This window comes from Blautia sp. St.27G3 (genome assembly GCF_059728505.1).
The window spans coordinates 863701-918134 of the sequence record NZ_BAAGFO010000002.1 but is presented as its reverse complement, the minus strand read 5'-3'; the positions used below and the strand labels follow the sequence as shown (position 1 = coordinate 918134).

The 54434-nt window shown below is 43.0% G+C and carries 63 protein-coding genes, 1 other RNA gene and 3 pseudogenes (1 of these 67 running past the window's edge); 45 read left to right on the top strand and 22 right to left on the bottom strand.

The window, feature by feature from the left end; translation table 11 throughout:
* Nucleotides 1-182 precede the first annotated feature (182 nt).
* A complete protein-coding gene (locus tag AC6I2O_RS13945; RefSeq protein WP_147412311.1) occupies nucleotides 183-368 on the top strand; it encodes a hypothetical protein in 186 nt (61 codons plus the stop codon).
* 57 nt (nucleotides 369-425) lie between these two features.
* On the opposite strand, the gene AC6I2O_RS13940 is transcribed toward AC6I2O_RS13945, so the two are convergent.
* Nucleotides 426-665 (bottom strand): chorion class high-cysteine HCB protein 13, encoded by a 240-nt coding sequence (locus tag AC6I2O_RS13940; protein WP_120393087.1) that lies wholly within the window; start codon nucleotides 663-665, stop codon nucleotides 426-428.
* Between the two features lie 235 nt (nucleotides 666-900).
* Here AC6I2O_RS13940 and AC6I2O_RS13935 point away from each other — a divergent pair, with 235 nt between their 5' ends.
* Nucleotides 901-1071: a hypothetical protein gene (locus AC6I2O_RS13935; protein WP_497742967.1), complete on the top strand. Its 171-nt coding sequence runs from the start codon at nucleotides 901-903 to the stop codon at nucleotides 1069-1071.
* A gap of 634 nt (nucleotides 1072-1705) precedes the next feature.
* On the opposite strand, the gene AC6I2O_RS13930 is transcribed toward AC6I2O_RS13935, so the two are convergent.
* Together AC6I2O_RS13930 and AC6I2O_RS13925 are read right to left on the bottom strand one after the other, a co-directional pair.
* A complete protein-coding gene (locus AC6I2O_RS13930; protein ID WP_497742966.1) occupies nucleotides 1706-2338 on the bottom strand; it encodes a S8 family serine peptidase in 633 nt (210 codons plus the stop codon).
* A gap of 268 nt (nucleotides 2339-2606) precedes the next feature.
* Complete coding sequence (locus tag AC6I2O_RS13925; RefSeq protein ID WP_120393089.1) at nucleotides 2607-2972, bottom strand: metal-dependent transcriptional regulator; 366 nt, start codon at nucleotides 2970-2972, stop codon at nucleotides 2607-2609.
* 145 nt (nucleotides 2973-3117) lie between these two features.
* Here AC6I2O_RS13925 and AC6I2O_RS13920 point away from each other — a divergent pair, with 145 nt between their 5' ends.
* The 16 genes from AC6I2O_RS13920 (at nucleotide 3118) to AC6I2O_RS13845 (ending at nucleotide 16122) form a co-directional block, all read left to right on the top strand.
* Complete coding sequence (locus AC6I2O_RS13920; RefSeq protein ID WP_120393090.1) at nucleotides 3118-3327, top strand: FeoA family protein; 210 nt, start codon at nucleotides 3118-3120, stop codon at nucleotides 3325-3327.
* A gap of 21 nt (nucleotides 3328-3348) precedes the next feature.
* Entirely contained in the window at nucleotides 3349-3570 is a 222-nt protein-coding gene (locus AC6I2O_RS13915) for a FeoA family protein (protein ID WP_120393091.1), read from the top strand.
* Nucleotides 3571-3676: 106 nt separating this feature from the next.
* Nucleotides 3677-5824 carry a ferrous iron transport protein B gene (gene feoB / locus AC6I2O_RS13910; protein ID WP_497742965.1) on the top strand — a complete coding sequence of 716 codons (2148 nt, stop codon included), beginning with the start codon at nucleotides 3677-3679 and terminating at the stop codon, nucleotides 5822-5824.
* Nucleotides 5825-5849: 25 nt separating this feature from the next.
* Nucleotides 5850-5987 carry a FeoB-associated Cys-rich membrane protein gene (locus AC6I2O_RS13905; RefSeq protein WP_120393093.1) on the top strand — a complete coding sequence of 46 codons (138 nt, stop codon included), beginning with the start codon at nucleotides 5850-5852 and terminating at the stop codon, nucleotides 5985-5987.
* Nucleotides 5988-6199: 212 nt separating this feature from the next.
* Nucleotides 6200-6562, top strand: a complete 363-nt coding sequence (locus AC6I2O_RS13900; protein ID WP_120393094.1) for an Hpt domain-containing protein — start codon at nucleotides 6200-6202, stop codon at nucleotides 6560-6562.
* A gap of 210 nt (nucleotides 6563-6772) precedes the next feature.
* Nucleotides 6773-7249 carry a hypothetical protein gene (locus AC6I2O_RS13895; protein ID WP_120393095.1) on the top strand — a complete coding sequence of 159 codons (477 nt, stop codon included), beginning with the start codon at nucleotides 6773-6775 and terminating at the stop codon, nucleotides 7247-7249.
* 51 nt (nucleotides 7250-7300) lie between these two features.
* A complete protein-coding gene (locus AC6I2O_RS13890) occupies nucleotides 7301-8203 on the top strand; it encodes a S8 family peptidase (RefSeq protein WP_120393096.1) in 903 nt (300 codons plus the stop codon).
* A 240-nt stretch (nucleotides 8204-8443) separates the two neighbouring features.
* The gene (locus AC6I2O_RS13885) at nucleotides 8444-9151 is read left to right on the top strand and encodes a phosphatase PAP2 family protein (protein WP_497742964.1); all 708 of its coding nucleotides are present in this window, start codon (nucleotides 8444-8446) and stop codon (nucleotides 9149-9151) included.
* 85 nt (nucleotides 9152-9236) lie between these two features.
* Nucleotides 9237-10292 (top strand): lysylphosphatidylglycerol synthase transmembrane domain-containing protein, encoded by a 1056-nt coding sequence (locus tag AC6I2O_RS13880; protein WP_497742963.1) that lies wholly within the window; start codon nucleotides 9237-9239, stop codon nucleotides 10290-10292.
* A 27-nt stretch (nucleotides 10293-10319) separates the two neighbouring features.
* Entirely contained in the window at nucleotides 10320-10979 is a 660-nt protein-coding gene (locus AC6I2O_RS13875) for a CDP-alcohol phosphatidyltransferase family protein (protein WP_120393122.1), read from the top strand.
* Nucleotides 10955-11818 (top strand): phosphatidylserine decarboxylase, encoded by an 864-nt coding sequence (locus AC6I2O_RS13870; protein WP_497742962.1) that lies wholly within the window; start codon nucleotides 10955-10957, stop codon nucleotides 11816-11818. Before AC6I2O_RS13875 ends, AC6I2O_RS13870 begins: the two co-directional genes overlap by 25 nt.
* A 53-nt stretch (nucleotides 11819-11871) precedes the next feature.
* Nucleotides 11872-13371, top strand: coding sequence for a glycerol kinase GlpK (gene glpK, locus AC6I2O_RS13865; RefSeq protein ID WP_497742961.1), 1500 nt, complete (start codon nucleotides 11872-11874; stop codon nucleotides 13369-13371).
* A gap of 197 nt (nucleotides 13372-13568) precedes the next feature.
* Nucleotides 13569-14786: an NADP-dependent isocitrate dehydrogenase gene (locus tag AC6I2O_RS13860; protein WP_120393099.1), complete on the top strand. Its 1218-nt coding sequence runs from the start codon at nucleotides 13569-13571 to the stop codon at nucleotides 14784-14786.
* Nucleotides 14787-14849: 63 nt separating this feature from the next.
* Nucleotides 14850-15031, top strand: a non-coding RNA gene (gene ssrS, locus AC6I2O_RS13855) — 6S RNA.
* 105 nt (nucleotides 15032-15136) lie between these two features.
* On the top strand, nucleotides 15137-15616 hold the full coding sequence (locus tag AC6I2O_RS13850) for an acyl-CoA thioesterase (RefSeq protein ID WP_120393123.1): 480 nt from the start codon (nucleotides 15137-15139) through the stop codon (nucleotides 15614-15616).
* Nucleotides 15617-15633: 17 nt separating this feature from the next.
* The gene (locus AC6I2O_RS13845) at nucleotides 15634-16122 is read left to right on the top strand and encodes a DNA-deoxyinosine glycosylase (protein WP_120393124.1); all 489 of its coding nucleotides are present in this window, start codon (nucleotides 15634-15636) and stop codon (nucleotides 16120-16122) included.
* Nucleotides 16123-16169: 47 nt separating this feature from the next.
* On the opposite strand, the gene larC is transcribed toward AC6I2O_RS13845, so the two are convergent.
* On the bottom strand, nucleotides 16170-17477 hold the full coding sequence (larC, locus tag AC6I2O_RS13840) for a nickel pincer cofactor biosynthesis protein LarC (RefSeq protein ID WP_120393100.1): 1308 nt from the start codon (nucleotides 17475-17477) through the stop codon (nucleotides 16170-16172).
* Nucleotides 17478-17704: 227 nt separating this feature from the next.
* On the opposite strand from larC, the gene trxA reads away from it, so the two are divergent.
* Together trxA and guaA are read left to right on the top strand one after the other, a co-directional pair.
* Complete coding sequence (trxA, locus tag AC6I2O_RS13835; RefSeq protein WP_120393101.1) at nucleotides 17705-18013, top strand: thioredoxin; 309 nt, start codon at nucleotides 17705-17707, stop codon at nucleotides 18011-18013.
* 303 nt (nucleotides 18014-18316) lie between these two features.
* On the top strand, nucleotides 18317-19861 hold the full coding sequence (gene guaA / locus AC6I2O_RS13830) for a glutamine-hydrolyzing GMP synthase (protein WP_120393102.1): 1545 nt from the start codon (nucleotides 18317-18319) through the stop codon (nucleotides 19859-19861).
* 128 nt (nucleotides 19862-19989) lie between these two features.
* On the opposite strand, the gene AC6I2O_RS13825 is transcribed toward guaA, so the two are convergent.
* The 3 genes from AC6I2O_RS13825 to AC6I2O_RS13815 all read right to left on the bottom strand — a co-directional run bounded on the left by AC6I2O_RS13825 (nucleotide 19990) and on the right by AC6I2O_RS13815 (nucleotide 22168).
* Nucleotides 19990-20457 (bottom strand): hypothetical protein, encoded by a 468-nt coding sequence (locus AC6I2O_RS13825; protein ID WP_016281900.1) that lies wholly within the window; start codon nucleotides 20455-20457, stop codon nucleotides 19990-19992.
* A gap of 154 nt (nucleotides 20458-20611) precedes the next feature.
* Entirely contained in the window at nucleotides 20612-21490 is an 879-nt protein-coding gene (locus AC6I2O_RS13820) for a MerR family transcriptional regulator (RefSeq protein WP_120393103.1), read from the bottom strand.
* Nucleotides 21491-21619: 129 nt separating this feature from the next.
* The gene (locus tag AC6I2O_RS13815) at nucleotides 21620-22168 is read right to left on the bottom strand and encodes a helix-turn-helix domain-containing protein (RefSeq protein ID WP_016281898.1); all 549 of its coding nucleotides are present in this window, start codon (nucleotides 22166-22168) and stop codon (nucleotides 21620-21622) included.
* 179 nt (nucleotides 22169-22347) lie between these two features.
* Here AC6I2O_RS13815 and AC6I2O_RS13810 point away from each other — a divergent pair, with 179 nt between their 5' ends.
* From AC6I2O_RS13810 to AC6I2O_RS13770, 9 genes are all read left to right on the top strand, one after another.
* The gene (locus AC6I2O_RS13810; protein WP_004080072.1) at nucleotides 22348-22542 is read left to right on the top strand and encodes a helix-turn-helix domain-containing protein; all 195 of its coding nucleotides are present in this window, start codon (nucleotides 22348-22350) and stop codon (nucleotides 22540-22542) included.
* A 15-nt stretch (nucleotides 22543-22557) separates the two neighbouring features.
* Nucleotides 22558-23622 carry a site-specific integrase gene (locus tag AC6I2O_RS13805; protein WP_120393104.1) on the top strand — a complete coding sequence of 355 codons (1065 nt, stop codon included), beginning with the start codon at nucleotides 22558-22560 and terminating at the stop codon, nucleotides 23620-23622.
* On the top strand, nucleotides 23619-24008 hold the full coding sequence (locus AC6I2O_RS13800) for a plasmid mobilization protein (protein ID WP_120393105.1): 390 nt from the start codon (nucleotides 23619-23621) through the stop codon (nucleotides 24006-24008). The genes AC6I2O_RS13805 and AC6I2O_RS13800 overlap by 4 nt, the downstream gene beginning before the upstream one ends.
* A 99-nt stretch (nucleotides 24009-24107) precedes the next feature.
* A complete protein-coding gene (locus tag AC6I2O_RS13795; RefSeq protein ID WP_120393106.1) occupies nucleotides 24108-25085 on the top strand; it encodes an AAA family ATPase in 978 nt (325 codons plus the stop codon).
* A gap of 338 nt (nucleotides 25086-25423) precedes the next feature.
* Nucleotides 25424-26773: a plasmid recombination protein gene (locus AC6I2O_RS13790; RefSeq protein WP_497742987.1), complete on the top strand. Its 1350-nt coding sequence runs from the start codon at nucleotides 25424-25426 to the stop codon at nucleotides 26771-26773.
* A 19-nt stretch (nucleotides 26774-26792) separates the two neighbouring features.
* Nucleotides 26793-27107, top strand: a complete 315-nt coding sequence (locus AC6I2O_RS13785; protein WP_497742959.1) for a hypothetical protein — start codon at nucleotides 26793-26795, stop codon at nucleotides 27105-27107.
* 107 nt (nucleotides 27108-27214) lie between these two features.
* Nucleotides 27215-27664 carry a HEAT-like fold family protein gene (locus tag AC6I2O_RS13780; protein WP_120393865.1) on the top strand — a complete coding sequence of 150 codons (450 nt, stop codon included), beginning with the start codon at nucleotides 27215-27217 and terminating at the stop codon, nucleotides 27662-27664.
* A 187-nt stretch (nucleotides 27665-27851) separates the two neighbouring features.
* Nucleotides 27852-28481 (top strand): CatB-related O-acetyltransferase, encoded by a 630-nt coding sequence (locus AC6I2O_RS13775; protein ID WP_120393864.1) that lies wholly within the window; start codon nucleotides 27852-27854, stop codon nucleotides 28479-28481.
* Nucleotides 28482-28782: 301 nt separating this feature from the next.
* Nucleotides 28783-29268 carry a hypothetical protein gene (locus AC6I2O_RS13770; protein WP_497742958.1) on the top strand — a complete coding sequence of 162 codons (486 nt, stop codon included), beginning with the start codon at nucleotides 28783-28785 and terminating at the stop codon, nucleotides 29266-29268.
* 96 nt (nucleotides 29269-29364) lie between these two features.
* On the opposite strand, the gene AC6I2O_RS13765 is transcribed toward AC6I2O_RS13770, so the two are convergent.
* The 9 genes from AC6I2O_RS13765 to AC6I2O_RS13725 all read right to left on the bottom strand — a co-directional run bounded on the left by AC6I2O_RS13765 (nucleotide 29365) and on the right by AC6I2O_RS13725 (nucleotide 37324).
* Nucleotides 29365-30498, bottom strand: coding sequence for an IS4 family transposase (locus AC6I2O_RS13765; protein WP_172510146.1), 1134 nt, complete (start codon nucleotides 30496-30498; stop codon nucleotides 29365-29367).
* Nucleotides 30499-30753: 255 nt separating this feature from the next.
* On the bottom strand, nucleotides 30754-31167 hold the full coding sequence (locus AC6I2O_RS13760; RefSeq protein WP_172510137.1) for a very short patch repair endonuclease: 414 nt from the start codon (nucleotides 31165-31167) through the stop codon (nucleotides 30754-30756).
* 22 nt (nucleotides 31168-31189) lie between these two features.
* Nucleotides 31190-33082: a Z1 domain-containing protein gene (locus tag AC6I2O_RS13755; protein WP_172510138.1), complete on the bottom strand. Its 1893-nt coding sequence runs from the start codon at nucleotides 33080-33082 to the stop codon at nucleotides 31190-31192.
* Nucleotides 33079-34140 (bottom strand): restriction endonuclease PLD domain-containing protein, encoded by a 1062-nt coding sequence (locus AC6I2O_RS13750; protein WP_172510139.1) that lies wholly within the window; start codon nucleotides 34138-34140, stop codon nucleotides 33079-33081. Before AC6I2O_RS13750 ends, AC6I2O_RS13755 begins: the two co-directional genes overlap by 4 nt.
* Before the next feature lie 13 nt (nucleotides 34141-34153).
* Nucleotides 34154-35263: a DNA cytosine methyltransferase gene (locus tag AC6I2O_RS13745; RefSeq protein WP_172510140.1), complete on the bottom strand. Its 1110-nt coding sequence runs from the start codon at nucleotides 35261-35263 to the stop codon at nucleotides 34154-34156.
* Nucleotides 35264-35528: 265 nt separating this feature from the next.
* Nucleotides 35529-36137 carry a recombinase family protein gene (locus AC6I2O_RS13740; protein ID WP_172510141.1) on the bottom strand — a complete coding sequence of 203 codons (609 nt, stop codon included), beginning with the start codon at nucleotides 36135-36137 and terminating at the stop codon, nucleotides 35529-35531.
* Nucleotides 36138-36471: 334 nt separating this feature from the next.
* Complete coding sequence (locus AC6I2O_RS13735) at nucleotides 36472-36777, bottom strand: molecular chaperone (RefSeq protein WP_172510142.1); 306 nt, start codon at nucleotides 36775-36777, stop codon at nucleotides 36472-36474.
* On the bottom strand, nucleotides 36761-37105 hold the full coding sequence (locus AC6I2O_RS13730) for a hypothetical protein (RefSeq protein WP_497742956.1): 345 nt from the start codon (nucleotides 37103-37105) through the stop codon (nucleotides 36761-36763). Before AC6I2O_RS13730 ends, AC6I2O_RS13735 begins: the two co-directional genes overlap by 17 nt.
* A complete protein-coding gene (locus AC6I2O_RS13725) occupies nucleotides 37106-37324 on the bottom strand; it encodes a helix-turn-helix domain-containing protein (protein ID WP_172510143.1) in 219 nt (72 codons plus the stop codon).
* Nucleotides 37325-37667: 343 nt separating this feature from the next.
* On the opposite strand from AC6I2O_RS13725, the gene AC6I2O_RS13720 reads away from it, so the two are divergent.
* The gene (locus AC6I2O_RS13720; protein ID WP_120480492.1) at nucleotides 37668-38714 is read left to right on the top strand and encodes a hypothetical protein; all 1047 of its coding nucleotides are present in this window, start codon (nucleotides 37668-37670) and stop codon (nucleotides 38712-38714) included.
* 74 nt (nucleotides 38715-38788) lie between these two features.
* On the opposite strand, the gene AC6I2O_RS13715 is transcribed toward AC6I2O_RS13720, so the two are convergent.
* Entirely contained in the window at nucleotides 38789-39166 is a 378-nt protein-coding gene (locus tag AC6I2O_RS13715) for a TnpV protein (RefSeq protein WP_172510144.1), read from the bottom strand.
* Between the two features lie 186 nt (nucleotides 39167-39352).
* A complete protein-coding gene (locus tag AC6I2O_RS13710) occupies nucleotides 39353-39694 on the bottom strand; it encodes a transposase (protein WP_120393883.1) in 342 nt (113 codons plus the stop codon).
* Nucleotides 39695-39772: 78 nt separating this feature from the next.
* On the opposite strand from AC6I2O_RS13710, the pseudogene AC6I2O_RS13705 reads away from it, so the two are divergent.
* From AC6I2O_RS13705 to AC6I2O_RS13665, 9 genes and pseudogenes are all read left to right on the top strand, one after another.
* A pseudogene (locus tag AC6I2O_RS13705) lies at nucleotides 39773-40822 on the top strand (plasmid recombination protein); the annotation flags it as partial.
* A gap of 10 nt (nucleotides 40823-40832) precedes the next feature.
* Nucleotides 40833-41210: a TnpV protein gene (locus AC6I2O_RS13700; RefSeq protein WP_120393784.1), complete on the top strand. Its 378-nt coding sequence runs from the start codon at nucleotides 40833-40835 to the stop codon at nucleotides 41208-41210.
* Between the two features lie 134 nt (nucleotides 41211-41344).
* The gene (locus AC6I2O_RS13695; protein WP_016304101.1) at nucleotides 41345-41950 is read left to right on the top strand and encodes a class I SAM-dependent methyltransferase; all 606 of its coding nucleotides are present in this window, start codon (nucleotides 41345-41347) and stop codon (nucleotides 41948-41950) included.
* A 32-nt stretch (nucleotides 41951-41982) separates the two neighbouring features.
* Nucleotides 41983-42432, top strand: coding sequence for a HEAT-like fold family protein (locus AC6I2O_RS13690; protein WP_004078014.1), 450 nt, complete (start codon nucleotides 41983-41985; stop codon nucleotides 42430-42432).
* A gap of 66 nt (nucleotides 42433-42498) precedes the next feature.
* A complete protein-coding gene (locus AC6I2O_RS13685; protein WP_016304102.1) occupies nucleotides 42499-43284 on the top strand; it encodes a class I SAM-dependent methyltransferase in 786 nt (261 codons plus the stop codon).
* Between the two features lie 42 nt (nucleotides 43285-43326).
* Nucleotides 43327-43797, top strand: a complete 471-nt coding sequence (locus AC6I2O_RS13680) for a GNAT family N-acetyltransferase (protein ID WP_004078010.1) — start codon at nucleotides 43327-43329, stop codon at nucleotides 43795-43797.
* Nucleotides 43798-43819: 22 nt separating this feature from the next.
* Nucleotides 43820-43996 (top strand): hypothetical protein, encoded by a 177-nt coding sequence (locus AC6I2O_RS13675; RefSeq protein WP_004078008.1) that lies wholly within the window; start codon nucleotides 43820-43822, stop codon nucleotides 43994-43996.
* Between the two features lie 28 nt (nucleotides 43997-44024).
* Nucleotides 44025-44895: pseudogene (locus AC6I2O_RS13670) on the top strand (KilA-N domain-containing protein).
* Nucleotides 44896-44932: 37 nt separating this feature from the next.
* A complete protein-coding gene (locus AC6I2O_RS13665; RefSeq protein ID WP_497742954.1) occupies nucleotides 44933-45874 on the top strand; it encodes a hypothetical protein in 942 nt (313 codons plus the stop codon).
* On the opposite strand, the gene AC6I2O_RS13660 is transcribed toward AC6I2O_RS13665, so the two are convergent.
* Nucleotides 45831-46739 carry an IS3 family transposase gene (locus tag AC6I2O_RS13660; RefSeq protein ID WP_497741599.1) on the bottom strand — a complete coding sequence of 303 codons (909 nt, stop codon included), beginning with the start codon at nucleotides 46737-46739 and terminating at the stop codon, nucleotides 45831-45833. The genes AC6I2O_RS13665 and AC6I2O_RS13660 overlap by 44 nt on opposite strands.
* On the bottom strand, nucleotides 46736-47077 hold the full coding sequence (locus AC6I2O_RS13655) for a transposase (protein WP_120393883.1): 342 nt from the start codon (nucleotides 47075-47077) through the stop codon (nucleotides 46736-46738). Before AC6I2O_RS13655 ends, AC6I2O_RS13660 begins: the two co-directional genes overlap by 4 nt.
* Nucleotides 47078-47287: 210 nt before the next feature.
* Between AC6I2O_RS13655 and AC6I2O_RS13650 the strand changes: the two genes are divergently transcribed.
* Both AC6I2O_RS13650 and AC6I2O_RS13645 read left to right on the top strand, forming a co-directional pair.
* Nucleotides 47288-47488, top strand: a complete 201-nt coding sequence (locus tag AC6I2O_RS13650; protein ID WP_497742953.1) for a hypothetical protein — start codon at nucleotides 47288-47290, stop codon at nucleotides 47486-47488.
* A 492-nt stretch (nucleotides 47489-47980) separates the two neighbouring features.
* Nucleotides 47981-48106: a putative holin-like toxin gene (locus tag AC6I2O_RS13645; protein ID WP_497742952.1), complete on the top strand. Its 126-nt coding sequence runs from the start codon at nucleotides 47981-47983 to the stop codon at nucleotides 48104-48106.
* Nucleotides 48107-48553: 447 nt separating this feature from the next.
* On the opposite strand, the pseudogene AC6I2O_RS13640 reads toward AC6I2O_RS13645, so the two are convergent.
* Nucleotides 48554-48706: pseudogene (locus tag AC6I2O_RS13640) on the bottom strand (tyrosine-type recombinase/integrase); the annotation flags it as partial.
* A 132-nt stretch (nucleotides 48707-48838) separates the two neighbouring features.
* On the opposite strand from AC6I2O_RS13640, the gene AC6I2O_RS13635 reads away from it, so the two are divergent.
* From AC6I2O_RS13635 to AC6I2O_RS13620, 4 genes are all read left to right on the top strand, one after another.
* On the top strand, nucleotides 48839-49957 hold the full coding sequence (locus AC6I2O_RS13635; protein WP_120393780.1) for a Fic family protein: 1119 nt from the start codon (nucleotides 48839-48841) through the stop codon (nucleotides 49955-49957).
* A gap of 92 nt (nucleotides 49958-50049) precedes the next feature.
* Nucleotides 50050-51036 carry a virulence RhuM family protein gene (locus AC6I2O_RS13630; protein ID WP_120393779.1) on the top strand — a complete coding sequence of 329 codons (987 nt, stop codon included), beginning with the start codon at nucleotides 50050-50052 and terminating at the stop codon, nucleotides 51034-51036.
* A gap of 396 nt (nucleotides 51037-51432) precedes the next feature.
* Complete coding sequence (locus AC6I2O_RS13625; protein WP_497742950.1) at nucleotides 51433-53634, top strand: KAP family P-loop NTPase fold protein; 2202 nt, start codon at nucleotides 51433-51435, stop codon at nucleotides 53632-53634.
* Between the two features lie 135 nt (nucleotides 53635-53769).
* A complete protein-coding gene (locus tag AC6I2O_RS13620; RefSeq protein WP_120393777.1) occupies nucleotides 53770-54039 on the top strand; it encodes a hypothetical protein in 270 nt (89 codons plus the stop codon).
* A gap of 134 nt (nucleotides 54040-54173) precedes the next feature.
* Here the strand turns inward: AC6I2O_RS13620 and AC6I2O_RS13615 are convergent, their stop codons facing one another.
* Nucleotides 54174-54434, bottom strand: the 3' portion of a protein-coding gene (locus AC6I2O_RS13615) for an SdpI family protein (RefSeq protein ID WP_497742949.1). The gene runs 387 nt beyond the window's last position; only the last 261 of its 648 coding nucleotides appear in the window; its start codon lies beyond the right edge, outside the window; its stop codon occupies nucleotides 54174-54176.

Genomic DNA, 54434 nt, shown 5'->3' with positions numbered 1-54434 from the left:
TGTGAAGATGATTCTGGTTTGCAATTTGGTCGAGGGGGGGTCTGCATGAATTGGCTCCGGAATCTTTTTTGATAGTTTATGTAAGGTGGGGCGGAAATATGATTATGGGAATATGATATGGTACCAGGATTCTCGGAACGTGGGGATCTGGCTTGTAAGAAAAGTGGATGGAGGATGCAGAGATGGGATTTCATACAGTAATAGAAGGAAATGCTTTTTATGAGGTTGATGACGACTGTCTGAGAAAACGCAGGAAAGAAAATGATACAGCTGCAAAGGATATGCTGAAAGGAAACGCGAATCAGAGAACTGATCAGGGAATGAGTCCGAAAATAGGAGGGAATGGCAGAAATCGAAGTTTCCGATAACATGAGAAAGCGGGGCCGAAGCCCCGCCTTTTTTTAATATAAATGGATGAGAATCCATTAGCATCCGCAGCCACCGCCGCAGTTGCCACCGTTTCCGAGGAAGCTGCCATTGCCGCAGCCGCCACAGAACAGAAGCAGAAGGATAATCCAGCAGCAGTCGTTGCCGCCGTTGCCGCCGAAGCCGCAGCCACCGTTTCCATTGCCGCAGAATGCGAGCAGGATCAGCAGTGTGCAAATAGAAATCCCGTTGTTGCCTTCACATCCACATCCACAGTTTGTAGCAGTTAAATCACTCATTTCGTTTTCCTCCGAAATTGATATTTACAATGTATCATATGCTTCAGGGAGGAAGGTGTTACGGAAAGTGATCATTTTTGAAAAAAATTTTTTTGTTTGTGAAAAGTGGTATGACAGCTGCTACAGTCGCAGGAAGGATTCAAAAATTCCGTAAACATTCATGAGGCCATATCCCATTTCCCGGTTTGGGTATGTATAATTGTTGTTGCGGGTCGCTCCCCGCTGGAAAAGACTTTTGATTTCGCGTGGCGTAAAATACCGTGGGAAATCGCGAAGAAGGCCGCTTTCTACCACCAGGGCAGTGGCGCCCGCGGTCAGCGCGGAAGCTGCGCAGGAGCCGGTACGGGGCCGTAGAGCGCTCCGGGAGAAGCTGCACCAGGACTTTGGCTGGATAGAGGAGCGGTGATATTTACGCCCGGGGAGACAAAACTTGCTTTACGAGATTGTTTCTGGTATAGCCGCGCCCGGAGTTTCGGAACATGCTTCCTGCATACGCGTCAAACGTACCAACGGACATAATCGCCTCTGCACAGGATGGGTTTACAAGCGTGGTATCCGTGTTTGGGGTATAAAAACGGACATCAGGGCTGACAAGGCCGGTAACTGGAAGCCACATATGAAAAATTCCATTTACATAGGAAAGGTTTGAGACACGGACTCGCCAGACGCCGGGTGTCGGTGTTTCAAAACGAATTTGAGCCATCTGAGAGCCGCTCAGCATTTCAACAATTGCATAATTCAGATAAATTTTGCTGTATTCCAGAAGAAAGTTAAATTCATGAGTCATAAAATCGCGTGGCTGTACGGGCTGAATGGTTTCGCCAAGCGGAGAGATAAAACCGATGCTGTAAAGCTCCGGCGCGTCTGCCCAGAATTCCAGAGTAAAGCCGGAACTTTCCTTCTCTACGAGAATTTCCACATCAGTGTATGGCTCAGAACGGTCAAGAGTTCCAAGGAAATGATGTCCCTGACCGACCTCATTTCCAGTACCGCTGACCACATATACCCCGGTATTGAACTGTGCGGAGGTCAGGACATCTTCAAGCGGCGTATTTCCGGTGTGTCCCCCCTGGTTGGAGCCGAGGGTCATACAGATGACCAGAGGCATCTGCAGCTTTCGGGAAACATCGACCATATACCGGATACCAAGCATCAGGTCTGTTTCCTGATAGGCCAGTGCGTCTTCCGGGATCATAAAATAATCCCCGAAGATATTGCTTGGCGGGTTTTAATTTAACTGCAATAATGGTACTGTCCGGAGCAGCCCCGATGAAGTCTGCACTTGCATCCGGAGTACCGCAGGCAATGCCGGCCATGGCGGTTCCGTGCCCCAGTTCATCTCGCTGAGGCACGATTTCATATGGATCAGGAGAAAAGAGTGCCTGATTAATTTGCTCTCTGGTGTATTCTGTGCCGTACATAAGCCCATCCGGTGCAGGACCGGTCTGAATGGTCTGATCCCAGATTCGCATGATTCGGGTGGTGCCGTCCAGTGCACGAAATGCGGGATGCGTATAATCAATACCGGAATCAAGAAATCCGATCAGCACCCCTTTGCCGGAAAGGGAAAGAAACGGCTGGTTTTGCGCGGATAAAATTCCGCTGGTCTCAAGGCTTACCGTGTCAATGGAGGTGAAAAGCTTTGGCACGCCAGGATAACCGATCTGCTCCATAGTAATAAGCTCATCAGAAAAAGGTGCATGCAGGATACTGTATTGTGCGTCAACAATCTGTGGTGAGAGCTGATTCAGCTCCGAAAGCAGTGTTTCCGGTGCAAGTTGGTACCGGAAAATAATGTCGGAGTATTCTTCAGAAAGGGCAGGCGGGATTTCCGGGGGCCTGCGCAGAAAATAGTTTTGTGCGATGATTCATCAGGAGAACTCCCAAGAAAGGCATTTTATTAAAAATATGAGACATGTAAAGAAAAAATACGGTTGGGAACTAGTTTTGATTTACATGTTTTTTAATGGCCTCGAAGCTTTCACGACTGATGACATGCTCAATTTTGCAGGCGTCTTCGGCTGCCGTTTTGGGGTCCACGCCGAGCGCAGTCAGCCAGGAGGAGAGCAGCAGATGCCGTTCGTAGATTTCTTCAGCGATCGCACGACCGGATTCCGTGAGTGTAATAAAGCCGGATTTTGCGACAGCAATATGATTTTTTTCACGGAGGTTTTTCATGGCAATACTGACGCTTGATTTTTTGAAGCCAAGCTCAGCGGAAATATCTACTGCACGGACAACTGGCAGTCTGTGGCTCAGGATAAGAATTGTTTCAAGATAATTTTCAGCAGATTCGTTGATGATCATGGTAACACCTCGCATTATTCAGAATTCTATTCGTTAGTATACCATAAACACTGAAAATGGTAAATATAAAAAAAGTTGTTGACTTCTAATTGCAGTTAGAATATACTAACTATGAAGCAAAAAGTGTGAGAAAGGAGGAATAAAAATGCCGTTATCAATGGCGAGAGCGGGAGAACCCAACATCATCAAGAAGGTCGGAGGAAAAGAGGGAACAAGACAGTTTTTGGAGAAACTCGGTTTTGTGGCCGGCGGAACGGTTACTGTTGTCTCTGAAGCAGGGGGGAATCTGATCGTAAATGTGAAAGAATCCCGCGTTGCGATCGGAAAAGACATGGCGAATCGGATTATCATTTGACTGACAGAAAGGGAAGCGCTTATGAAAACGTTGAAAGAGGTTGCCTGCGGAGAGACCGTAAGGGTATCAAAACTGACCGGAGACGGACCGGTCAAGCGAAGAATCATGGATATGGGAATCACAAGAGGAGTGGAGATTTTTGTTCGGAAGGTTGCTCCGTTTGGAGATCCTGTGGAGGTGACGGTAAGAGGGTATGAGCTGTCACTTCGCAAGGCAGATGCGGGTATGATACAAGTAGAATAGATTCTATTTTTTTAAATAAGAGTTAGTTGAAACTAATATAAAATAGTTGAAGCAAATATAAGGTAGAGAAAACAAATTTGAACCATAAGGCAAGAAGGAGTAGGAAATGTCAATTAAAATTGCACTTGCAGGAAATCCGAACTGCGGAAAGACAACGCTGTTCAATGCACTGACAGGCTCCAACCAGTTCGTGGGAAACTGGCCGGGAGTGACTGTCGAGAAAAAGGAAGGAAAGCTGAAGGGATACAAAGATGTGACAATCATGGACCTTCCCGGCATTTATTCGCTTTCTCCGTATACACTGGAGGAGGTCGTTGCGAGAAATTATCTGATTCACGAGCGGCCAGATGCGATTATCAATATTGTGGATGGCACGAATCTTGAGCGGAACCTTTATCTGTCCACACAGGTGATGGAGCTTGGTATTCCGGTTGTCATGGCAGTCAATATGATGGATCTCGTAAAAAAGAGCGGAGACAGGATTTCTGTTACAAAGCTGAGCCAAAAGCTTGGATGCGAGGTAATTGAGATCTCTGCTTTGAAGGGGATTGGTGTTTTGGAGGCAGCTGAGCGGGCTGTGGCGCTGGCAAAGAAAAAGGATGCGTCTGCACCGGTACATCAATTTGCTCCTGAGGTGGAGCAAGTCATTGCCGAGGTAGAACAAAAACTTGCCGGGAGTGTTCCGGCGGGACAGAAGCGTTTCTTTGCGATTAAGCTTCTGGAGAAAGACGACAAAATTGCCTCAGTGTTGAAGAACGCTCCTGATGTTGAAACCGAAATTAAAAAGCTGGAAAGTAAATATGACGATGACACGGAAAGCATTATTACAAATGAGCGCTATGTGTACATATCATCCATAATCGGAGAATGCTGTAAAAAGTCCGGCAGGCAGAAATTAACGAATTCTGATAAAATTGACCGGATTGTCACAAACCGCTGGCTGGCGCTTCCAATTTTTGCGGCGGTCATGTGGCTGGTTTATTATATTGCTATATCAACGGTGGGCGGATTTGCAACGGACTGGACGAATGATGTACTGTTCGGTGAAATTATTCCGCCGGCTGTTTCCGGTTTCCTGGAGCGTATAAACTGTGCATTGTGGCTGCAGGGACTGATCGTTGACGGGATTGTGGCCGGCGTGGGAGCCGTTCTTGGTTTTGTTCCGCAGATGCTTGTACTGTTTTTGATGCTCGCTTTTCTGGAAGCGTGCGGGTATATGGCAAGAGTGGCGTTTATCATGGACCGGATTTTTCGAAAATTCGGGCTTTCCGGAAAATCTTTTATTCCGATGATGATCGGGATGGGATGCGGGGTTCCGGGTGTTATGGCATCGAGAACGATTGAACATGACAGAGACAGGAAGATGACAATCATGACAACGACCTTCATTCCATGCGGCGCAAAGCTTCCGATTATCGGACTGATTGCAGGCGCATTGTTTGAGGGCTCCGCATGGGTGGCTTTCAGCGCCTATTTTGTAGGAGTTGCAGCGATTGTGTGCTCCGGCATTATTTTGAAAAAGACGCAGATGTTTGCGGGTGATCCGGCTCCCTTTGTCATGGAACTACCGGCGTACCATATGCCGACAGTCGGAAATGTACTGAGAAGTATGTGGGAGCGCGGATGGTCCTTTATCAAAAAGGCAGGTACGGTGATTCTTTTTTCTGCAATTATTTTATGGTTTCTGCAGGGCTTTGGCTGGGTGGAAGGTTCGTTTGGCATGCTGGATGCCGAAGAACTGGAATACAGCATTCTTGCCCGGATCGGAACGGTTCTTGCACCGCTGTTTGCGCCGCTTGGCTGGGGAGACTGGAAGTCTGCCGTAGCAGCGATTACAGGTCTGATTGCAAAAGAAAATGTGGTGACGACGTTTGGCATTCTTTATAATATCGCGGGTGAGGTTGCGGAGGATACTCCGGATTTGTTGACAGCGGTCGGCGCAGGCATGACAGCACTTGGAGCATATTCATTTTTGATTTTTAATCTGTTGTGTGCGCCGTGTTTTGCAGCAATGGGAGCGATCAAACGTGAAATGAATAATGCGAAATGGTTTTGGTTTGCAATTGGTTATCAGTGCGGACTTGCATATATCGTATCGCTTTGTATTTATCAGCTCGGATTGCTTTTTGCAGGAGGAAGTTTTGGCTTGGGAACAGCAGTTGCAATTTTGCTTGTGCTTGGCTTTTTGTTTCTGTTGTTTCGCCCGTACCGCGAAAGTAAGACGTTGAACATAACAGGAAAAGGATTGGCATAATCACGAACATAACAGGAGGAAACAGATGGGGACAGGGATTGTTTTATTATTTCTGGCAGGCATAATTGTGTTGGCTGCACGGAGCATGAGAAAGGATAAAAAAGCAGGAAAATCTCTGCACTGCGGATGCGACTGCAAACACTGCGGCGGACATTGCAGATAGGAAACAGTACGCAAAGCGGTTAAAAAACAGAGTAAAAAGATCAGAAACAGTATCTGTGGTTTGTTTGCCAATGCATGACGAGACAGATGCTGTTTCTTTGTTATATACCACTTACGTTTGCCAGGCAAGGACAGTATTGTCTCAAAAAAAGAAGTGTGATATAATGTGGACACTTAGTGTATGTTTTCAGAATGTATGGAGGAGGGATAAGAATGAGTTTACAATCATGTTATGAAGCGTTTGGGGGAGATTATGAGGGGGTAGTGGCACGTCTGCGCAGCGAAAGGCTGGTGCAGAAATTTGTATTGAAGTTTTTAAACGATGGAAGCTTTGCATTGCTTTGTCAGTCACTGAAAGATAAAAATCATGAGGAGGCATTTCGGGCGGCACATACATTGAAAGGCGTATCGCAAAATTTAAATTTTACAAGATTGTATGAGTCCAGCAGCCAACTTACGGATGAGCTGCGTGACGGATGGGGCGATCGTTTCGACGAGCTGGCGGCTCAAGTTGCATCAGATTATGAGCAGACTGTTGCAGCAATCAGAACGCTGCAAGAAGAGGTTGGCGTTTGAGAAGTTTTGGCCTGCTGTCGTTTTCGCTTTTTCTGTGCATACTTTTCTTTTGCAGAAATCAGGCGTTGTACAAGTTTCCAAATTTTTCCGGTTGATTTTGCAAAAAGAGAAGGGTAGAATCGGTTAAAGCGATAAAGAATCTGTAAATAACAGGAAAAATTAACTGGAGGCGAGAAGTACAACTATAATAATTTGGGAGCGAGAGACATTATGCAGCAGAATAAAATAGAAGAATTTGCATTTTTATATTTGTGTGGAGAAGATGACAGAAATTTACTTTTGGGGAACGTATCGTTATCCTTTGAAGATTTTGACCGTTTGACTTATCTGGCAAATCATTTTGGATTGCAGGAATACGGTGCGGAGTTGTGGAATAGATACGGAAGAGCTTTTCACCAGCAGTATGAGTTGCTTGGGGCGTTGAGTTCCGGCGCAGATTGCGATGCGATTCTGCGGTCAGTCATGGATCCGGAGCAGGATAAAAATGAGGAAAAGAAAGTGGACAAGGAAAATGAACAGAGTCAGGATATAAATGCTGAACAGAAAGTTTTTGCAGGTGTTACGGCATATGACAAAGATGTTGCGATGCACGAAAAGTGGATTTCAGATTTTTGTACGAATGCGCCCACTGCCGAGACTCGGAAGTTTTTGCAGAAGCTGGATCGTGATCTCTGTACAGTAGAATAAATGTGACCCTTTTTCTTCTACCGCATATCGTGTAGTATGGAGGAAAAGGAAATGAATCGTGTAAGGGCACAACTGCATGCGGAAGAGGCGTATCGGGCAGGAATTACCGGAAGAGGAGTTACAGTTGCCATTTTGGATTCCGGTATCTGCTATCATCCCGATTACGCAGATCGAATTGTGGCGTTTCGGGATTTTGTAAACGGAAAGGCTATGTGTTATGACGACGCCTCTCATGGGAGCCATGTGTCAGGGATTTTGGGTGGCGATGGGAAAAGCAGCAGAGGACGTTATCGGGGAATTGCGCCTGGTTGCGGACTGATTCATTTGAAGATCCTGGATAAATATGGACAGGGGAATCTGGAAAATATTATTAGCGCCATGGATTGGGTGGCTGAGAATCGGGAAAGATACAATATTCGTATTATGAATCTTTCAGCAGGCGCCTCAAAGGATGATGCAGACTATGGAGCTAAAGCGCTGGTAAAGGGCGTGGAGGCTGCGTGGGATGCCGGGATTGTTGTGGTAGTAGCAGCGGGAAATATGGGGCCGGCATCCGGCAGCATTACGGTGCCGGGAAACAGCAAAAAGGTGATTACGGTGGGCGCCTCGGATGATTTTGCCAGAGGAGGACGCGGGATGTATGTGGAATATTCTGGCTGCGGACCAACGCGGGAATGTATCTGCAAGCCTGAACTGGTAGCTCCTGGTACGGGAATATGGTCGTGTTCACCGTCTTTCAGGCAGGGGAGGTACTATAGTGTAAAAAGTGGCACCTCTATGTCAGCGCCTGCGGTTGCCGGATGTATTGCCTTACTTCTGGAACAGGAGCCAAAGCTTACGAACGTTGAAGTCAAAATGCGATTGAAAGAATCTTCCAGAGATCTTGGCTATCCGAAGAACCGCCAGGGGTGGGGAATACCGGATCTTCGAAAATTGCTTCAAATAGAAAGATAAAGACAGGAAAAGCGATTTTTCTGTCTTTTTTGCTGAATTGTAAAGAAAATGTAAGGAAAACGTACAAAGCATGTTATATTTGTGTGATATTATACAAATAGTTTCGAATTTTTGTCCTAAGAAAAAAGTGAATTATAATTAAGATTTATTTAAAGAAATCTCTTATAAGATTCATTAGTATAGAATGGTAAGGACGATTTTTATGCCCTTATCATTTTGTTTGGAGAATGGAGTAAAAGTATGTCTTTAAATAAAAGAGTATCGGCGATTCTGCCAGTGTATGGATGGATTCCGCTGATTGCAGAATTCATTTTGAACAGCACGGTGTATGGCGGTGCAAAAATGATTGCAGGAGGCTGGCACCATTATAATATGGAAACGGCATTGGACCAGGCGATTCCGTTTCTGCCATGGACACTGGTGATTTATTTCGGATGTTACTTGTTCTGGATTGCGAATTATGTTCTGACTGTCCGGGTGAGCAGCAGGGAAGACGCTTATCGTTTCCTGAGTGCTGATTTTCTGGCAAAGCTCCTATGCTTTGTATTTTTCCTGCTTTTGCCAACCACGAATACAAGGCCGGAGATTACAGGAGATGGCATGTGGGATATGGGGATTCGTTTCCTGTATTGGATTGATTCGGCAGATAATCTTTTTCCGTCGATTCACTGTCTGACGAGCTGGATGTGTTATATCGGAATCAGAAAACAAAAAAGTGTACCGGCCTGGTATCGGACGTTTTCCTGTCTGATGGCGGTTGCGGTATTTATCTCCACACTGACAACAAAGCAGCATGTTCTGGTGGATGTGGCCGGCGGCGTGTTTCTGGCGGAGATCTGTTATCTGATTGCGGGACGTACCGCTCTTGCAAAGTGGTATGGAACAATTTTTGATAAAGCGGCAGCGTGTGTTTTTGGGAAGCCAGGAAAAACTTTATCGCGCGGATAAAGGATGAGGTTTGTTGGGATAAAAGTGTTTCCGCGGCGACAGGATGAATATGGGAAGGATTCCGGGAACAAAAGGAGCAGTCAGATTGGGTAAAGTAAAAAAAGTAATATTGAATGCAGCTATATTTTTCCTGGTACTCGGACTTACGGTGTACGGAGTTTTCCACGGGGAAGATATGGGAGAACTGAAGGAGGCCATTGGACAGGCAAGGCTTGGATGGTTGTTGCCGGCGGTCGGGTGTGTATTTATTTTCATATGGGGCGAGTCGATCATCATCTGGCATATGATGTGTTCGTATGGGATTCGACTGAAAAAGAGAATCTGTTTTCTTTTTTCTTCTGTCGGTTTTTTCTTCAGCTGCGTAACGCCTTCCGCAAGTGGCGGACAGCCCATGCAGATTTATTTTATGAAAAAAGAAAAAATTCCGATTCCTGTGGCAACGGTGATCCTCATGATTGTTACGATTACCTATAAGCTTGTGCTGGTGGTGATCGGTTTGGGAATTATTCTGTTTGCAAGGGATTTTCTGCATGCATATCTGGGTGAAATCCTTTTCGTGTTTTATCTTGGAGTTGCATTAAATGTTTTCTGCGTGACGTTCATGATGGTGCTGGTGTTTCATCCGTCTCTCGCCAAACTGATGATGCTCAAGGGGCTGTGGTTGCTGGAAAAGCTTCATCTGATGCGCCATAAGGAGGAGCGGACGAAAAAGCTGGAAGCATCCATGGATATGTATAATGAAACAGCGGCGTATATGAGTACGCATATGTGGCTGATGGTACGGGTGTTTTTGATCACCTTTGGTCAGAGAATTGCGTTGTTTGCAGCAACGTGTTTTGTATATCAGTCATTTGGACTTTCCGGGACCAACTGGATGGTGACATTGACTCTCCAGGCGGTGATTTCGGTATCGGTCGATATGCTTCCGCTGCCGGGCGGAATGGGAATCAGCGAAAGCCTGTTTCTGGTTATATTTAAACCGGTATTCGGAGCCCTGCTGCTTCCGGGTATGATACTCAGCAGGGGACTTGGTTATTACAGTGAGCTGTTGATTTCGGCAGTATTTACACTAGTTGCAGTCGTGGTATTTCAGAGAAAACAGGATGAAAATGCAGTACAGAGGAAAAGACAGAGTTATTAACAGAGAAAGAGAAAAGTGGGGGAAGCAATGATTGGATTTTATGATTATACGGTGGTGCTGACTTATTTAAGTCTTGCAAGTGGTATTATTGGAATGTTCTGTACGTTTACGGGGCACATGCACTGGTCTATTTTCTGCCTGGCTTTGTGCGGGCTTTTTGATACGTTTGACGGCAAGGTAGCCCGCATGAAAAAGAACCGGACTGAAGAGCAGAAACATTTTGGGATTCAGATTGATTCGCTGTGTGATATCGTATGTTTTGGGGTTCTTCCGGTGGCGATCTGTTATCATTCTGGAATGAACAGTCTTCCTGGCGCAGCAATTTTGATTTTTTACTGCCTGGCAGGACTCATTCGTCTGGCGTATTTTAATGTGATGGAGGAAAAGCGGCAGCAGGAGACGGCAGAAAACCGTAAATATTATCAGGGGCTTCCGATTACTTCAATTGCGGCAATTCTGCCGTTGATACATATCAGTGCAGCGTTGTTGCAGCGGCATTTTCTTCCGGTTCTGCATGTAGGTATGCTAATTACAGGAGGCCTGTTTATCTTGAATTTTAAATTTCGAAAGCCGAATAATAAGGAGCTGGCAGCGATTATTGCGGTTGTGGCAGTCGTGGTGTTGTATATGGCAGTTTATTACAAATGGGGAGGGATGTTCCGATGGAACTGGAAAAGCCTGACGTAGTAAAAAATAGTGCACGTGGACAGCGCGGTGTTGTTTCATGGCTGTATGGCAGCAGGCCAGGAAGGATGGTTTTGCGTCTGCTTGTCAGCCCGTGGTTTTCAAAGGCGGGGGGCAAGTTGTTGCAGACAAGGCTGTCAGCGTTCGCAGTGGGAACATTTGTGAGGGCGAACGGAATTGATCTGTCGGAATGCCGGAAGCAGAAATTTCAGTCTTTCAATGATTTTTTTGTTCGGGAGCTGAAAATCGGAAAACGTCCGACAGACCAGGATTGCAGAGCATGGATCAGCCCATGTGATGCGCGGCTGACGGTTTATCCGGTAAGCATGTCAGGGCGGTTTGCTGTAAAGGGTACGCCGTACACGGCGGCTGAACTTTTGAAAAATGAGAAGCTGGCAAAACGGTATGACGGCGGCTGGCTGTGGCTGTATCGGCTTTCTGTGGATGATTATCACAGATATATCTATCCGTGCAGTGGTATGAAATCCCTGAATGTGCAGATTCCAGGGATTTTTCATACGGTAAATCCGATTGCAGCACAGGCGGAGCCGATTTATAAGACAAACACAAGAGAATACTGCCTGATCCGTACGGAAGAACTGGGGACAGTTCTGATGATGGAGGTGGGGGCCATGCTGGTGGGGAAGATTGAAAACCGTGAGCATGGACCAGCAGAGGTAAGACGTGGACAGGAAAAAGGAAACTTTGCATTTGGCGGTTCGACGATTATTGTTATGAGCCAGGCAGGTTGTGCAATGCCGCAGGATGAAATACGGAAAAATTCTCAGGCAGGATTTGAGACGAAGGTGCGAATGGGTGAGACGGTCGGATACAGACCATAAGCGCAAAGCAGTACGTACACAGAATGCATAGGCCGGGAAAAGGAGGGCACAGGATGGCAAAATATATGATGGCACTGGATGCGGGGACGACGAGCAACCGGTGTATTTTATTTGACCGCGCGGGAACTGTCTGCAGTGTGGCACAAAAGGAGTTTACGCAGCATTTTCCAAAACCGGGCTGGGTGGAGCATGATGCGGATGAGATATGGTCCACCCAACTTGGCGTGGCGGTGGAAGCAATGTCGAAGATTGGAGCCCGGGCGTCGGATATCGCGGCAATCGGTATCACGAATCAGAGAGAGACCGCGATTGTATGGGACAGGGAGACAGGGGTTCCGGTGTATCGTGCGATTGTGTGGCAGTGTCGGAGAACCGCGGAATACTGTGACGGGCTGAAGGCAAAGGGGCTGACAGAAAAGTTCCGAAGCAAAACAGGGCTTGTGATTGATGCATATTTTTCCGGTACAAAAATAAAATGGATATTGGAGCATGTACCGGGAGCGAGAGAGAAGGCGGAGGCCGGAAATCTTCTGTTTGGTACGGTCGAGACCTGGCTGATCTGGAAACTGACAAAGGGTGCAGTGCATGTGACGGATTATTCCAATGCGTCCCGCACGATGCTTTTTAATATCAATACGCTGGAATGGGATCAGGAGATTTTAAATGAACTGGGGATTCCTGCGTGTATGCTTCCCAAAGTGGTTGCATCCAGCGCTGTTTACGGTATGACAGCACCGGAATTTTTTGGCGGAGAGATTCCGATTGCCGGAGTAGCAGGAGACCAGCAGGCAGCTTTGTTTGGGCAGACGTGTTTTTCACGCGGAGAGGTGAAGAATACATATGGAACGGGTGGCTTTTTGCTGATGAATACGGGGGATCAACCAGTATTTTCCAGCAATGGCCTTGTGACTACGATCGCCTGGGGCCTGGACGGTAAGGTAACGTATGCGCTCGAAGGTTCTATTTTTGTCGCGGGAGCGGCCATCCAGTGGCTGCGGGATGAGATGCATCTGATTGATTCTGCGCCGGATACGGAGTGGATTGCGGGACGCGTGAAAGATACGAATGGCTGTTATGTGGTGCCCGCATTTACAGGGCTTGGAGCGCCGCACTGGGATCAGTATGCGAGAGGCTGTATTGTCGGGATTACACGCGGCGTCAATAAGTATCATATTGTGCGCGCCACGCTGGAATCACTTGCTTATCAGACGAATGATGTGATCAAAGCCATGGAGGCAGATTCCGGAATTCGTCTGGCGGGACTTAAGGTAGACGGAGGCGCGAGCGCCAACAATTTCCTGATGCAGTATCAGGCCGATGTAATCGGAGATCGGGTGTTGCGTCCGTATTGTACGGAGACGACGGCTATGGGCGCGGCTTATCTGGCAGGCCTGGCAGTGGGCTACTGGAACGGAATGGATGACGTGCGTAGAAATTGGAAAACAGATCGCGTTTTTGAACCGTCCATGACAGAGGAGGAGCGTGCGCGCAGGCTGCGGGGATGGAATAAGGCAGTCAGATATTCGTTTGACTGGGCGAGGGATGAGGACTGAAACCGAAACTGTTCGAATGGTGAAAGAATGGGAAGGCCTATGCGAAATAGGAAAATCCTGTGAAGTGAAATGGTTTGAAATGGCTGGAAAGGAGAAAAGGCGGAAGGATTTGACGGTTAGTGGAAACGATGATAGAATGTAGCGGATAGACAGAAGATGCTTTTACAGCGTGCACAGGCTTTACAGGAGGAGACTTTATGGAAAAAATTAAGATGAATACCCCGCTTGTTGAGATGGATGGGGACGAGATGACGAGAATTCTGTGGAAAATCATCAAAGATGAGCTGATTTATCCGTATATTGATTTAAAGAGTGTATATTATGATCTGGGACTTGAAAATCGAAATGCCACAAATGATCAGGTAACGATTGACAGTGCCAATGCCAATAAAAAATATGGTGTTGCTGTAAAGTGTGCGACAATTACACCAAATGCAGCCAGAATGACGGAATATAATCTGAAAGAGATGTGGAAAAGTCCGAATGGAACCATTCGTGCGATTCTGGATGGTACGGTATTTCGGACCCCGATTACGGTAAAAGGCATTGAACCGTATGTGAGGTCGTGGAAAAAACCGATTACAATTGCGCGTCACGCATATGGTGATGTTTATAAAAATGCAGAGATTGATGTACCGGGACCTGGAAAAGCAGAGCTTGTCTTTACAGGTAGCGACGGAAGTGAGATCCGGGAACCGATTTTTGAATTTAAAGGTCCGGGCGTATTGCAGGGCATGCACAATCTGGACAGCTCGATTGAAAGCTTTGCGAGAAGCTGTTTTAACTATGCATTGGATACAAAACAGGAGCTCTGGTTTGCAAGCAAGGACACAATTTCCAAAAAGTATGATCATACGTTCAAAGATATTTTTCAGGAGATTTTTGACGCTGAGTACAAAGAGAAGTTTGACGCGGCGGGAATCACATATTTTTATACGCTGATTGATGATGCGGTGGCTCGTGTAATGAAGTCTGAGGGCGGTTTTATCTGGGCCTGCAAAAATTATGACGGCGATGTTATGAGCGATATGGTATCTTCTGCCTTTGGTTCGCTTGCAATGATGACATCTGTCCTGGTTTCTCCGGATGGAAATTATGAGTATGAGGCGGCACATGGAACGGTGCAGCGTCATTATTATAAGCATCTGAAGGGTGAGGAGACGTCCACGAACTCTGTGGCAACGATTTTTGCATGGACGGGAGCGCTGCGTAAGCGCGGTGAGCTGGATGGCATTGCGGCGCTTGAGCAGTTTGCAGACCATATGGAGCAGGCTGTGATTTCTACGATTGAAAGTGGAAAAATGACAAAAGATCTGGCCCTGATCACTTCTTTGGAGCATGTAACGGTTCTGAACAGTGAAGAATTTATCAAAGCGGTTCGGGAAGCTTACGATGCGATCTGTGCAAAGGGGTAAATGTTTCCAGAAAAAGCAGGAAAATTTTATTGCATAACGGGGCATACTGGAGTATACTTAGAATAGCTTCTGGGGTGTGCGACACTCTTATCATTTTGAACCTACATTTACTTTTATGGGATTCCTATATCGCGCAGAAATATGTCAGGCCTCCATTATGCAGAGGAAGACAGACAGCTGCGTTGCGGTTACCCACCTAGCTTTGCTAGGAGTCAAAAGATAGGAACCGGCACTCTGGATTTGAATGCAGTGCGGCAGGATTCGCAAGAATCACTGCCGCTGTTTTATGCACAGAACCGTGCGGAAAATGGTTTGTGGATTTTGATAAAATACAGACAGAGGGAATTGTGATGGAAAAAAGGAAGATGAAAAGAGTGGAGGATTCTATGGCCGAGCAGTCGCATCTTCTGATGCCTCGCTGTTTGAACGCTGCCGGATTTTTGTTTGGCGGACAGCTTCTGGCATGGTTGGATGAGACGGCCGGCATTGTGGCAAAAAGGCATGCGCAGATGAATGTGGTGACAGTGGCCATAGACAATATGTACTTCAAGTCCGGAGCGAAGCTGAATGACACGATTGTTCTGATTGGGCGTCTGACTTATGTCGGGCATTCCTCCATGGAAGTGCGGATTGATACGTATGCGGAATCTCTGAACGGTATACGGACGATGATTAACCGGGCATATTTTGTCATGGTGGGAACGGACGAGCAACAGCGGCCCGTGGAGGTACCGGGGCTGATCGTTGAGGGTGTGACGCAGCAGATTGAATGGGAGGCCGGAAAAAAACGGGCGCAGCTGCGGAAGCTTCGAAAAAACGAGGGTTATTAGAAGGGACGTAAGTGGGTATGGGTAATTATGAGAGAGTACGGCACGAATTTCCACCAGTGTACAACGAAAACAGCAGAATTTTGATCCTGGGAAGCCTGCCTTCCGTAAAATCAAGAGAGCAGATGTTTTATTATGGACATCCGCAAAACCGGTTCTGGAAAGTGATTGCCGGGTTGACCGGAGCATCTGTCCCATCCACGATACCGGAGAAAAAAGCGTTGCTGCTTGCACAGGGAATAGCGGTTTCGGATGTGATTGCAGAATGTGATATTATTGGGTCCAGTGACAGCAGCATTCGAAATGTAATCCCCATGGATTTACAGGAAATTTTGGAGAATGCGAAGATCAGACAGATTTACGCGAATGGAAATACCGCCAAAAAATTGTTTGAGCGGTTTCAGCAGAAGAGCTGTCAAAGAGATATTATTGGTCTACCGTCGACCAGTCCGGCCAATGCGGCGTATTCGCTGGACCGGCTGATCGAGGCTTGGACGTGTATTTTATAAAAGGGGGAAATTCCCCTTTTTTATTATGGAGAAGAATTTTGTTTCTTTTAGAGTGTCGTATGTTCTCTGACATAATTTTGCAGTTGGCCGTACATCTCGGTAAAGCCGATTCCAAATTGCTGTGCGAGGTGACAGACGCTGTCGTTTTCCGGGTAGTAATAAGTATCGTTTTCGTAAGTACAGCATTTTATGTCAGCCATTCCCCAGGGGGTTTCCACTGCAAGGATGCGCCGGTCCAGTTTTGTGCGCTGAAGCTCCTGGCATCGGATTCCGATCGTAGTGGTGTTTCGGAAGATAATGCTTTCCATTGTTTTGCGGTTTTCAGGGAGGCAGATGACTTTCAGGAGCTGGCCCGGCCGGTTTTTCTTCATGTAGATTGGTATGAAAAATACATCAAGTGCCCCTGCTTCCAGAAGCTGCTTCATGGTGAAGGAGAGAGCCTCTGCACTACAGTCATCAATGTTGGTTTCAAGTGTCAGGATGGTATCTTGCGTATCTGCGTCCAGGGATTCAAGAAGCATGGCACGCAGAAAACCTGCTGTCGCGTAATCACGTTTTCCGGCTCCAAAGCCGGTTTTTTTGATGCGAAATTGTGTCGGCAGTTTTTCGTCTGATTTCAGGGCAGCCGCGATTGCAGCCCCTGTCGGAGTAACAAGCTCACCTTCTACGGAGGAGAACTTCAGTGATAGCTGATGTCTGGAGGCAATCGCCGTAACTGCCGGTACGGGCACAGGAATTAGTCCATGCTGACAGCGAATCTGTCCAGAACCATCCGTAAGTGCAGAAACAACAATGCAGTCAGGCGCCAAATTGTCGAGACATACGGCAAAGGCCACGATATCAACAATCGAGTCTACCGCCCCCACTTCATGGAAGTGCACTTCATCAATATTTTTACCATGAACAGATGCTTCCGCTTCTGCAAGGATACGGAAAATCTGAAGGGCCAGTTCCCGGGCGTTGTCCGTCAGATCACCTGCGCAGATGATTTCTATAATGTCGTTTAGATTCCGGGCATCGTGATGCGCATGCTCTTTCTGAGACTGGTGCTCGTGGGAATGCAGGTTCTCCGAGGAGTGCGTGTGTTGGTTTTTGCTGTTGTGTACGGGCTGATTTCCATGCAGGTAATTCATATCGTGGTCATGGTTGTCCTGCTGGAGAATTACATTGAAGTCGCAGGCACGAATGCCGGACTTCAGTACATCTTTTATTTCAACGGTATAACCGGACATTGGAAGACTGTCAAGTGCCTGGATAAGTTTTTTCTGATCAGCGCCCAGGTCGATAAGGGCTGCCACTGCCATGTCACCGCTGATTCCAGATGTACATTCTATATATAAAGTAGTTTGAGACATTGTAGTACGCTCCTGTTTGAAAATTTTGATAAAGTCCATTTATAGTAACACAGAAAGGGAAGAGTGTGCAAGTGAATAAAGGAAAACAGCAGATGGATGGAAAAAGTAGGAGAAAATTACAGGAATATTTCAGCTGAAACAGGGGAGGATAAATAGAAAGCAGCGCTTGATTTGTATCGGTGCTGCTTTTGGAATCTTAATTTTGCGCGTGAAAGGCAGGAATAATTATGCTTGAGATTGAAAGTAAGACACAATTCGAAATGGAAGTATTGCGGGCGGATAAGCCTGTACTGGTGGATTTTTATGCGGAATGGTGCGGGCCGTGCAAAGCGATTGCGCCGTTGATTAGAGAGCTTTCTGAAGAGTCGGATTCTTATTATGTAGGGAAAGTAAATGTAGACGAACTGCCGGACTTGGCATTGGAGTATCGTGTGGCGTCTGTTCCGACACTTCTCGTTTTTAAAAATGGGGAATGTGTCAGCCGCGGTCTGGGTTTAATGAACCGAAATGAAGTTGAGGCGCTGTTGCAAAACTAGAGGACTGCCCTGCCAGGCATCATTTTGCACGCGAGAAGCTGGGCGCTTTTGGCAGTACGCGTTTGCGCATTTCCTGAAGCAGCTGGAATTGAGCTGAAAACAGGTTTCGGTGCGGCTTCAGATCCATGCTGCTTTGAAATAAATTTTTGTTGCCAGCGAGTGCCAGCTGCATTATAATGTACGGAGTTAAGGGTGTTATCTGCTTAAAGATTAGGAAAAGGATTATTTTTTATATGCAGATGAACGGTGGGGACGCAGCGTGGGAAGCTGTGGGAGAGCAGAAACAGGAAATGGAGAAAAAGCATGAAAAGAGAAACTGTCATTGTTCTTGATTTTGGAGGACAGTACAATCAGCTGATCGCACGGCGTGTCAGAGAATGCAATGTATATTGTGAAATTTACTCTTATAAAACAGATTTTGAGAAGATTAAAGCAGCAGAGCCGAAAGGGATTATTTTTACAGGTGGTCCGAACAGCTGTTACTTGCCGGATGCTCCTACATATACAAAGGAAATTTTTGAGCTTGGTGTCCCGGTTCTTGGTATTTGTTACGGGGCTCAGGTTATGATGCAGCTGCTGGGCGGAAAAGTGGAAAAAGCCCCGGTACGGGAGTATGGAAAAATTGAAGTGACAGTAGATCAGAGTTCTCTGCTTTTTCAGGATGTATCGGAAAAAACGATTTGCTGGATGAGCCATAATGATTATATTTCAAGCTTGGCCCCTGGTTTTATGGCCAGTGCACATACAGATAATTGTCCGTATGCGGCAATGGAACACACAAAAAAGAAGCTGTATGCGACGCAGTTTCATCCGGAGGTGCTGCACACAAAAGAAGGCCAGAAGATGCTTTCTAATTTTGTCTTCAGGGTTTGCGGGTGCGCGGGCGATTGGAAAATGGATTCTTTTGTGCAGCAGTCGATTGCAGCCATTCGTGAAAAAGTCGGGAATGGCAAGGTTTTGTGCGCGCTTTCAGGCGGTGTGGATTCTTCTGTTGCAGCGGTTATGATGGCAAAGGCAGTGGGAGAGCAGCTCACCTGTGTATTTGTGGATCACGGCCTCCTTCGCAAAAATGAAGGAGACGAGGTGGAGGCAGTATTCGGTCCGAATGGTCCATACCATCTGAACTTTATACGTGTCAATGCGCAGGAACGTTTTTACAGCAAATTAAAAGGGGCAGAGGAACCGGAGCATAAGCGCAAAATCATCGGTGAAGAATTTATCCGTGTGTTTGAGGAGGAAGCCAAGAAGATCGGAAAAGTTGATTTTCTGGTGCAGGGTACCATTTATCCGGATATAGTGGAAAGTGGCGTTGGCGGTGAGTCTGCCGTGATCAAATCGCATCATAATGTCGGAGGGCTTCCGGATTTCGTGGATTTCAAAGAAATTATTGAGCCGCTTCGGGATCTGTTTAAAGATGAGGTGCGCAAAGCCGGTCTTGAGCTCGGCATTCCGGATTATCTCGTGTACCGTCAGCCGTTCCCGGGTCCGGGCCTTGGCATTCGTATTGTTGGCGAGGTAACGGCCGAGAAAGTAAAAATGGTTCAGGACGCAGATGCCATCTGGCGCGAGGAAATCGCGAAAGCCGGTTGGGATAAAAAGATAAATCAGTATTTTGCAGCGCTGACGAACATGAAATCGGTCGGCGTCATGGGGGATGAGCGGACGTATGATTACGCGGTTGCGTTGCGCGCCGTGACGACGACAGACTTCATGACAGCAGAAAGCGCGGAGGTTCCGTGGGAGGTGATCGGCAGGGTGACAAGCCGTATTGTCAATGAGGTGAAGCATGTGAACAGGGTGTTGTATGATTGCACGGGGAAACCGCCGGCTACGATAGAGTTCGAGTAACGGATAAAATCCCGGAAATGCTGATAAAATGGGCATTTCCGGGAGTGTTTTATGCCGTTTGGCTCTAAAATGGCTCTAATTATTTGAGGAATACTGGATTTTGGGCGGGTATCATGATACCTGCTTTTTTAATACAGAGGAATTTCGCCCTCATAGTTGTCGGCTCTTTCCAACAGGGGACCGGTTGCACCCATTGTAAAAGCTATATCACTGCTTCGGATAGACAATAGTTCCATTCCAATCTTCAGATTAAGAAAATCTAATATCTGCTGATTAAGCTGAATTACACCATTCTCTGAAATATTTACCCAACAGTATGACCGCCCTTTGTATTTGACAAATTCGCCCTCTGCGGTCTGATAATTCAGTAAAGCCGGATTATCAGTAAGAATGTGTCCTAACTTTGATGGTTCTAACAATCCTTTTCTTGTCACACAAAAGCCGCCAGTGACCTTGCTTCCAGTAAAAAGATAGACTTTTCTCTCTGCTGTGGCGTTGTACTCTGTAAGAGCCTGTGTTGGGAGATGGATTGTCAAGTCATCTCGTATCAGCGATTTTCCGAAAATAAATTTACCGCCTTTATTCATCTGTGGCATATATCATCAACTCCTTTTCTTAAAAGTGGAAGTCCACTATACCACAAGAAAATTCAAATGTCACTAAGGCTCTCTAAAGTGTGGCAAGTTATTTTTCGGCATAGCGAGAATGATTAGTTGTCGGGATATATTTTTTAGAGAGAGCCTGTTGCCTCTAATTGTTTTCGGAAGCGTTATTCTCCGAGTAGTAATGGAACGCTTTTACGATATAATCAGAAGCCCCTTTTCCATATTTACTGTCAGTCATGCTTTTAATATAATCGCTTGAATATGTGTCGATAAGAACATTGATATAGGGCTTATCGAGGGATACGCTGGTGCTATTTTCCTGTATAAGCCGCAATAGTTCGTGTACAATGGATTGTATTTTAGGGGAGGAAACATCTTCTGACAAATTAGTGGTTAGTCTGCCATACAGAATATCAGATTGTTTTCCAATTTCTTTCACTTCTTCCGTTAGTTGTGTTTCCATGAGTTCAGAGAAATGCTCTAAATTATGTTTCATGGCTTCGGTGTATTTTTCAATACTGCCGAATTGGTGAATAGCAAGTTTAGCTACCTCTGCTTCATCATCTTTAATTTTTTGAATAAACATATCAAAATTTTCAATACTTCCCCAGTGCTTGATAACATCATCAGTGCTGTTATTTTTAAAATCCTCTAATGCGGTGATGTAATCAGACAGGTCAAATTCCTTAAAACTCATACATTGCTCTCCTTTCTCTAAGCGGCTAAGAAGCTGTATAAGTTTGTCTGTCCGATTGCGCTTCAGCAAAAGCAACTCTTTTTGCCTTTTGAAAGCCTTAATTTTGTCAAAGTCGGGTTTTTGCAGAATTTCTTTAATCTCTTTCAGCTTAAATCCCAATTCCTTAAAAAATAGGATTTGTTGTAGCTTTTGCAAGGCTTCATCATCATATAGGCGATAGCCGGATTCGGTCAATTCGCTTGGCTTTAACAATCCAATTTCGTCATAATATTGTAGTGTTCGGGTGCTTATGCCTGTTAATTCTGCAACTTGGCTTATGGTTCGCATTCTTATCAGCTCCTTAAATTTGTGAAGAAGCAAGACAGAGATTGCCGGCTTATTTCTATTCTGCTCCTATGAGAAAAGAATACAGTATCACGTTACGTGGAAGTCAATACTTTTTGCTCAAAATTTTTATCACTCATTTTCGGGATATATTTTAACGGATATTCCCCGAACACCTTTTTTGACAATCTTACTGTCATCAAGAATACTCTGCTTAACAGCGTCTAAATCCTTTGAGAGTGCTTCAATCGCCCGTTGGTGTTCTTCCTCCGATGAGAAGCGTTCCGTATCATTCAAAAGGTTCTCCTGCAATTCCCTTGCTTTCATGTATACGCCCAGCTTATGATTGAGCAGAGAGTTCTTGAAGGATATTTTGATTGTAGCGGGATTGAAACTTCCGTCCTCGTATCTCTCTGCTTCAAAGTTCATATCTAATTGTTCGTCCATTTTCAAAATCAAAGACAATACATCTGACACTGTTTCTATATCAAAATCCATGAAAACATTGATACTGATACCCAAAGCATTTGCAATTTTCATCAGTTGGTCGGGCTTTGGATTGCGGATGCCATACTCGTACTTTTTAATTGTGGCGGAATTGATGCCGGAAAGCTGACCGAGCGTTTCCTGTGATATGCCACGCAAATTCCGAAAGTGTTTAATCTTTTCCCCGGTAGTCATGCCAATACCTCCAATTTATGTGATTTTCGTAAGTGCTTAGTTCAATTCTATCACATCAGGACACATTTGTGTATAAAAAATTAAAATAAATACTTGACGTTCACAAAAGTGTACCGTATAATAAAAACATAAAGGTCACATATGTGTACCTAAAATAAAAAGAGAAAGGACAGGATTATATGGAGAATGGAAAGAAAATGTATGTAACGGCAGAGGAAGCGGCTGAAATGCTTGGCGTATCAACGGGCTATGCCTACAAGATTATCCGGGGGCTGAATGAGGAACTGAAAGCAAAGGGCTATCGGACAATATGCGGTAAAGTCCCGACAAAATACTTTGAAGAAAAATTCTACGGTCTGACCGTAGCCATGTAGGAAAGGAGAGATTTTATGTCAGCGACAAGGGACGGAAAGATGTGGCGTTGCCAGTTCTATTATAAGGACTGGCAGGGTGTAAGCCACAAGAAGAACAAGAGGGGATTTAAGACAAAAGCGGAAGCGGAACAGTGGGAGCGTGACTTCCTGCAACAGCAGCAGAGGAATTTAGACATCAATTTTGAGAACTTCGTACAAATTTATTATGAGGATATGGAACACCGTCTGCGTGAAAATACCATGCGTACAAAGAAATTCATTATTGATTTGAAAATCATTCCGTATTTCAAGAAAAAGAACATGAATGAGATTAAGGCTTCCGACATTCGGGCTTGGCAAAATGCACTGATGAAAAAAGGATATTCGGAAACGTATCTGAAAACAGTCAATAATCAGTTGTCGGCAATCTTCAATTATGCGGTTCGGTACTATGATTTGAAAGATAATCCTTGCCGGAAAGCCGGGAGTATCGGAAAGAGCCACGCCGGGGAAAAGGAGTTTTGGACAAAGCAGGAATTTAAGCAGTTTCTTGTGACTGTGGAGAACAAGCCGGAAACAAAAATGGCGTTCCTGCTCCTTTACTGGACGGGCATGAGGATTGGAGAATTACTTGCTCTTACCTACAACGATATTGATTTAGAGAAGCGCACTATTTCCGTAAACAAGTCCTATCAACGGATAGAGGGCAGGGATATTATTACACCGCCCAAAACGCCAAAGAGCAAGCGCATCATAACGATACCGCCATTTCTGACAGAGGAATTAAAGGAGTATACTTCGCACTTATACGGAATTATGGCAGACGAAAGAATGTTCCGTTTTACAAAATCCTATATGGAGCATGAGATTATCAGAGGTATCAAGGCTTCGGGAGTGAAAAGAATACGTTTGCATGATATTCGTCATTCCCACGCTTCGTTACTCGTGGAAATGGGTTTTACGCCATTAGCGATTGCGGAACGGTTAGGGCATGAGAAAATCGAAACAACATTAAATACCTATTCACATTTATATCCCAATAAGCAGGGGGAACTTGCAGATAAATTGGAGATTGAGAACAGCAGGGAGGAAGAAGAATGAGTGGAGTGCATAAATACCCGACAATCAGCTTTCGCATTTCCCCCAGAGAGAGGGAAGAAATCGAAGCAAAGATTTTAGCAAGCGGACTTTCTAAGAAAGATTATTTTGTCCGTTCCTGCATTTATAACCGGGTGTGCGTGGTCGGTAAAAAAGAACTGGTTTACCAGTTGGTAGAGGAACTAAAGATAATGCAGACCAATATCCGGGAAGTGACAGAACAGTTTGAAAAGACAGAGCTAGATTTAACGCCGGAGGGACTGGAAGATATGCGGAATGACTGTCTTGATATGCTGAAAGCTATCCTGTGGGTGTTGGACGGAGCAAAATATCTGTGGCAGGGCAACGTCAACGGAGAAGAAAAAAGCCCCGACAGCGGCAACTGTTAGGGCTGTGATAACTGGAAAACCTCTGTTATCAATCTCACAATTTAAGTATAGCAGAGGTTTCTTCCAGTGACAACGATTTTTCAGAAATGGAGGGCATTTATGGAAGAAACAAAAATCGAATTACAGTTGATTAAGTTGTCGGAGGTACAGTCGCAGGAAGTTTCTTGGCTGTGGTTTCCGTTTATCCCTTATGGCAAGCTGACAATCATTCAAGGCGATCCGGGGGACGGAAAGACAACATTTATATTGAACATAGCAGCGAAGCTGTCTAAGGGAGAAAGTTTAGACGGTGGAATGAATTTTACAGAGCCTTTGAATGTCATCTATCAGAGTGCGGAGGACGGTCTTGCCGATACGGTAAAGCCCCGATTGGAACAGGCGGGGGCAGACTGTGAGAAAATCTCTGTCATTGATGAAAGGATAAAATCACTTTCCATGATAGATGAACGGTTAGAGCAAGCTATTATCAAAACAGGAGCAAAGCTGTTGATTTTAGACCCGATACAAGCCTATTTGGGCGGCGGTATGGATATGAACCGGGCAAACGAAGCAAGGGATATGACGAAAAAATTAGCGGCACTTGCAGAGAAATATCAGTGTGCGATTGTACTTGTCGGGCATATGAACAAGGCGGCAGGAAATAAAGCGGCATACCGGGGAATGGGTTCGATAGATTTCTTTGCGGTTGCCAGAAGCGTTCTCTTAGTCGGCAGGGTTGAGGGAGAAGAAAATATAAGGGCTGTGGTGCAGATTAAAAACAACCTTGCGGCGTTCGGACACCCGAAAGCGTTTGCACTGTCGGAGGACGGTTTTCAATGGCTAGGGGATTATGACATTACCGCTGATGAAGTGTTAGGCGGCATTGCCCCAAAAGCAAATAAAATGGAACAGGCGAAACGGTTACTCCGGGAACTGGCAGAAACAAACAACGCCATACAAAGCAATGAGATTTTCAATCTTGCAGACGAACAGGGCATATCGAAGCGGACACTGGAAAATGCGAAGAAAGAGTTGGGTGTCCGGGCGAAGCGGATAAACAACACATGGTATTGGGAACTGGATAAAATCAGACAGTGACGGAGAAAGGTAACAGCGCAACAATGCAGGGTATTAGAATTTTGCAGTCTTGGAATTGCGCTCTTGAAGATTGCAAGGTTGCAAAAATTATAGACATTGCAATGTTGCGGTGTTGGGAGAAAGCCGGAAAGCGGCGGTATCAAGGCGGCGAAAAGCCGCCCCGTCCGTAAGGACGGAAAAGCCCCCGGCAGGGCGCAAAGGCACTTTTGATAGAGCGTAGCCTGTCGAAAGTGCTTTTGCGTTACTTTCGCCGAAAGTAACAAAGGCTATGCGCCGTATCCGGCGCTCATTACCCGATAGGGAGAAAGGGAAATTGATTGAAGCGGACTATCAGCGTTATGACAGGGAAAGGCTCTGTCAACCACAACAGCAGAAAATTCCATGCAAAGAACACTGACCCGGAGCGGAGTTGTCTGAATGTGGAATACTGCAACAAAAATATCAAAGACGTATACCACGAATTATTTGATGAAGCACTTGCCCGGTACAATGAGAAGCAGACCAGAAGTGACCGCATAATTGATGATTATTATGAGAAAATCTGCTCCGGCAAACAGGAGAAGCCATTCCATGAGATTATTTTGCAGATAGGCAACAAGGACGATATGGGGGCAAGGACAGAGGACGGACAGCTTGCGGCAAAAATACTTGATGAATATATGCAGGACTTTCAGAGACGAAATCCTACATTAAGGGTATTTTCGGCGCATCTCCATATGGACGAAGCTACACCACATCTGCATATAGATTTTATTCCTTATACGACTGGAAGCAAGCGGGGGCTTGAAACAAGGGTGTCATTAAAAAAGGCACTTGCGGAACTTGGATTTAAGGGCGGTACAAGGAGCGAAACAGAACGTAACCAGTGGGTAGCGGCAGAGAAAGAACGGCTTGCGGAGATTATGTTGCAACATAATATTGAGTGGGAGAAAAAGGGAACACATGAGAAACATTTATCGGTTTTGGATTTTGAGAAAAAGGAGCGAGCAAAAGAAGTTGCCGAACTGGAACAGACCATTTCCGGCAGTAAAGAGGAATTATCTGATATTCTTCATCAGCAGATAGCGGTAGGACAAGAAACGGAGCAGATACGCAAAGAGGGCGAATCGATCCGACAGGAAGTATCAGAACTTTCAGTTACGAATAATCTTCTGAAAGAGCAGGCGGAAACGCTGACGGAGGATAAAGAAAAGCTATTATCGGAAAATGAAAAGTTGGAGAAACAGCAGAAAAAGTTACAGCAGGACATTAACAAAATGGTACAGTCAAAGGAAGTCATGGAGAGAAATATACACGCCTATGATGAAGATGTAAAATGGCAGTTGGCAGAGCCGGGGGCATTGATGAGTGCAAAGGCTTACCGTGATAAAAAGGCTTTACCGCTTGTGGAAAAATTAAAAGAGGTAGTAAAAAATCTGACTATCAAATGCGTACAGCTTACGGAGCAGGGAAAGAAACTGACCGCCAAAGTGGATGGACAACAGAAGCAGATTAGTCGTTTGACGGATAAGGTTATGGAGCAGAGCGACACCATAGAACGATTGCAGGAAAAAGCGTCTGATTTAGGGCGTTTGGAGCGTCATTTGGGTAGGGAACAGGCGCAGTTGATAATAGAACGGTCAAAGGCATTAGAACGGGCAGAAAGGGAAAATAAACGTCCGAAACATACTTTTGAAATGAGCCGATAGGAAAGGGGATTGATAGGATATGACAGATATGGAGAAGAAAGTCATGGTACGGCTGTGTGCGAAGATTCTGACAGAAACAAAATTATATGATACGGATATGGAAGTGAGGAATTTGATTGACTGGATATGCGTGTCGGAGCAGATTAAGGCGAACAACAATACAATCCGTAATTTAACCGGGGAATATAAGAAGATAGAGCCGGATTGCCGGGAGGGAGTACGGACGCAGTTGGAGCGTATGAAAGAACTCTGCAAAGAGCGGAATAATCTGTATGAGAAGCAGAATGATTTGAAAGGGCAGAAACAGAAGATTGAGAAGTCGTTGGAGCGATAAGAAATGTGGGGTGTGGCGGTTGCTATGCCCTGTATTTTATAGTGGCAGGTACAGATAGAAAGTGCTATAATCGAAAGCATGATTTAAGATATGGGAGATGAAACGGCATGGAAATAAATATTGAGGACAATTTTACGCTGTTATTTGATAAAAATAATAATACGGCATACAAAGCATTACAGGCGCTGCAAAAAGAATGTGAGGAATCGGACAAGGTATATTGTTATATGGATAAATTAGCCGATATGATTGACAGTGATAATTCCTACATTCGGACAAGAGGGCTTACGCTGATTGCCTACAACGCCAAATGGGATAAGGATAATAAAATTGATGAAATCATAGACAAATATTTGAAGCACGTAGAAGATGTTAAGCCGATAACGGCAAGGCAGTGTATAAAATTACTACCTATGATTGCAAAGAATAAGCCGGAATTAAAGTGTGATATTGTTTCCGCACTGCAAAAAGCGGATATATCTATTTATGCAGACAGTATGCAGTCATTGGTCTATAAAGATATTCAAAACTCTTTGGCGGAAATTGAAAAGTTATAAATTTATTGGGGTATTAGGGAGTGTGGGGAGTAGCGGTTGCTATCCCTTATATTTTTGTGGTAAATGGAGAGAGGGAGTGGTATAATCAAATCTGTAAATTTGGGTTGAGGAGGTAAAAAAGTGAAATGCTGCATTGTAGTAACCGATATAGTCGCATAATAACTATCAGAACATGGAGGATTTTAAAATGACTATATCGGAGAACAAAATTTATCCCCGGACAGGTGATACCCAAACGGTTTATTTAAAAAATGTGATTACCAATGACAGAATTAAAATTGACGATTATACAATGTATAACGACTTTGTGCATGACCCACGGGAATTTGAAAAGAATAATGTATTATATCATTACCCGATTAATGGAGATCAGCTACAAATTGGCAAGTTTTGTTCTATCGCCTGTGGAGCAAAGTTTTTGTTTACCAGTGCAAATCATGCAATGTCTTCACTTTCAACATATCCGTTTCCAATATTTTTTGAGGAATGGGGATTGGACGTAAAAGAGATTGCAAGTGCATGGGACAACAAAGGCGATATTGTAATCGGCAATGATGTTTGGATTGGCTTTGAAGCAGTTATTCTATCTGGTGTAACAATTGGTGATGGAGCAATTATTGGGACACGAGCAGTTGTTACAAAAGATGTACCACCTTATACGATTGTTGGAGGTGTTCCTGCAAAACCGATACGAAAACGGTTTTCTGACGGTGTGATTTCTGAATTATTGAAAGTCCAATGGTGGAATTGGTCTGAAAACAGGATTAAGAAAAACATTGCGGCGATTCAATCAGGTCGAATTGAGGATTTGGAATAATTGGTAACATTTGTGTGGGAATACAGTTTCCTACAACGTTATGTCTGAAAAAAAGATAGAATATTTCCTTAGTAATGATTTGAACATGGTGCTAGCACCATGTAAGTTAATGCAGATAGGGCAAAGCCCTTTGGCGGGTTAAGGGCGGCAGTCCTTATCGGGTCAAGGGTGAAACGCCTTGCCCAGCTAGAGTTGGCGCCTGCGCCAATTCGTACTGGGTATTATCTGACGCAGGAACCGGCAGATTCGGCAGCAAAGCTGCCCTTCCCGCAGAGAGAAAATTGAAAAGAAGGAGGACAGAATGAAACTGACCAGACACAACGGCAGAGCCGGGAAAAACGGCGCTTACAATCCCAAACACAATGACCGGAGATTTGATGTGGCGAACAGTGAACATATCGACATGGAACGGACAAGGCAGAATATTTACTGGGATTGTTATACCGGCTTATCTCCAGCCCTGACAAGGGAGAGGGGCGGGGAAAACGATTATTCTTTTGAGAAGATTGAACGGATTTATTATTATGAGCATTATGCAGACCATGTACAGGCGCAGAATGAGCGGAACGAAAAGAACAGGCACACAGAGCGCAACCGGACGGTGGATGACTTGCTCACTAACAACAAGACCTGCCCGGAAGAAAGCATTTACCAGATCGGGACAGTAGAGGAATCTGTTCCGGGGGAACTGCTGGCAAAGATTGCTGTGGAATTTTTTGCGGAGATGGAGGAAAAATTCGGCTCCCATGTCCACATATTGGACTGGGCGCTGCACCATAGGCACTAACTTAACAATATTTGAATAAGCTGCTGTCGGATTTTTCTTCGTTTTTCAATAAATGACATCTTTATAAGTTCCAGAATGTCAATAGACATTGACACCTTATCTGGAAGTATCATCATGAAAATTATAAATGACACCAGCTTGGTCTCTCTCCATATACTCCGGTTCCCTTCGGATGTTCCAAGAGGGGGAAAAATCAATATCCCCAAGATATTTTTCAGTGAGAAGCGACAGCAGGATTTTCCCATTAATCCAGACCTCCCCAGCTTCTTCTGTCTTCGTCGGGATATTGCCTAATTGAAGCAACGATTTCATTCTTTTAAACACAAGCTCAATCTGCCAGCGCAGACGGTAACAGGCAAGAATCTTCTCCGCAGAAATCTCTGCCGGCAGAGAAGTAATTACAAACATATACCTGTGAGTAAATTTTGTGTCTTCACTATATTTTTTCTGCTTTTTACTTTCCAGACGCTCTAACCGCTTTGCTTCTTCCTCAATTTCTTCCTGTGTTTTCTTTATTGCGCAGATCCTCAATGGAATCCGCTTTTTACCGCTCCCATTTATATATACCACGCATTCAGCAGCTCTTTCACCAACGCTCTCAAGCCAGTTGGAGAGTGTTATCTTCTGCCCGCTGTCATCATACAGGTTAAATGCCTTATTTTTGAGCCGTATAATAAAATCAGCCTCTGCGTTCAGACAATGCTCTATGCTTTTTATTGTGCCATATGCGCGGTCCGCTATGACCAGGCAGCCTTTGTCAAATGAAAAATTTTTCAGGCTTTCCCCTGTGGACTGTTCTGTTATTCTAAACTGGCTGCAGGTCAGAGAAAACAAATCTACAGCATAGTGCAGATGCCACAGCCTTTTTACAGCCCCTTTTTCCACAATATCAGATGCGTCCACTGCAAGCACCTGATAAGCTTTAAGCCAGTCAGGCTTTTTATAATGCATAATTGGATTTGGGAGAATGTTTTCCGCCAGCCATTTTATCCAGTCCCTGCACTGGACAAATTTTTTCATAAAAGCAACATCGCTGATCTTTCCAATACCACTTAACAAAGCAAACTGGCTGACATCAACCAGAGATTTATTGCCGGAAAGATAAAATAAGATCAGCCGCAGTAAATCCAGCGGATTTTTTATCGTTCGTTTTCTTGTAATCGCTTTCTTATCAAAACAAGCCTGTTCATAGCCTGACGGCAGTAATTTTATTAAATCATTTGTATCCATAGAATTCACCTCTGTTTGATTATAACAGAAATTTTATGGATTTGCATTAAAGTTAGTGCATATGGGGCTTTGCCCCTTGACCCCAACAGGGCGCTTCGCCCCTGTACCCAGAGCAGAGGGATTGCATCCTCTGCACTCCTGCACAAAGGAAGTTACCTATTGCATTTCTAAAAATTTTCAAAAATAAAAGTCACTTACTGGACAGCTTTTTTATAAAAACAATCCGACAAGTGACTTTATTACCGATTCCTATATTCAATTTTTTATCTCTTCACATAATCGTTGCAACCGTTCTTCGGCCACACGCTTTTTTAATTCACATTCCCAAACTACAATTACTTTCCAACCTGTATCTTCAAGTTTTCTGATATTGTCCTGATCCCTCTGTGCATTACGTTTAATCTTCGGCTCCCAATATTCCTGATTTGACCGAGGCAATCTTGCCCTGGAACATCCATGCATGTGCCAAAAACAACCATTCACAAATATCACCGTATGATACTTCGGAAGTACAATATCTGGCTTTCCAGGATAGCGTTTATCATTTTTTCTATACCGAAACCCATGTGTAAATAAATATTTTCTTACAAGTTCCTCTGGCTTTGTATTTGTACTCCGTATATGCGACATATTTTTGCTGCGTTCTTCCGGTGTCTTTGTATCAGCCATACTATCACATCCCACATTTATTTTATGCATTTTCTCCGCTGTAATAAGCATAATCTCCTGGCAGCTTAATATTGGGAATCCAAAGTTCTTCTCCATCCCATCCCTTTGAAATATTCCCGGTAATTTTATAAACAGTAAGTACTACTTCCTCTGTATATTCATCACCTAATTTTCTGTCAGCGGGAGAAAGTAATGTTCCTGTTCCTTTTCCTATATCTCTATTACGGCGAACAATAAGTTTTCCTTGTGTTGCAGGATCTGCCGCCAAAAACGTATTGATAAATCCTATAAATACTTTCGCATTCCAGTCATCAACTTCGGAATCCATATGTTCAATAAGTTTTACTATCAGTTTTAAACTTACCGTATACAAGTCATTATCAAAACATTCCAATATTTTATCTATATCCGAAACTGTTCTATTCACTGGATAGAATGGAAAATAATTTACTCCGCCTGAATAAACGCCAACGGCCTTTTTATCCAAAACATTTTTTCTTGTCGGTTTCAAACCCGTCGGGTAAAATATTTTAACATTGCACCCATTGCTTGAATTTTCAATTTGCCGGATGATACTATTATTAGTCCTGTTAATATCTGAAAACAGTTTGAATAGCTTCGGCGGCATAAAGACACGCATTAAATCTGGATCTCTATCATACCCAAACATCCTTGCATGCTGCCACATGGTATCTGCCTGCGGACTTTTTGCCACACGGCAGTAATATATTGTCTGAAGCTGCGGAAACGTAACTCCCCGCCCTAAGCTATTGCCGCCAACAATAATATTAATGCCTGTATCATATTGCGTATTTTCATCGTATGACACGATTGAGTTCAACATTAAAATATTCACTTTATCATCCAGCATTTGGGCAATTATATAACCATAAATTTTATCCAACGGAAAAATATCTCTTTTAGTATCTTTTAGTGATTTATAAGCAGCTTCAAACGCTTCATATGTTTCCTTTTCGTCATATGAATGGCAAATTTCATTCAAGTAATTCCCTATCTTATTTGCAAAACTTGAATGCTGGCTTGTTTTTACACTTGGATGAATCAAAAAATTGCAAACGGTTCCCCCTGCCAGCATAATATGTCCGGCTGCGATCAAATGCATGATAAGTGCGCTTTTTAAACCGTTTTCAGGAAATTCGTCATCATTTAATAATTCTTCTGCCTCGTCATTATCTGTCAAAATAATTTGCTTTGGTTTGTCCTCTGTAAAAAAGAAATTTCCTCCCAGATACTTTTCACCTGGTTTAAAATAATAAATGAAATATGGCTTCCAGCCGCTTTTGGACGTTTGAAGCAAAATCGACTGCGGAGTACCGGTCACTTCCATATAGACACTGCTGGAAGTTGTTCTTTTTATTTCATCCAGATGCTTATTGATTGTACTCTGCTTGTTTTTGTTTACCTGTGTATTTAAACTTGCTGCGTCCGCCTCATCATCTACAATAAAAAGTGGATTTCCAGTACAAAAGTTTGTTGATATGAAATTATTTTTCCATTGTCTTAAAACGGATGCATTTTTCTTCAAAACAATCACCGCTGGTTTACGGAGATTATTTTGGAAAAATTTCAGGTAATCATTTTCATCGCATACACAAAAATCACACAAATCTCTTTCTGCACGCTTAAATGTTTGTTGTTGTAAAAGAATGTTATCTGTCGTAAGCAATACAAAATTCATGAAACTTTCATCAGCAGCTGCACACATAAGCCCAAACATATGGCTTGTCTTTCCGCTTTGAACATCCCCCACCAGCAAACTTACAACATGATCTGTAAAGGAAAAATTCGATATGTACTGAGGAATAATATTAGACACCGTTTTTTCTATTGCAGCAGATAAGCCAATATTTCCACATTGCTTTATCCGTTCTAAATATTTGTCCAAATAATTCATTTCTTCACCTCAAAATCAAGAAACCAGATTCCCGGCGTTATCGTTTTGGTAAGCGTAAATGTATCCCGACCGTAATCTTTCAATGTTTTTGCTGTCACTGGTTCTCCAACTTTTAATACTCCTGCATTTTCTAAGCGTCCTTTAAGCCACTTCCCAAGAATTTTTAAATCTCCCTCTGAGCGGAAGTTTTTACTATAATCTCCGCTAACCTTGCACTTAAAAGACCATCCGTCATCCGTAATAACTGTGAAAACTGCATTCTCTGTTTTACTTTGAGGATATCCTTCCTGACTTGTGACATTTTTAGGAACAATCAATTCAACCTCATACCAATGCCGCGGTTTTACAAGCCCGTTTTTCGATTCTCGTCCTTTCCCAAAGAAAACATTCAGATTGCTTTGTGGCGATATCTCATACGGCTTAATTGGAATTTCGAATGATGTTTTTGTCTTTGCATACATTGCAAGTGCTATATCATGCGGAGAAAGTCTTTTTACAAATTCATGTCCTTCAAGCAAAGGATTCTCCTGATTAAACTCATTTATATCAAGTTCTGCAATATTTTTAGTGGCTGTCTGCGCAAGCTGCGAGATAAACCCGCTCATTTCCTTTGTAGCATTTTGTTCCTGTAGGAGTACAGAATTTTCATAAACCCTTACACCGCCATCTATTATGCTGCTAAGATTATTAGAGCCTATAATACACGCAAACGGGCCTTTATCATTGCTATATGAATATAGCTTTCCATGGTAGCGGAAAGCAGTGACCAGCCTGACGCCGCCCATGTTATTTTCTGTGAGAAATTCATTCAAATGCATTGCTGCGTTGTATTGAACCTTTGTGAATTTGTCAAAATAGTGCATCCCCACAATTAAATTTAGTGCCTGTATGTTACAATTCAACTCAATCGTTTTTTGTAATTCTATCAGAGCATCAGAAGAAACATATCCCACAGCAATATCTAATTTAGATGTCTGCGGAATAAGACCGTAAAATGTATCTGCAAATGTTTTGCACCCTGTTTTTAATGGAGGGTAATTAGAAACCAAAAATTCCATACTCTGTCCTCCCTTAGTTCATTTGTGCTGTCACATATTCAAGACGCTGTTTTATCGTCATAGTTTTCATCTTTTCATATTCCGGCATTAAATCAATAGGTTTATAATCACCTGTAAATAACGGGCGCAGGCGTTTTGCTACTTCCCGGACACCCACAGGCGGGACAGCGTTTCCAATCTGCCTGCGAACCTCTGTGACGTTCCCTTCAAAAATAAAGTTATCCGGAAAAGATTGCAGTCTTGCCCTTTCCCGATTGGTCAAAGGACGAGGCTCCGGATAATGATATCCCCATGTGCCTCCACCTCCGGCAGCGATAATTGTTTTTGCCGGTTCATCCCGTTTAATCCGTCTATAAACATGGCTGATCATGCCTTTAACATACAGCGGATTATCTTTCGGGATATCAGTAAAATTACCGCCTTCCGGTATGAGTTCCAACATCTTCTTTGTTTTTTCTTTAATATTGATCAATTCATTGTTAGTTGAAACCTGCTCTACACCAACAAGTGCCTCTCCAGCGGTAACATACGGCAAATCCCCATTTGGCCCATGTGTCGGCTTCGGATGAACAAAATCAAACCCTGTGTCTATTCTTATCCCGACAAACAAAACCCGCTCCCTAAACTGAGGGACTCCATATTCCGCAAAATTATATAAATGAGGTTTAACAACATATCCCGGTGCAATACTCTCGAAATCTTTTACAATAGTGTCAATAGCTTTCCCTCCATTTGCAGTCAGCAAACCCTTTACATTCTCCGCCACAAAGGCCTTTGGCTTTTTGCCGTCAACAAATTCTGCGAAATGTCTAAACAGCCCTCCTCTTGTTCCATTCAGTCCTGGTTGTTTCCAAATAATCGAAAAATCCTGGCATGGAAAACCACCCAGAACTAAATCACATTCTGGTATGGTTTTATCTTTATATGGATTTATCTGTGTTATATCCTTATAGCGGATAACATCTCCAAAATTTGCCGCAAACGATTTACAAGCCCATTCCGCAAAATCATTTGCCCATACAGTTTCGTATCCCTCCATATGAAAGCCAAAATCAAGTCCTCCGCATCCCGAAAAAATTGACACGATTTTCGGCTTATATGTAAAATCCTTTGTATTATCCATTTACAAGTACCTCCATAAAGTCTGTAAATATCCATCCGGCACTTGCCGTAAACTGAAAATTGTTTCCTTACTTGGAGGTAAAATGGGAACGAGACTTGCGTACACCAGTTCTTTTGCAAGATTGTGTACGTTCCTGTAAATGCCCGCTTCAATTTTACCCATTCTATAATACTACAAAAACACACGGTTTTCCACTGAAAATCCATATTTTTAAGCCCATTTTTTTGAGTGGCCAAAACGTACACATTTCTGTAAAAATGCCCGCTTACAATAACTTGGCTTTTTGGTAAATTTCTGCCCGGTAACGGAATGTAGACAGTGGCATACCGCATAGTTCCGCCGCTGCCGTTCCAGTAACTTTCCCGGATTTCCATAGCTGGTAGACTTCATGAAAGTTCTCCGGCAGGGGGCTTGGAGGCCTTCCGAAGCGCACACCTCTGGCTTTCGCCGCTGCGATCCCTTCCGCCTGCCGCTGCCGAATGTTTGCCCGTTCATTCTCCGCCACAAAAGACAGCACCTGTAATACAATGTCGCTTAAGAACGTTCCCATCAGGTCTTTGCCCCGCCGGGTATCCAGAAGTGGCATATCCAGCACCACAATGTCAATCCCATTCTCCTTAGTAAGAATCCGCCACTGTTCCAGTATCTCCGCATAATTGCGTCCCAGCCGGTCTATGCTTTTAATATAAAGCAGGTCATCCTTTTTCATCCGCCGTACCATTCTCTTATAAGCCGGACGGTCAAAATCCTTGCCGGACTGCTTATCTATAAAAACATTCTTTGTCGGGATAGCCAGTTCCTGGAATGCCAGCCTCTGCCTGTCCTCATTCTGGTCACGGCTGCTGACCCGGATATATCCATATATGTTCGCCATAGTTCCCTCCTTCCTGCCGTACCGGAAGAGCAGTTCCGGGATCTGGCAATATTTCTTTTCAACATTTCCATGATACTTTATGCCCCTGCCATACCAAACAGCTAAAACAGTGGCTCTGCACCCGATAGTTTGGACACAGGCCGCCTGATATTCAACACCATTTTGTGGCAGCATATAGCACTGGTAACAGAGTGGTGGCGGACAAAATGTCCGCCACCACTTTACAGGGATTATCAGATACAAAATCTGGACTGCCATTTTTTCAACGTGAACGACAAAATGTCGCTCACGTTCTCTGCCTATAATAATGAAACAGGCCTTTCTACATTTGTCCTCATGCAATATCCTGTATGGCCTTAACCGGCTGGAACCCATGCTCTTTTGCATAAGCCCTTGCCGCTGCCCGGCGTTCTTCGCTGTAGGGTGGCACAAGCCGGATAGACAGCCGGGATTTATCCAATACATAGGTCACGCTGCCTTCCGGCGTGGTTCTCTCCAATCGGCACAATAGCGGATACTTACGGCTGAACTCCGCCAGCCTGCGCTTCAAATCCGCATTAAACGTATAAACACTGGCCTCAGATTCCCCCTCATTGAAGTTCACGATTGTTTCTCTCTCATATTTAGACAGCTTCTTCATACATATCCTCCTCACGATTTGTGCTTGACTCCACAGCCTTCATAAATTTCTTTGCCCTGAAATATCCTCCCATCTCCATGCGGAGATGATGATAGAAGCAGGAATGCCAATCTTTGGAGCCTTCCGTTTCCATTTTCCGGGCAAGTGCCAGCAGCCAGCGCTTCGCTTCCTGATCCACGGTCAATGAAACCAGCCACTTCAGCCTTGTAACCGTATTGTAGTAATCCGGGCATCCATATACATACAGCACTTTCTTTTCTCTTATATCCAGCTTCATAAATACCTCCGTTTCTGCCGTCCTTGCGGCATTTTCCATTCTCTTACTCATTTACTGCTCCTGCACATTCCCGGCGCCTTTTGCCATCCAGTCAAAAAATGCTTTCTTACTGACTTTAATCAGCCTGCCGCTCCTGAATGCCGGGAATCCCGGCGTGTGAACCAGCTCATAGGCGCTCGCTCTTGAAATTCCCATAATGCGCCGGATGTCCGATACATCCAGAACCAGAGGGAGATCATCATAGTTTTTTAATTTTTTGTTGTCGCTCATTTCCTTGCTCCTCCTTATATTTGAATTGATAAAACCTTGTTCTTCATTTGAATGTTTCCTGTCGCCGTTCTGCCTACCAGCCGTTATCCTCAAAGCCCCATTCCTGCGGCGTATCCCGTATTGGCACGCTCCCCGGTTTCCCGGCTCCCGGCGCTGCTTCCCCTCACGGTCATATCACTGTCAGACGGTCATTCACTTGTCAATGTACTGCATGGTACGAAATTACCATGTGCAATCATCATATCGGTTTTTCCTTGACGAACGCAATACTTATACGGTATCATGAGTGTAACGGATATAACTAAATTATAAAATTACCATAAACATTAGGGAGATTAGAAAAATGGAAATGGAATTCTTGCGGCATGAACCGTGCTATGACCGTATCCTGCTTGTCCTTTCACTGGACAGGCAGAAAAAGAAAGAGCGCATCCTGATCGGCGAGGAACTGCAGATCCGCTTCCGCCTGCGGGGAAACACGGATACCGATGTCCTGTGCGATGTGACACGCCCTCTGGGGACTTTCCTTGCGGAGTTTGAGCATGATCCAGACGGGGAATGGAGCCGCCTTGGGCTGGCACCGCTCCGGGAAGCCCTGCACTCCAACCGCTGGAAGCAGCCTGCACTGGAACAGTCCGCCGGGGAGTTTCTGTCAAAAAAATATCTCACCGGCGACCCGGTGAGGATGTATGCGGCATTCCGTATCTGGAACGATTATCTGCTTGCGAGAGAACCGAGGGAGAGGGCGAAGGCCTGTGACCGTTTTATGGATAAAATGAGCCGCTTCACGCAAATGTTCCAGGAAAGAAGCCCGCTCCGGTTTGACCCCGACACCGGAAAACCGGAGCGTTTTCAAATCTCCAGCCGGGTGTTCGGCACTGTACCGGCGGAAGAAACACGGCTTGACCTATGGTATCCGGACAATAAACGCAATACGGAGTGCGTTGCAGCCTATGCATCCCTTTATCCGATAGTCACCTATTACCTGAACCGGCTGAATGACTGGGGGCTGCATTTCCGGAAATGCAAGATATGCGGACGGCTTTTCCTTGCTGAAAGCCTGCGTTATGAATTGTGCAGTGACAAATGCCGGAAAGCACAGGCACTCCAGAATAAGCGAGAATTCGACGAAAGAGCCAGGGATAACAATTATGATCTGGTCTATAAAAACGAGTGCCAGCACTGGCGCAACATTATTAACAAGGCAAAAAAGAAGCCCGGCCTACCGGCTGACCGGCTGGAAAAAATGCAGGCTGCCTTTGAAGCGTTTAAGAAAGAAGCCCTTCAAAGGAAAAAGGCAATCAAGACAGAAAAAGCCAGCCCGAAAAATTTCACGGACTGGCTGTACCAGCAGAGCAGCATCCTGACTGATCTGCTGGAAGAATCCTGACCGGGCAGCTTCTGAAAACGGTATTGTACCATTTTCGGGAAACTGCTCGCCGGGAAACAGCAAAAATTATTCATTTACACATAGATCAGTTCTGCACGGACGATTTCTTCCGCACGGCTTCGGATAGAATTGCAGCGGCGCACCCATTCAAGCTGGTCATCCGCTTTCAATTCCTCTGTCACACCCTCAGCGGCCTGCATCTGCTCTGCAATTCTGTCCAGCCGTTCCTGTGCCTGTTCGTCCAGGTCAGCAAGATATGTCCATAATTTTCCAGTAAGAAGCAAGCTGCTGTAATATCCGGGGCGGTTTTCTTTTAAATACTTCTGGTGCATCCGCCCCCAACGACCGATAGGGCGATTTTCCTCCGGCAGTGTCAGCATGGGGATATAGTAATCCCCGACAAGAACATAGTCAATGCCGTTCTCATGTGTGTATTTCGGCAATTTCTCCATTATCGACCTCCTGTATCCAATTATTCAGAATCCAGCTGATCGTGTCCCTGTCCATGTGAAATTCAAGGCAACTGAACTCTTCACCAACAAGTATGTCATATCCCTGCCGGGTTACTTTCAGCATCCGGCAGTAGAAAGAAATCTTTCCCTTTATAACGCCGTCCTTGGTTTTTATGGCAAGGAACATCATTCTCTGCCTTTTGCAGACTTCCGACGGCTGGCGGCGAAAAAAGCGCTTGCCTCTTCGAGAAATTCGTTTTCCTCTTTCAGGCGGCGGATTTCCTTTTCCTGCTCCTTGACCTGTCTGCGTAGGAGAGCCAGTTCTTCTGCAAGATTCAAGGCAGTTTCCGGAGTATGTGAGCCGGAACCGACATTCAGTCTTCCCTCTCTGGCAGCCTTTGTCCACGCATATATAGTGTTTTCAGGGATACCTAACTCGGCTGCAGCTTTTGCACCGCCAAGCTCTTTTGCTAATTTTACGGCTTGGATTTTATATTCCATGTCGTATTTCCGTTGTTTTTTTGCCATTGTAGTTGCCTCCTTATTTCTCTTTGATTATACATCAAATCCTTGAGTGTAAGGTGTCAACTAAAATGATACAACATCAAAGTGTATCATAAGCTATTTGATGAAGCATTGCAGAGATATAACGAGAAACAGACAAGGACAGACCGACGCATTGCCGATTATTACGAGAAGATACGGAACTCAAAGCAGGAAAAACCGTTCCATGAACTGATTTTGCAAATTGGCGATAAGGAAAATATGAGCGCAGGAAGTGAAAACGGACAGCTTGCAAGGCAGATTTTAGATGAATATTATCATGGATTCCAAGAACGAAACCCTAATCTCTATGTATTTTCTGCTCATATCCATATGGACGAAGCAACGCCGCATCTGCATATTGATTTCGTTCCGTTCACGACTGGCAGCAAGCGTGGGCTTGATACAAGGGTATCACTGAAACAGGCGTTAGCGGCGCAGGGATTCAAAGGCGGCTCCCGTGGCGATACGGAGTGGAGCCAGTGGGTACAGTCCGAAAAAGAGAGTCTTGCCGCTGTGATGGGGCGGCATGGCATTGAATGGGAGCATAAAGGGACACATGAGAAACATTTGTCTGTCCTTGATTATAAAAAGCAGGAGCGGGAAAAAGAGGTCGTCCAGCTTGAGGGGCAGATTTCGGAGAAAAAAGAGGAATTTCAAGCATTGTCGAATAGGGTGGCGAATTACGACAAAGGTATGAATAACCTAAAAACACTGGAACAGGCGTTTGACACTTCTCCAGAGTACCAGTTGGCAGAGCCGCAGGGATTCATGTCTGCGAAGTCATATAGAAACAAAGTGGCAGAGCCTTTGGTGCAAAAGCTGAAATCACTTGTTAGAACGGCTCTTATAAGGTGCTTTGAAGCGTGGGACGGCTACTATCGGCTGAATGCCACAAATAGCAATCTCCACCGTGAAAATGAAGGGTTAAGGAAAACCAATGAGAAACTGGCGAGGGAGAATGAAAACCTCCGTGCGGAAAACAAAGATTATAAGCTTCTCCGTAAGGCATTTGGAAGTAAGCAGATAGACAATCTTTTAGGGCAGGCAAAAGCGGTACAGCAGTCTAAGCAGCGTGGGAAACGTTTTAGAAGCAATCAAGAGGAAAGGTAGGAAAAACACTATGGAAAACAGGATTTATGACGAAAAAAACAGTCTTTGGTATGCAAAGAAAGGCGACTATTACCTCCCAGAGCTTGCATTACCTCCCGAAGAAGAAAAGCTGATTGGTATTTGGGGACAGCGGCATTTGCGGTATCTTAAAGAGCATAAACAGTTCGTTTATCTCAATCTGCTGACAAGCGGCAGGCTGAATGAATACCTTGCAAGCGTAGATGAACAGGCAGAGGATATGTTTTCTCGGCTGGTAAAGGAATATGCCGAAAGGCAGGGAGCGACGGAACGGTTAAAGGCAGAAAATCAGCTTTTATGGGTTCAAAAAATGAATAATATTCGGGCTTGTGTGAGGGAGGTTGTGGAGGGCGAGTGTATCTATTCGTAGTGACAAGTGGCACTCCTGCGATATGTGGGAGTGCCGTTCAATTAAGCAAAAGTAGTTCGGAGAATTGAAAAATCTCATAAATTCGTGTATACTTAAAAAAATTAGACTGAGAAATCGGAATTTGGGGAAATGACATGGATAAGAAAACAGAAGAATCAAGAATTGCGTACAATAAAATAGCATTTGAATATGATACATCAAGAGAAGGACAATATACCAGTTTTCACATTAACGAACTATCTAATATAATAGATTTGAGCGAAGGTGATATTGTTCTTGATGTTGCATGTGGAAATGGAACTCTTTTGAGGGAATTATCGAAAAAAGCAAAAATACAAGCAAATGGAATAGATGTATCAGAAAACATGATTCATGCCGCAAAAATGCGTTATCCTAATATGAATTTTGAGGTAAAGTCTTGTTATCCACTTGAATGGAAAGATGAAAGTATTGATATTATAACGATATGTTGCGCATTTCATCATTTTGATAATCCGCAAGGATTTGTAAATGAATGTAAAAGAGTCTTAAAGAGAAATGGTACAGTGTATATAGCTGACCCTAACTTTGGAGCAGTACTTAGATTTCTCGCAAATAAATTTTGGTTGCCTTTTTCAAAAAGTGGAGATGTGAGGATATATAGCAAAAAAGAGTTAGAGGTTATTTTTTATAATTCTGAATTTAAAACCGTACAGGTTTATAGAAAGGATAGAGGGGTGTTTCTTAAAGCTAAAAAGTAGCAATAAATTCCGAATTTGTAAAGGAGCAAACTATGTCAGTCAATATAGCAGAAACATTTGAGTTATTGCTAGATAAAAATAATAATGTTGCATACAAGGCATTACAGTTGTTACAAAAAGAAAGTGAAGAAAGAAATTGTGTTTATCCTTACATGCACAGGTTGAGTGATATGCTTGATAGTGAAAATTCCTATATTCGCACAAGAGGTCTTACATTACTTGCCTATAATGCAAAATGGGATAAAGATAACAAAATTGATGAAATCATTGATAAATATTTAAAACACATAACAGATATTAAGCCTATTACAGCAAGACAATGTATTAAATTGTTGCCAATTATTGCGGAATATAAGCCAGAATTGAAGAATGATATTCTTTCTGCACTTCATAAGGCAAATATATCTATTTATGGCGATAGTATGCAATCGTTGGTTCATAAGGATATTCAAAAGGTATTGAATGAAATACAAAATTTGTAAAAACGTAACTTTTTGTTTATCGGTAAGTTGCATACGAAGAAAAGTCGGGATTGAGGAACGTATGATATGAAGATAATAAACAGAGACATAGATAGCGGAAAACCCTTTGACTGGGGGAAAACATCTTTTGATTATGCGAAATTCCGTGACATTTATCCGCAGGAGTTTTATCAAAAAATTGTTGGTCGTAAATTATGCTTAGATGGACAATCTATCCTTGATATCGGAACAGGGACGGGGGTTCTTCCTAGAAATATGTACCAGTATGGGGCGAAGTGGACAGCTGCGGATATTTCGGAAAACCAAATCGAACAAGCGAAAATTCTTTCAAAGGGTATGGATATAAATTATCATGTTGTATCAACAGAGGATATCAGTTTTTCGGACAACTCTTTTGATGTAATTACAGCGTGCCAGTGCTTTTGGTATTTCGACCATGAGACTGTTATGCCTAAGTTTTATCGTATGCTGAAACAAGGGGGAAGTATTCTTGTATTATATATGGCATGGCTGCCATTTGAGGATGAAATTGCAGGAGCCAGTGAAAAACTTGTTTTAAAATATAATCCAAAGTGGAGTGGCGCAGGGGAAACGAAACATCCGATAGACATACCAGATTGTTATAAAGAAAACTTTGAGCTTGTATATCATGAAGAATTTACTCTGGAAATACTATTTACCCGTGAAAGCTGGAATGGGAGAATGAAGGCTTGCCGTGGAATTGGTGCTTCGCTTACCGAGAAAGAGATTTCGATGTGGGAGCAAGAGCATATGACACTCCTTGAACAAATTGCGCCGAATGAATTTGATATTTTGCATTATATTGCTATTGCAGAACTTAAAAAGCATTAAATTTCGTTTGTTGAATTGATATATATGAGGTTTTATATAAACATGGATTATAAAATTCGAGAAATTAGAAAAAATGAATATCCAATATTATCTGATTTTCTGTACGAAGCAATTTTTATTCCAGAGGGCATGGACAAGCCGCCAAAATCTATTATCGAACGGCCAGAGCTGCAAGTATATATTAAGGATTTTGGAAAAGCGGATGATTGGTGTTTCGTTGTGGAAATAAAAGAGAAGATTGTAGGCGCAGTATGGGTTCGTATTATGAATGATTATGGGCATATTGATGATGAAACGCCCTCATTTGCTATTTCACTGTATGAGGAATATAGGAATATGGGCATTGGTACAGCACTTATGAGAGATATGCTTGAATTTTTAAAGAATAAAGGCTATAAGCGGACGTCTCTTTCTGTACAGAAGGTAAATTATGCAGTTCGTATGTATCAGAAAGTAGGTTTTGAAGTCATTGACGAAAATGAAGAAGAATGCATCATGGTTTGTCGGTTGTGATGGGGAGGGAGGGTATGTGTAAATGACTGGTAATTTAGATGAAAAAGCGGTAAAGGAAGTCTTAAAAAGGATTATTAAGAATAATAACAACATTCCGTATAAGGCTAAAGCAGAGATAAAAGCGATAATAGAATTGGAACACAATCCAGAAAAATTGCTGCAAGAGTGCCTGCTGTATATGCTGTCATATAAGGGATAATCTGTGTTAAAGGAAGTAGTTGGAGATAATGAAGAATATGAAAATAGATGCCAATGGAACAGAAATCAGAGTAATGGGTGATGTCGTAAATGAAGAAGCTTATATTTCTTTAACGGATATTGCCAAATATAAAAATCCAGACAATGCTTTTATCGTGGTTGCGAAACTGGATGCGTAATCATTCCACAATCTCATTTTTGGGTTTGTGGGAACAGATTCATAATCCCAATTTTAAACCTATCGAATTCGATAGGTTTAAAGCGGAGTCGGGAGATAATGCATTTACATTGACGCCGCAACAGTGGATAAAAGCAACAGACGCAATCGGTATTATATCAAAATCAGGACGATACGGAGGTACATATGCCCATACAGATATAGCCTTTGAATTTGCGTCTTGGATTTCACCAGAATTTAAACTCTATATTATCAAGGACTACCAGCGGTTAAAGAAAGAAGAATCAAACCGATTAGCGATTGGGTGGGATGCCAAGAGGGAACTATCAAAAATAAATTACCGTATTCATACAGATGCAGTAAAGGAATTTCTGATAACACCGACACTATCCCCGCAGGAAATGGCATATACATACGCATCCGAAGCAGATATTCTTAATATGGCGTTGTTTGGCAAGACAGCGGCACAATGGAGAAACGAAAAGGGGATAAGCGGAAAAACACCTAATATAAGAGATTTTGCTTCGGCAGAGGAATTAGTGGTACTTATCAATTTGGAAGATACGAATGCTGATTTGATAAGGCAGGGGTTATCTAATATTGAACGATTAAAGATATTAAGGGAAAAGGCATATCGGCAACTTGAAATTTTGAGAAAAAATAAAGATACTATTGAAACATTGAAGAAAAATCTTGTTGAAGATGTGACAAAAGAAAGTTGATTTTTATAATTGTTGTAAAAAATAGTAATTAAGAAATATGGATGATAAATTTTTTGAAGCAAAAGAGGAGCTGATAATAACTATGGGATTTGATTTTACAGTTGCGATTGTTCCTAATAACACAAGTTTGGAACGAGAAATGAATTATATTAAATCAGCGTTGTTGTATGCTGATAAAGTGACGCTTATAAGTCCTTTGGCGTATATGTTTAATAGATTGACTGACAAGGGCAACAATCTTAATGAAAGAACAGTAATAAAATTAATCGAGCAAATTTTACCGCTTGCGAAATTAAATGATACTATTTTTTATGAAGAAACTTATCCCGTTATCAAAGAATTTTCTAACATTATACATAGCAAGAGATATAAATCAATTCCTTATGTAAAAAAACTTGAAATTCAAAGACAATTACGCAGCTTTACAATGGAAGTCTGCGAAGTGATGTTTTCGCTTGTTGGGGAACAGCATGGAAATGAGTTACAAACCTTAATTAATAAAGGGCAAGTTGAAATAGAAGAATTTAATCATTCATTAGGCGATTTGGATTTATGTGTTAAAGATTACTGTGATTTGCTTACAAAATCAATACAATCTAGTTATCCATTATTTGATACACAATCCAATGATTTGATGAAAGCTGCTGTAGATAGTAGAATTGTTAATTTAAGTTCAATTGATAAACAGAAAATCACTCATGCTGGTTTAACTGATAATTACATTCAGAAACTTCCGTCTTTTTCAGAAGCATCTATGGATGAATTGATAGATATAAAAAATGAATTATCTAAACCATTGACAAGATTTCGGGGCAAGATGTTGGAATACTCTGAATCTATCCAGTCTATGCCGTGGGATACTGATTTTGAAAGTGAGTGTGAACTTCTGATATTGTCAATATTGGTTGACACTTTTTTTGCAAGGATATCAATGCCTAAGCAGCAGTATCCAGAGCTTCATAATATCTCTGCCGCTTGACCATAGGAGGAAGCCCATCATTGGAAGAGCATATCCTCCTGTTGTTCCAATAACTGATGAAATATCTCCAGATGAGGGTTTTCAGTTCCTCTACTGTCATTTTTTCTGTGTCATGCCTCCCATAGATGAGTTCTTCCTTCATCCGAGCCCACATGCTCTCGCAACGGGCATTGTCATGGCAGCGTCCGCCGGCGCTGTTCATGCTCTGGAGAATGCCATACTTTGCTACTGCTCTGCGGTAGGTCTCACTGGTGTACTGAGATCCACGGTCAGAATGGATGATGGCTCCCCTGAGCGCCGGGTAAGACCGGACCGCATTGGTAAGCGTACGCTCGCATAGTACGGCTTTCATGTTTGTATCCATTGCCATGCCCAGAACTGCAGCATCGAAACAGTCAAATATGGCAGATACATAGAGTTTTCCATCTCTTGCTTTGATCTCGGTTATGTCCGTGATACATTTTTTGAGTGGTTCCCTGGATTTGAAATCCCTTTTCAGCAGGTCCTCAGATTTACGCGCCTCACGATCTGCTTTGGTGATCCCATTTGGTCTGTGTTTCGGGCGATGGCTCAGCCCGATCTCTTCCATGATGCGGTAGACAGTGCGTTCACTGGGAAGGTGGACACCTTCCGTCTGTTTTAAAAGAAGCGCCTGATACATACGGATCCGTCCGTAAGTGTCGTTGCATTCATCCTCAGACACGACTGTCCTCATGGCATCAGCTAACTGCTGGTATTTCCACGGACGGTCTTTGTCTGCCAGATATTTATAAAATCCCTGCCGGGTTACTTTCAGCATCCGGCAGTAGAAAGAAATCTTTCCCTTTATAACGCCGTCCTTGGTTTTTATGGCAAGGAACATCATTCTCTGCCTTTTGCAGACTTCCGACGGCTGGCGGCGAAAAAAGCGCTTGCCTCTTCGAGAAATTCGTTTTCCTCTTTCAGGCGGCGGATTTCCTTTTCCTGCTCCTTGACCTGTCTGCGTAGGAGAGCCAGTTCTTCTGCAAGATTCAAGGCAGTTTCCGGAGTATGTGAGCCGGAACCGACATTCAGTCTTCCCTCTCTGGCAGCCTTTGTCCACGCATATATAGTGTTTTCAGGGATACCTAACTCGGCTGCAGCTTTTGCACCGCCAAGCTCTTTTGCTAATTTTACGGCTTGGATTTTATATTCCATGTCGTATTTCCGTTGTTTTTTTGCCATTGTAGTTGCCTCCTTATTTCTCTTTGATTATACATCAAATCCTTGAGTGTAAGGTGTCAACTAAAATGATACAACATCATTCTTTATAACAAAGAGGTTGTTCCTGCATTATTAGAAATTGAAGAGAGTACTAAGGATGGGAGTTTTATTAAAAATTTGGGAAGAAAGTTTTTAACAGATGAGGGTGTATGGAGGTCGACAGGAGGACTTGTGGTAAGTATTGCGGCAGGTGGTGTCATTTCTGCATTTAATAATGCTATTTCGTCTGATACAGCGATGTTGGTTACAGGTGGTGCATATGCAGCGACCAAAATTGCATCAGCCTATGAAGAATATACAGCTAATAAAAGAGAAATTGAACGAAAAGATTTATATTTTTATTATAAGGCAGGGAGGTTGCTTGATAAGTAAGTGGTTATTATTTTATTAAGTGATTGTGCTTATATCTTGAATTTTTAAACAAAATCGTTTATAATTTAAAACATAGCATATAGCTATTATCCGCAGTTGCAGAGTTGGTGTTATCAATCCCGATAACAAAATGATAACATTAGCCCATATAGGCAGGATAATATGGATATATCAAATAATCAAAAGATATACATACTCGACAGAGAATAATACCTAAGCAAAATTAGTTAGGAAAAGTCGAGTTCGAGTAGTTGTCTAAAATCCGGGAAGCCAGTGTTTATGCGGCTTCCCGGACTTTTTTTCTGCGCCGTGACATTATTATGACATTATTCCGTCAGAGCCAGCATAGAGCCAGGAACCCAAAAGCCCGGTTGCAAATTCGACAAATCTCTGCTATAATGCCCGCATGGAAGAGTACCCATGACAGGGTGGTAGCCTCCCGGGTTTATGAAAACCGGCGTGCCGGAATACATAGGAAGGGAGGTGGCGCACATGACGGCCTATGAAATCATTACGATTTTCATCGGGATATTGGCTCTGCTGATGTCCTTTGGTAGTCTGGTAGTTGCGTTGCTTGCCTTTCTCGACAGAGATAGAAAAAACAAGCGAAAAAAATAATGCCCACCCCGTCGGCCAACGGAATGGGCGCCTCTCACTGAGAGGTAAATAAGCCTTTTCGGGAGCATCCACTTTGGAGTGGGTGCTCTTTCTATGTACATTATATAGCATGTGTTTGTATTTTGCAAGTGCCTAAAGATATTTCATTGGAAGCCCCCGGCTGGCCAGGCAGTACACAACGCCGCAGATCTCCAGGTACCCGGCCTGGAAAATTTCTGCTACAGCCAGTTTCCCTTCGATGTTCTCATCCAGTTCCGCTTCGTACTCAAACTCTTCCTGGGTGACAAGCTCCTTTTCTTTTGTCTCAGGATTCCACCGGAAGATCTGTTCGTTGCTGATATCGATAAGCGCCGGCTGGTCCTGGATATGGTTCTGGAACTGCTGGATGAATTTGAGAAGCTGGTCCTCAACGGATATATTTGCGGTCAGGCCATGGATTTTGACCGTATCCAGCTGTGTTGCCAGCATCTTTTCTTTATCCGGATACAGGTGGGCATACGTCCGCCAAGTGGTTTCTACTTTTTCATGCCCCAAACGCTGGGAGATCATCAGGATATTAAATCCCATTTCTATCAGTATGGAAGCAAGGGAGTGCCTAAGTCATGAAACTTGCTTTTGAATTTATATTGCACTATTTCTTTGATTTTTGAAATAAACTCAATAAATTGTATTTCATTTATTTCAATATTAATGATATACTGAAAATAGATTTTTACTATTGAGGTATATGAGATGATTCCTTATACTGGAGATTACATTGAACATATTGATGGTAGCATAGATAATTTTAAATATTACACATTTACCCCACGTCCTCTGATGCATGGGGATATGTATAAAATGGACGATGAACTATCCGCCTTGCTAATTGAAACTCATCGAAATATTGGATTTTTAAAGGGACTTTTTAAGTATGCCCCAAATAGAGAAGCGTTTGTCGAATTAATGCTATTAAAAGAATGCACATATTCCCGAATGATTGATTACGATACTCTCACTTTTCACGATGTACTTGCCAGTCGTGGGAGTGGTAAAAACGATATTGCATCAATTACTAATCTCAAACTGGCATACAATAAAGCGATAGATAGGACAATTTCAGCTCCAGTTCTAAGTGAACTTTGCGGAATTGCATTATATGGTGATGTAGTTAGTAAGCCAGTTGATATTAGGGACAAGCAGACTTTTTTGTTGGGGGTCAGGACGAATCTCAAATCTTACAACCCTACAGCCCCTGACGCAGTTTTGCCAGCGCTAGCAGATATTTCTGCCTATTTATATAATGACAAAGACACTGACCCATTGATAAAGGCAGCTTTAGTTCATTATCAATTTGAAATGATACATCCATTCGAGCGATACAATGGTATCGTTGGGCGAATAATAGTCCAGATGGCACTTCGTGATATCGCAAACGAACCATTACTGTTGATATGCTTATCTGAATACTTTTACCATAATAAGAATGAATATTTTGACTTGTTACAAACAACGCAATACAGTGGTGGTTATATTCGTTGGATTAAGTTCTTTGTAGACGCTGTAGGCAAATCTGCAAAAAGATCAGCTCAGTTGCTGATACAGTATGAAGCTATTGTGGCCAAAGATAAAAAACATTTAAAAGATATACGATTGCTGCCTAAGAGCGTTTGGATCGTATATGATTACCTTAAGTTCTTTCCTGTGACTAGCATTTCCCATGCTGCAAAGCAGCTGGGAAGTTCGTTCAATTCAATATCAATGGCTGTGCACGTATTGAGCGAGAATGGTATCGTCATTCAAAAAAACGATAACGTGAGGAATCGTATTTGGGAGTATGCTTCTCTTACATCTCTTTTTATACAAGAATAATGTTCGTTTTCAGGGAATATTCGATAAGATTAAGTTACCGACTGGTTATTCCTGAATTTCAGGCATCTATTATCTAATATTTGGAGGGCACAATGACACAATCAAATATCATCATGTACACTACAGAAGATGGAGTCACAAAAATAGAAGTTACATTTGACCATGATACGGTTTGGCTCTCCATAGATCAGATGGCCGAATTATTTCAACGGGATAAAAGTGTAATTGGAAAACATGTAAGAAATATTTTTAAAGAAGGAGAATTGACAAAAGAAGCAGTTTGGGCAAAATTTGCCTACACTGCTTCTGACGGTAAGACCTATCAGGTGGATTTCTATAATTTAGATGTTATTATTTCCGTTGGTTATCGGGTAAAATCCCTGAGAGGAACACAGTTTAGAATATGGGCTGCTTCTATTTTGAAGGAATATATGAAAAAAGGGTTCGCATTAGATGATGATCGACTTAAGAATCTTGGTGGCGGAAACTATTTTGATGAATTGTTAGCTCGTATCCGTGATATTCGTTCTTCTGAAAAAGTGTTTTGGAGAAAAGTTCTGGAAATATATGCAACAAGTATTGATTATGACCCAAAAGCAGAGAGTTCGATTAAATTTTTTAAGCAGGTACAAAATAAAATGCACTGGGCGGCTCATAAGCACACAGCGGCAGAAGTAATCTATCAGCGGGCAGATGCAGATAAGGACAATATGGGATTAACATCGTGGGTCGGAAGAGAGATTAAACGTTCTGATGTAGAGGTTGCAAAGAATTATTTAAGCGAAAAAGAAATAGATGCGTTAAATAAAATCGTTACGGCGTATTTAGATATTGCGGAAGTCCATGCCTTGAATCAAGAACCAATGTATATGAAAGACTGGCTGGGAACAATTGACGACTATCTGAAAATGACAAGAAGGGATATTTTAACTACAAAAGGAAGAGTTACTCATAAACAGGCTCTTGAAAAGGCGCATGGAGAATACGACAAATATCGGAAAAAGCAGGAGGATATCCTTTCTCCGGTGGAATGCCATTTTCTTGAAAGTATAGAAGAATTACAAGAGTTGGAAGATTAAAAATGATTTTGCCTAATCTGACGCAAGCAGAAAGGTGGGTTACAGAGCATGAATTATTTATCAGCCAAGTTTATATTGGCACCAATCACAGTGGCTCCAACTTCGACCGTTTGGCATTCAAACAAATGCTGTGAAATATCAATATTGAGAGCAGTGCTGTGAGTGAGGGGCAAAAGGTTGAAGTGAATTGGCTGGAGAAGTTTTGAATTACAGTGAGGTGTAATGAAAGCAGAGCCTTTTCCGAAATATTATGACAGGAGGCAGCACTATGGAATTACCTTATATACTTGTGACTTTACTTGAAAGTCAGATGGATAGAGATGCAGAATTTTATAGAGAGTGAAAGCTATCGAAGTTAACTGATATAAATTATTCAGATATTGTGAGGTGGTATTAATGATCAGTCCGGATCTTCCCATTATGAAATCTTCTGAAGATAAACTAAATCGAGAATCGTTTGTAAAAAGCCTTGCCAATGTTATATTGCAATCAGCTTTTCCTACTTCCTTTACTGTGGGTCTGTATGGCGCATGGGGAAGCGGAAAGACTTCATTACTAAATATGGTAATAGAGCAAATAGAACGCAGTAGTACAGATGTGGTCATATTAAGGTTTAATCCCTGGCTCTGTTCTGATCCAAAACAACTTATTACCCAATTCTTTAAACAGTTAGCAAGCGCAATAAAAATGAAAAAACCTACGGCAGATACTGTGTGTGAATTGGTCGATCAATATGCGGATATTTTTGATGCAGCCAGTCTTATCCCATATGCAGGAGCCGCAATTGCAGCAGCAGGTAAAATGTTTACCACCAAGGCAAGAAAGCGCATGAACCGAAAGAGTAACGATATGCAGGGACAAAAAGATGAGATTATCCGCACAATGGTTAAGGAGAATTTAAAAATAATTGTCTCTATAGATGATATTGACCGACTTTCAGAAGAAGAGATTATCGCTGTTTTTCAGTTGGTAAAAGCACTAGCAGATTTCCCAAACGCGGTATATTTACTTGCTTTTGATTATGATGTTGTGGTGCGTGCGCTTGGCACAGTGCAACACGGAGATGGACGAGAATACCTTGAAAAAGTTATACAGGTTCCATTTGAAATACCTGCGCCGAGTATGGAAAGTATTCATGATGCTCTTTTTTCAAAGCTCAATGGGATACTTGGAGATATACCGGATAACCGATGGGACAAAGCAACATGGGCAGAATTATTCCAGTATGGAGTAAAAAATTATATTAAATCCATTCGGGATGTTATTCGATATTCAAATGTATTTTACTTGAAATATCAGCTATTGCAAGGTGAGACCGATCCTGTCGATCTCCTCGGTCTGACGTGTCTTCAAGTATTTGAACCGGCTATCTACTCCACTCTGAATAATTACAAAGATATGCTATGTGGTTCAATTGGCAGTTACTCATATGATCGTCAAAAAATTGATGAAGAGAAAATCAAGAAAGCTGTTAGTCATATTTTCTCAGAGGGGATTGCTGCGAATGAAGAAGCAGCCACAAGTATTCTTGGGATTCTATTTCCAAAAATGGAAGCGGCGTTGGGAAGCACCTATTCTTTTGGTCGCTATTACGATCATAGGAATTTTTTGATCAATTGTAATATTGCTGTTCCGGAATGCTTTGATCGCTATTTTTCCCTCTCTCTTGAAGATGATGCAATTTCAACTGCAACTATGAGAAAACTTATATATGAAGCAAGTGAAAAAGAACTTGTAACATACATTACCCAATTATACCAGGATGGAAAAATTATTCGATTGCTAGAAGAAATTGAAGCGTATGCGAACAAAGGTGATTCGAAAAATATCCCTTCTGAAAGAGCTGCAATTTTAATACGATGTCTTTGCCGGATGTGGAGCTCTTTTGAAGTTGAGGAAAAAGGGTTTTTTACCATTCCATTTGCATGGAGATTGCTGTTTTGCGTAGATCCTTTGCTGGAAGCAATTGATATGGTGGAGCGTTTTTCATTTCTGCGAGGCATATTTGAAGATAAAATGGTCGAACCATCAATATTAGCGTTGCTTTTGCGGGATTTTGAAATAACGCATGGGCGCTATACCGATAAGGCTCCGAATGAAGATAAACAAGCGATTTTATTAGACGAGCTTTTAAAACTTGAGTCTGTGTTTAAGTCGCGATGTATCAATGCAATAGATTCAGGTGCGGCTCTGTCACAATATGGAGGGCTAAATTTTTTGTGGATGCTGAGCCAATTTGACGAAGAACTTGTAAAACACATCAAAGAAACGCTTGTTACAGATGATACATCGCTTGCAAAAGTTATCAGCTATTGTACCTCTCGCGGAAAAACAGCAGCCAGGCTAGTTGTAGAAACACGCCAAGTAAATAAGGAAACTCTCAGTGAATTTATTGATGTAGAGGACACCTATTCGCGTATGAATGTATTTGTAACAACTCATGAATTTTTGCTTCTTTCAAAAGAAACCAAGAAGGATGTTGTTGCCTTTCTTATTGCAGTGAGAAGAAGCAAAGAAACCAGCCAAACAGAAGGCTTCGTTGCAGAAGAGATAATTAACGAGGAACTTCAAAAGATCATCAGTACAATTCAGTCGTAAAGATTTTGTATTAGCTTCATTTGTCACCTATTTCCATGAGGGTATGAACAGCAATTGTAAGCATAAAGAAATATTTTTGCAATTGCTGTTTTCATATTTTTTTGTCGTGGGCTTGACATACGGGTGCCGAAGATCATGAACCCTGATCGGCTCCAGCCCAGCCAGCTTAGCCACTCTTTTTATCCCGTTGAGCAGATAGCTTTTTGTAAAATAGAAAAGGCGCTCTTTTGGGGGGATGGGGATGCGGCCGAATATGATACCGACCTCGAAAGAGCGTTGTATATGGGAAATCAGCCGGAATATCGCCAGCCTCATAGTCACGAACAAACTGAGCCAGGTCTTTCTTTTGATTGGAGGAAAGCAGAGCAAAGAGTTTGCACCGATTTGCCTGCCAGAATCCTCTAAAACCAGCACGGCTAATTTCTCATAATTACACCTTCTTTCGATAATCGCATAGTAATAGAAATTTTATTTTGTTCTGTTTTTCTCTTTCGGTATATTGAACAGCAAGAATAAAAGATTAGCCAAACTGTATATTATTACTTACCGCTACTGTCTGATGGCTTATACTTACCAAAATTTCTCCTGTTCTGATAAAAAGTAATCAGTGAATAAATACACACAATTATAATCCAAATACCAATTCCCAGCAAAAAGACAAGATTGTTGTTTTGCACAAACAAAGGAAGCAAACACTGAATAAGCCCAAAAGGAATTGCCGTGTACCCAGCAAATCTATGCGTTTTTTGCCAACATAGTTTATCTTTTAGAATCCAAGGCAATTTAAACCCAATCTGGCT

Bases quoted from the DNA above. Each gene is read 5' to 3' on its own strand.
- AC6I2O_RS13945 (WP_147412311.1), top strand. From the start codon at position 183: ATGGGATTTCATACAGTAATAGAAGGAAATGCTTTTTATGAGGTTGAT.
- AC6I2O_RS13940 (WP_120393087.1), bottom strand. From the start codon at position 665: ATGAGTGATTTAACTGCTACAAACTGTGGATGTGGATGTGAAGGCAAC.
- AC6I2O_RS13930 (WP_497742966.1), bottom strand. From the start codon at position 2,338: ATGGAGCAGATCGGTTATCCTGGCGTGCCAAAGCTTTTCACCTCCATT.
- AC6I2O_RS13925 (WP_120393089.1), bottom strand. From the start codon at position 2,972: ATGATCATCAACGAATCTGCTGAAAATTATCTTGAAACAATTCTTATC.
- AC6I2O_RS13920 (WP_120393090.1), top strand. From the start codon at position 3,118: ATGCCGTTATCAATGGCGAGAGCGGGAGAACCCAACATCATCAAGAAG.
- AC6I2O_RS13915 (WP_120393091.1), top strand. From the start codon at position 3,349: ATGAAAACGTTGAAAGAGGTTGCCTGCGGAGAGACCGTAAGGGTATCA.
- feoB (WP_497742965.1), top strand. From the start codon at position 3,677: ATGTCAATTAAAATTGCACTTGCAGGAAATCCGAACTGCGGAAAGACA.
- AC6I2O_RS13905 (WP_120393093.1), top strand. From the start codon at position 5,850: ATGGGGACAGGGATTGTTTTATTATTTCTGGCAGGCATAATTGTGTTG.
- AC6I2O_RS13900 (WP_120393094.1), top strand. From the start codon at position 6,200: ATGAGTTTACAATCATGTTATGAAGCGTTTGGGGGAGATTATGAGGGG.
- AC6I2O_RS13895 (WP_120393095.1), top strand. From the start codon at position 6,773: ATGCAGCAGAATAAAATAGAAGAATTTGCATTTTTATATTTGTGTGGA.
- AC6I2O_RS13890 (WP_120393096.1), top strand. From the start codon at position 7,301: ATGAATCGTGTAAGGGCACAACTGCATGCGGAAGAGGCGTATCGGGCA.
- AC6I2O_RS13885 (WP_497742964.1), top strand. From the start codon at position 8,444: ATGTCTTTAAATAAAAGAGTATCGGCGATTCTGCCAGTGTATGGATGG.
- AC6I2O_RS13875 (WP_120393122.1), top strand. From the start codon at position 10,320: ATGATTGGATTTTATGATTATACGGTGGTGCTGACTTATTTAAGTCTT.
- AC6I2O_RS13870 (WP_497742962.1), top strand. From the start codon at position 10,955: ATGGAACTGGAAAAGCCTGACGTAGTAAAAAATAGTGCACGTGGACAG.
- glpK (WP_497742961.1), top strand. From the start codon at position 11,872: ATGGCAAAATATATGATGGCACTGGATGCGGGGACGACGAGCAACCGG.
- AC6I2O_RS13860 (WP_120393099.1), top strand. From the start codon at position 13,569: ATGGAAAAAATTAAGATGAATACCCCGCTTGTTGAGATGGATGGGGAC.
- AC6I2O_RS13850 (WP_120393123.1), top strand. From the start codon at position 15,137: ATGGAAAAAAGGAAGATGAAAAGAGTGGAGGATTCTATGGCCGAGCAG.
- AC6I2O_RS13845 (WP_120393124.1), top strand. From the start codon at position 15,634: ATGGGTAATTATGAGAGAGTACGGCACGAATTTCCACCAGTGTACAAC.
- larC (WP_120393100.1), bottom strand. From the start codon at position 17,477: ATGTCTCAAACTACTTTATATATAGAATGTACATCTGGAATCAGCGGT.
- trxA (WP_120393101.1), top strand. From the start codon at position 17,705: ATGCTTGAGATTGAAAGTAAGACACAATTCGAAATGGAAGTATTGCGG.
- guaA (WP_120393102.1), top strand. From the start codon at position 18,317: ATGAAAAGAGAAACTGTCATTGTTCTTGATTTTGGAGGACAGTACAAT.
- AC6I2O_RS13825 (WP_016281900.1), bottom strand. From the start codon at position 20,457: ATGCCACAGATGAATAAAGGCGGTAAATTTATTTTCGGAAAATCGCTG.
- AC6I2O_RS13820 (WP_120393103.1), bottom strand. From the start codon at position 21,490: ATGCGAACCATAAGCCAAGTTGCAGAATTAACAGGCATAAGCACCCGA.
- AC6I2O_RS13815 (WP_016281898.1), bottom strand. From the start codon at position 22,168: ATGACTACCGGGGAAAAGATTAAACACTTTCGGAATTTGCGTGGCATA.
- AC6I2O_RS13810 (WP_004080072.1), top strand. From the start codon at position 22,348: ATGGAGAATGGAAAGAAAATGTATGTAACGGCAGAGGAAGCGGCTGAA.
- AC6I2O_RS13805 (WP_120393104.1), top strand. From the start codon at position 22,558: ATGTCAGCGACAAGGGACGGAAAGATGTGGCGTTGCCAGTTCTATTAT.
- AC6I2O_RS13800 (WP_120393105.1), top strand. From the start codon at position 23,619: ATGAGTGGAGTGCATAAATACCCGACAATCAGCTTTCGCATTTCCCCC.
- AC6I2O_RS13795 (WP_120393106.1), top strand. From the start codon at position 24,108: ATGGAAGAAACAAAAATCGAATTACAGTTGATTAAGTTGTCGGAGGTA.
- AC6I2O_RS13790 (WP_497742987.1), top strand. From the start codon at position 25,424: ATGACAGGGAAAGGCTCTGTCAACCACAACAGCAGAAAATTCCATGCA.
- AC6I2O_RS13785 (WP_497742959.1), top strand. From the start codon at position 26,793: ATGACAGATATGGAGAAGAAAGTCATGGTACGGCTGTGTGCGAAGATT.
- AC6I2O_RS13780 (WP_120393865.1), top strand. From the start codon at position 27,215: ATGGAAATAAATATTGAGGACAATTTTACGCTGTTATTTGATAAAAAT.
- AC6I2O_RS13775 (WP_120393864.1), top strand. From the start codon at position 27,852: ATGACTATATCGGAGAACAAAATTTATCCCCGGACAGGTGATACCCAA.
- AC6I2O_RS13770 (WP_497742958.1), top strand. From the start codon at position 28,783: ATGAAACTGACCAGACACAACGGCAGAGCCGGGAAAAACGGCGCTTAC.
- AC6I2O_RS13765 (WP_172510146.1), bottom strand. From the start codon at position 30,498: ATGGATACAAATGATTTAATAAAATTACTGCCGTCAGGCTATGAACAG.
- AC6I2O_RS13760 (WP_172510137.1), bottom strand. From the start codon at position 31,167: ATGGCTGATACAAAGACACCGGAAGAACGCAGCAAAAATATGTCGCAT.
- AC6I2O_RS13755 (WP_172510138.1), bottom strand. From the start codon at position 33,082: ATGAATTATTTGGACAAATATTTAGAACGGATAAAGCAATGTGGAAAT.
- AC6I2O_RS13750 (WP_172510139.1), bottom strand. From the start codon at position 34,140: ATGGAATTTTTGGTTTCTAATTACCCTCCATTAAAAACAGGGTGCAAA.
- AC6I2O_RS13745 (WP_172510140.1), bottom strand. From the start codon at position 35,263: ATGGATAATACAAAGGATTTTACATATAAGCCGAAAATCGTGTCAATT.
- AC6I2O_RS13740 (WP_172510141.1), bottom strand. From the start codon at position 36,137: ATGGCGAACATATATGGATATATCCGGGTCAGCAGCCGTGACCAGAAT.
- AC6I2O_RS13735 (WP_172510142.1), bottom strand. From the start codon at position 36,777: ATGAAGAAGCTGTCTAAATATGAGAGAGAAACAATCGTGAACTTCAAT.
- AC6I2O_RS13730 (WP_497742956.1), bottom strand. From the start codon at position 37,105: ATGAGTAAGAGAATGGAAAATGCCGCAAGGACGGCAGAAACGGAGGTA.
- AC6I2O_RS13725 (WP_172510143.1), bottom strand. From the start codon at position 37,324: ATGAGCGACAACAAAAAATTAAAAAACTATGATGATCTCCCTCTGGTT.
- AC6I2O_RS13720 (WP_120480492.1), top strand. From the start codon at position 37,668: ATGGAAATGGAATTCTTGCGGCATGAACCGTGCTATGACCGTATCCTG.
- AC6I2O_RS13715 (WP_172510144.1), bottom strand. From the start codon at position 39,166: ATGGAGAAATTGCCGAAATACACACATGAGAACGGCATTGACTATGTT.
- AC6I2O_RS13710 (WP_120393883.1), bottom strand. From the start codon at position 39,694: ATGGCAAAAAAACAACGGAAATACGACATGGAATATAAAATCCAAGCC.
- AC6I2O_RS13700 (WP_120393784.1), top strand. From the start codon at position 40,833: ATGGAAAACAGGATTTATGACGAAAAAAACAGTCTTTGGTATGCAAAG.
- AC6I2O_RS13695 (WP_016304101.1), top strand. From the start codon at position 41,345: ATGGATAAGAAAACAGAAGAATCAAGAATTGCGTACAATAAAATAGCA.
- AC6I2O_RS13690 (WP_004078014.1), top strand. From the start codon at position 41,983: ATGTCAGTCAATATAGCAGAAACATTTGAGTTATTGCTAGATAAAAAT.
- AC6I2O_RS13685 (WP_016304102.1), top strand. From the start codon at position 42,499: ATGAAGATAATAAACAGAGACATAGATAGCGGAAAACCCTTTGACTGG.
- AC6I2O_RS13680 (WP_004078010.1), top strand. From the start codon at position 43,327: ATGGATTATAAAATTCGAGAAATTAGAAAAAATGAATATCCAATATTA.
- AC6I2O_RS13675 (WP_004078008.1), top strand. From the start codon at position 43,820: ATGACTGGTAATTTAGATGAAAAAGCGGTAAAGGAAGTCTTAAAAAGG.
- AC6I2O_RS13665 (WP_497742954.1), top strand. From the start codon at position 44,933: ATGGATGATAAATTTTTTGAAGCAAAAGAGGAGCTGATAATAACTATG.
- AC6I2O_RS13660 (WP_497741599.1), bottom strand. From the start codon at position 46,739: ATGATGTTCCTTGCCATAAAAACCAAGGACGGCGTTATAAAGGGAAAG.
- AC6I2O_RS13655 (WP_120393883.1), bottom strand. From the start codon at position 47,077: ATGGCAAAAAAACAACGGAAATACGACATGGAATATAAAATCCAAGCC.
- AC6I2O_RS13645 (WP_497742952.1), top strand. From the start codon at position 47,981: ATGACGGCCTATGAAATCATTACGATTTTCATCGGGATATTGGCTCTG.
- AC6I2O_RS13635 (WP_120393780.1), top strand. From the start codon at position 48,839: ATGATTCCTTATACTGGAGATTACATTGAACATATTGATGGTAGCATA.
- AC6I2O_RS13630 (WP_120393779.1), top strand. From the start codon at position 50,050: ATGACACAATCAAATATCATCATGTACACTACAGAAGATGGAGTCACA.
- AC6I2O_RS13625 (WP_497742950.1), top strand. From the start codon at position 51,433: ATGATCAGTCCGGATCTTCCCATTATGAAATCTTCTGAAGATAAACTA.
- AC6I2O_RS13620 (WP_120393777.1), top strand. From the start codon at position 53,770: ATGAACCCTGATCGGCTCCAGCCCAGCCAGCTTAGCCACTCTTTTTAT.